Annotated in this window: 58 protein-coding genes and 2 tRNA genes (2 of these 60 only partly in view); 39 read left to right on the forward strand and 21 right to left on the reverse strand. The window is 59.5% G+C overall.

All coding sequences use genetic code 11. The features are described from left to right. A protein-coding gene (gltB, locus tag BS626_RS13775; protein ID WP_075182965.1) for a glutamate synthase large subunit crosses the window boundary here: on the reverse strand, positions 1–1520 show its 5' portion. It extends 2938 nt beyond the left edge of the window; the window shows 1520 of its 4458 coding nt (coding positions 1–1520); the start codon lies at positions 1518–1520; its stop codon lies off the left edge, out of view. 819 nt (positions 1521–2339) lie between these two features. Between gltB and arcB the strand changes: the two genes are divergently transcribed. Both arcB and mtgA read left to right on the forward strand, forming a co-directional pair. Further along, entirely contained in the window at positions 2340–4691 is a 2352-nt protein-coding gene (gene arcB / locus BS626_RS13790; protein WP_075182967.1) for an aerobic respiration two-component sensor histidine kinase ArcB, read from the forward strand. Positions 4692–5306: 615 nt separating this feature from the next. Then, positions 5307–6035 (forward strand): monofunctional biosynthetic peptidoglycan transglycosylase, encoded by a 729-nt coding sequence (gene mtgA, locus BS626_RS13795; protein ID WP_075182968.1) that lies wholly within the window; start codon positions 5307–5309, stop codon positions 6033–6035. Positions 6036–6059: 24 nt separating this feature from the next. Here the strand turns inward: mtgA and npr are convergent, their stop codons facing one another. The 11 genes from npr to BS626_RS13850 all read right to left on the reverse strand — a co-directional run bounded on the left by npr (position 6060) and on the right by BS626_RS13850 (position 13984). Continuing rightward, complete coding sequence (npr, locus tag BS626_RS13800) at positions 6060–6332, reverse strand: PTS phosphocarrier protein NPr (protein WP_075182969.1); 273 nt, start codon at positions 6330–6332, stop codon at positions 6060–6062. Further along, on the reverse strand, positions 6329–7183 hold the full coding sequence (gene rapZ / locus BS626_RS13805; protein WP_075182970.1) for an RNase adapter RapZ: 855 nt from the start codon (positions 7181–7183) through the stop codon (positions 6329–6331). Before rapZ ends, npr begins: the two co-directional genes overlap by 4 nt. 39 nt (positions 7184–7222) lie before the next feature. Further along, positions 7223–7705, reverse strand: coding sequence for a PTS IIA-like nitrogen regulatory protein PtsN (gene ptsN, locus BS626_RS13810; protein WP_075182971.1), 483 nt, complete (start codon positions 7703–7705; stop codon positions 7223–7225). A 102-nt stretch (positions 7706–7807) separates the two neighbouring features. Then, positions 7808–8098 (reverse strand): ribosome hibernation promoting factor, encoded by a 291-nt coding sequence (hpf, locus tag BS626_RS13815; protein ID WP_075182972.1) that lies wholly within the window; start codon positions 8096–8098, stop codon positions 7808–7810. Positions 8099–8118: 20 nt separating this feature from the next. Next, positions 8119–9552, reverse strand: coding sequence for an RNA polymerase factor sigma-54 (rpoN, locus tag BS626_RS13820; protein ID WP_075182973.1), 1434 nt, complete (start codon positions 9550–9552; stop codon positions 8119–8121). Between the two features lie 48 nt (positions 9553–9600). Further along, complete coding sequence (gene lptB, locus BS626_RS13825) at positions 9601–10326, reverse strand: LPS export ABC transporter ATP-binding protein (protein ID WP_075182974.1); 726 nt, start codon at positions 10324–10326, stop codon at positions 9601–9603. A 5-nt stretch (positions 10327–10331) separates the two neighbouring features. Further along, the gene (gene lptA, locus BS626_RS13830) at positions 10332–10880 is read right to left on the reverse strand and encodes a lipopolysaccharide ABC transporter substrate-binding protein LptA (protein ID WP_075182975.1); all 549 of its coding nucleotides are present in this window, start codon (positions 10878–10880) and stop codon (positions 10332–10334) included. Further along, positions 10849–11427 carry an LPS export ABC transporter periplasmic protein LptC gene (gene lptC, locus BS626_RS13835; RefSeq protein ID WP_075182976.1) on the reverse strand — a complete coding sequence of 193 codons (579 nt, stop codon included), beginning with the start codon at positions 11425–11427 and terminating at the stop codon, positions 10849–10851. The genes lptA and lptC overlap by 32 nt, the downstream gene beginning before the upstream one ends. Continuing rightward, positions 11424–11993: a 3-deoxy-manno-octulosonate-8-phosphatase KdsC gene (gene kdsC, locus BS626_RS13840; protein WP_075182977.1), complete on the reverse strand. Its 570-nt coding sequence runs from the start codon at positions 11991–11993 to the stop codon at positions 11424–11426. Before kdsC ends, lptC begins: the two co-directional genes overlap by 4 nt. Before the next feature lie 14 nt (positions 11994–12007). After that, positions 12008–12991 (reverse strand): arabinose-5-phosphate isomerase KdsD, encoded by a 984-nt coding sequence (gene kdsD, locus BS626_RS13845; protein ID WP_075182978.1) that lies wholly within the window; start codon positions 12989–12991, stop codon positions 12008–12010. Between the two features lie 15 nt (positions 12992–13006). Continuing rightward, a complete protein-coding gene (locus tag BS626_RS13850; protein WP_075182979.1) occupies positions 13007–13984 on the reverse strand; it encodes a calcium/sodium antiporter in 978 nt (325 codons plus the stop codon). Positions 13985–14289: 305 nt separating this feature from the next. Here BS626_RS13850 and mlaF point away from each other — a divergent pair, with 305 nt between their 5' ends. From mlaF to murA, 7 genes are all read left to right on the forward strand, one after another. Next, complete coding sequence (gene mlaF, locus BS626_RS13855) at positions 14290–15087, forward strand: phospholipid ABC transporter ATP-binding protein MlaF (RefSeq protein ID WP_075182980.1); 798 nt, start codon at positions 14290–14292, stop codon at positions 15085–15087. 7 nt (positions 15088–15094) lie between these two features. After that, positions 15095–15877, forward strand: coding sequence for a lipid asymmetry maintenance ABC transporter permease subunit MlaE (gene mlaE, locus BS626_RS13860; protein WP_075182981.1), 783 nt, complete (start codon positions 15095–15097; stop codon positions 15875–15877). 2 nt (positions 15878–15879) lie between these two features. After that, on the forward strand, positions 15880–16416 hold the full coding sequence (gene mlaD, locus BS626_RS13865; protein WP_075182982.1) for an outer membrane lipid asymmetry maintenance protein MlaD: 537 nt from the start codon (positions 15880–15882) through the stop codon (positions 16414–16416). Positions 16417–16439: 23 nt separating this feature from the next. Next, positions 16440–17075, forward strand: a complete 636-nt coding sequence (gene mlaC, locus BS626_RS13870) for a phospholipid-binding protein MlaC (protein WP_075182983.1) — start codon at positions 16440–16442, stop codon at positions 17073–17075. Continuing rightward, positions 17072–17380, forward strand: coding sequence for a lipid asymmetry maintenance protein MlaB (gene mlaB / locus BS626_RS13875; protein ID WP_075182984.1), 309 nt, complete (start codon positions 17072–17074; stop codon positions 17378–17380). Before mlaC ends, mlaB begins: the two co-directional genes overlap by 4 nt. A 119-nt stretch (positions 17381–17499) precedes the next feature. Then, on the forward strand, positions 17500–17754 hold the full coding sequence (ibaG, locus tag BS626_RS13880) for a BolA family iron metabolism protein IbaG (protein ID WP_075182985.1): 255 nt from the start codon (positions 17500–17502) through the stop codon (positions 17752–17754). A gap of 59 nt (positions 17755–17813) precedes the next feature. Beyond that, positions 17814–19073: a UDP-N-acetylglucosamine 1-carboxyvinyltransferase gene (gene murA / locus BS626_RS13885; RefSeq protein ID WP_075182986.1), complete on the forward strand. Its 1260-nt coding sequence runs from the start codon at positions 17814–17816 to the stop codon at positions 19071–19073. Between the two features lie 40 nt (positions 19074–19113). On the opposite strand, the gene BS626_RS13890 is transcribed toward murA, so the two are convergent. Both BS626_RS13890 and ispB read right to left on the reverse strand, forming a co-directional pair. Continuing rightward, positions 19114–19368, reverse strand: a complete 255-nt coding sequence (locus tag BS626_RS13890; RefSeq protein WP_075182987.1) for a helix-turn-helix transcriptional regulator — start codon at positions 19366–19368, stop codon at positions 19114–19116. A gap of 224 nt (positions 19369–19592) precedes the next feature. Next, positions 19593–20564, reverse strand: coding sequence for an octaprenyl diphosphate synthase (ispB, locus tag BS626_RS13895; protein WP_075182988.1), 972 nt, complete (start codon positions 20562–20564; stop codon positions 19593–19595). A gap of 257 nt (positions 20565–20821) precedes the next feature. On the opposite strand from ispB, the gene rplU reads away from it, so the two are divergent. The 4 genes from rplU (at position 20822) to cgtA (ending at position 23690) form a co-directional block, all read left to right on the forward strand. Then, positions 20822–21133, forward strand: coding sequence for a 50S ribosomal protein L21 (rplU, locus tag BS626_RS13900; protein ID WP_075182989.1), 312 nt, complete (start codon positions 20822–20824; stop codon positions 21131–21133). 15 nt (positions 21134–21148) lie between these two features. Next, positions 21149–21406 (forward strand): 50S ribosomal protein L27, encoded by a 258-nt coding sequence (rpmA, locus tag BS626_RS13905; protein WP_075182990.1) that lies wholly within the window; start codon positions 21149–21151, stop codon positions 21404–21406. A gap of 150 nt (positions 21407–21556) precedes the next feature. Further along, entirely contained in the window at positions 21557–22498 is a 942-nt protein-coding gene (locus tag BS626_RS13910; protein ID WP_075182991.1) for a DMT family transporter, read from the forward strand. Between the two features lie 16 nt (positions 22499–22514). Continuing rightward, complete coding sequence (cgtA, locus tag BS626_RS13915; protein ID WP_075182992.1) at positions 22515–23690, forward strand: Obg family GTPase CgtA; 1176 nt, start codon at positions 22515–22517, stop codon at positions 23688–23690. 40 nt (positions 23691–23730) lie between these two features. On the opposite strand, the gene pmrB is transcribed toward cgtA, so the two are convergent. From pmrB to dacB, 3 genes are read right to left on the reverse strand one after another with little or no spacing between them, the layout of a single operon-like run. After that, positions 23731–24789 (reverse strand): two-component system sensor histidine kinase PmrB, encoded by a 1059-nt coding sequence (gene pmrB, locus BS626_RS13920; RefSeq protein ID WP_075182993.1) that lies wholly within the window; start codon positions 24787–24789, stop codon positions 23731–23733. Further along, complete coding sequence (gene pmrA / locus BS626_RS13925; protein WP_075182994.1) at positions 24786–25448, reverse strand: two-component system response regulator PmrA; 663 nt, start codon at positions 25446–25448, stop codon at positions 24786–24788. Before pmrA ends, pmrB begins: the two co-directional genes overlap by 4 nt. A 6-nt stretch (positions 25449–25454) precedes the next feature. Continuing rightward, positions 25455–26894 (reverse strand): serine-type D-Ala-D-Ala carboxypeptidase, encoded by a 1440-nt coding sequence (dacB, locus tag BS626_RS13930; protein ID WP_075182995.1) that lies wholly within the window; start codon positions 26892–26894, stop codon positions 25455–25457. A gap of 264 nt (positions 26895–27158) precedes the next feature. On the opposite strand from dacB, the gene greA reads away from it, so the two are divergent. Further along, positions 27159–27635 carry a transcription elongation factor GreA gene (gene greA, locus BS626_RS13935; RefSeq protein WP_075182996.1) on the forward strand — a complete coding sequence of 159 codons (477 nt, stop codon included), beginning with the start codon at positions 27159–27161 and terminating at the stop codon, positions 27633–27635. Between the two features lie 137 nt (positions 27636–27772). Here greA and yhbY read toward each other — a convergent pair whose 3' ends face one another. Beyond that, positions 27773–28066 carry a ribosome assembly RNA-binding protein YhbY gene (yhbY, locus tag BS626_RS13940; RefSeq protein WP_075182997.1) on the reverse strand — a complete coding sequence of 98 codons (294 nt, stop codon included), beginning with the start codon at positions 28064–28066 and terminating at the stop codon, positions 27773–27775. Positions 28067–28191: 125 nt separating this feature from the next. Between yhbY and rlmE the strand changes: the two genes are divergently transcribed. From rlmE to BS626_RS14020, 17 genes are all read left to right on the forward strand, one after another. Further along, positions 28192–28824 (forward strand): 23S rRNA (uridine(2552)-2'-O)-methyltransferase RlmE, encoded by a 633-nt coding sequence (gene rlmE / locus BS626_RS13945; RefSeq protein WP_075182998.1) that lies wholly within the window; start codon positions 28192–28194, stop codon positions 28822–28824. A 104-nt stretch (positions 28825–28928) separates the two neighbouring features. Beyond that, a complete protein-coding gene (ftsH, locus tag BS626_RS13950; RefSeq protein WP_075182999.1) occupies positions 28929–30860 on the forward strand; it encodes an ATP-dependent zinc metalloprotease FtsH in 1932 nt (643 codons plus the stop codon). Positions 30861–30941: 81 nt separating this feature from the next. Next, a complete protein-coding gene (folP, locus tag BS626_RS13955) occupies positions 30942–31796 on the forward strand; it encodes a dihydropteroate synthase (protein WP_075183000.1) in 855 nt (284 codons plus the stop codon). After that, positions 31783–33117, forward strand: a complete 1335-nt coding sequence (gene glmM, locus BS626_RS13960; protein WP_075183001.1) for a phosphoglucosamine mutase — start codon at positions 31783–31785, stop codon at positions 33115–33117. The genes folP and glmM overlap by 14 nt, the downstream gene beginning before the upstream one ends. A 224-nt stretch (positions 33118–33341) precedes the next feature. Continuing rightward, the gene (gene secG, locus BS626_RS13965) at positions 33342–33683 is read left to right on the forward strand and encodes a preprotein translocase subunit SecG (protein ID WP_075183002.1); all 342 of its coding nucleotides are present in this window, start codon (positions 33342–33344) and stop codon (positions 33681–33683) included. 55 nt (positions 33684–33738) lie between these two features. Further along, positions 33739–33825, forward strand: a tRNA-Leu gene (locus tag BS626_RS13970). Between the two features lie 59 nt (positions 33826–33884). Next, positions 33885–33961 (forward strand) — tRNA-Met (locus tag BS626_RS13975). Positions 33962–34174: 213 nt separating this feature from the next. Beyond that, a complete protein-coding gene (rimP, locus tag BS626_RS13980) occupies positions 34175–34627 on the forward strand; it encodes a ribosome maturation factor RimP (RefSeq protein WP_139308836.1) in 453 nt (150 codons plus the stop codon). 24 nt (positions 34628–34651) lie between these two features. Then, the gene (gene nusA / locus BS626_RS13985; RefSeq protein WP_075183003.1) at positions 34652–36160 is read left to right on the forward strand and encodes a transcription termination factor NusA; all 1509 of its coding nucleotides are present in this window, start codon (positions 34652–34654) and stop codon (positions 36158–36160) included. 24 nt (positions 36161–36184) lie between these two features. Further along, complete coding sequence (gene infB, locus BS626_RS13990) at positions 36185–38875, forward strand: translation initiation factor IF-2 (RefSeq protein WP_075183004.1); 2691 nt, start codon at positions 36185–36187, stop codon at positions 38873–38875. A 66-nt stretch (positions 38876–38941) separates the two neighbouring features. Then, entirely contained in the window at positions 38942–39343 is a 402-nt protein-coding gene (gene rbfA, locus BS626_RS13995; protein ID WP_075183005.1) for a 30S ribosome-binding factor RbfA, read from the forward strand. Next, positions 39343–40287, forward strand: coding sequence for a tRNA pseudouridine(55) synthase TruB (truB, locus tag BS626_RS14000; protein WP_075183006.1), 945 nt, complete (start codon positions 39343–39345; stop codon positions 40285–40287). Before rbfA ends, truB begins: the two co-directional genes overlap by 1 nt. 109 nt (positions 40288–40396) lie before the next feature. Continuing rightward, positions 40397–40666 carry a 30S ribosomal protein S15 gene (gene rpsO / locus BS626_RS14005; protein ID WP_075183007.1) on the forward strand — a complete coding sequence of 90 codons (270 nt, stop codon included), beginning with the start codon at positions 40397–40399 and terminating at the stop codon, positions 40664–40666. Between the two features lie 313 nt (positions 40667–40979). Further along, complete coding sequence (pnp, locus tag BS626_RS14010; RefSeq protein WP_075183008.1) at positions 40980–43112, forward strand: polyribonucleotide nucleotidyltransferase; 2133 nt, start codon at positions 40980–40982, stop codon at positions 43110–43112. A gap of 166 nt (positions 43113–43278) precedes the next feature. Then, a complete protein-coding gene (gene nlpI, locus BS626_RS14015) occupies positions 43279–44163 on the forward strand; it encodes a lipoprotein NlpI (RefSeq protein ID WP_075183009.1) in 885 nt (294 codons plus the stop codon). A gap of 104 nt (positions 44164–44267) precedes the next feature. Next, positions 44268–44324 carry a protein YrbN gene (yrbN, locus tag BS626_RS19090; RefSeq protein WP_101242091.1) on the forward strand — a complete coding sequence of 19 codons (57 nt, stop codon included), beginning with the start codon at positions 44268–44270 and terminating at the stop codon, positions 44322–44324. A 16-nt stretch (positions 44325–44340) separates the two neighbouring features. Beyond that, positions 44341–46233 (forward strand): DEAD/DEAH family ATP-dependent RNA helicase, encoded by a 1893-nt coding sequence (locus tag BS626_RS14020; RefSeq protein WP_075183010.1) that lies wholly within the window; start codon positions 44341–44343, stop codon positions 46231–46233. A 63-nt stretch (positions 46234–46296) separates the two neighbouring features. Here BS626_RS14020 and BS626_RS14025 read toward each other — a convergent pair whose 3' ends face one another. Then, a complete protein-coding gene (locus BS626_RS14025; RefSeq protein ID WP_075183011.1) occupies positions 46297–47304 on the reverse strand; it encodes a luciferase-like monooxygenase in 1008 nt (335 codons plus the stop codon). A 219-nt stretch (positions 47305–47523) separates the two neighbouring features. Here BS626_RS14025 and BS626_RS14030 point away from each other — a divergent pair, with 219 nt between their 5' ends. The 4 genes from BS626_RS14030 (at position 47524) to BS626_RS14045 (ending at position 51470) form a co-directional block, all read left to right on the forward strand. Next, positions 47524–48495, forward strand: coding sequence for an HlyD family secretion protein (locus tag BS626_RS14030; RefSeq protein WP_075183012.1), 972 nt, complete (start codon positions 47524–47526; stop codon positions 48493–48495). Further along, on the forward strand, positions 48477–49634 hold the full coding sequence (locus tag BS626_RS14035; RefSeq protein ID WP_371328504.1) for an ABC transporter permease: 1158 nt from the start codon (positions 48477–48479) through the stop codon (positions 49632–49634). Before BS626_RS14030 ends, BS626_RS14035 begins: the two co-directional genes overlap by 19 nt. Next, positions 49631–50770: an ABC transporter permease gene (locus tag BS626_RS14040; protein WP_075183014.1), complete on the forward strand. Its 1140-nt coding sequence runs from the start codon at positions 49631–49633 to the stop codon at positions 50768–50770. Before BS626_RS14035 ends, BS626_RS14040 begins: the two co-directional genes overlap by 4 nt. A 193-nt stretch (positions 50771–50963) precedes the next feature. After that, positions 50964–51470, forward strand: coding sequence for a GNAT family N-acetyltransferase (locus tag BS626_RS14045; protein ID WP_075183015.1), 507 nt, complete (start codon positions 50964–50966; stop codon positions 51468–51470). On the opposite strand, the gene BS626_RS14050 is transcribed toward BS626_RS14045, so the two are convergent. Further along, positions 51454–51747, reverse strand: a complete 294-nt coding sequence (locus BS626_RS14050; RefSeq protein ID WP_075183016.1) for a GIY-YIG nuclease family protein — start codon at positions 51745–51747, stop codon at positions 51454–51456. The two genes, BS626_RS14045 and BS626_RS14050, sit on opposite strands and share 17 nt — an antisense overlap. A 72-nt stretch (positions 51748–51819) precedes the next feature. Here BS626_RS14050 and BS626_RS14055 point away from each other — a divergent pair, with 72 nt between their 5' ends. Next, complete coding sequence (locus BS626_RS14055) at positions 51820–52257, forward strand: YhbP family protein (protein ID WP_075183017.1); 438 nt, start codon at positions 51820–51822, stop codon at positions 52255–52257. A 36-nt stretch (positions 52258–52293) separates the two neighbouring features. Here BS626_RS14055 and BS626_RS14060 read toward each other — a convergent pair whose 3' ends face one another. Further along, positions 52294–52812 carry a type 1 glutamine amidotransferase domain-containing protein gene (locus tag BS626_RS14060; protein ID WP_075183018.1) on the reverse strand — a complete coding sequence of 173 codons (519 nt, stop codon included), beginning with the start codon at positions 52810–52812 and terminating at the stop codon, positions 52294–52296. A gap of 255 nt (positions 52813–53067) precedes the next feature. Between BS626_RS14060 and BS626_RS14065 the strand changes: the two genes are divergently transcribed. The 3 genes from BS626_RS14065 to BS626_RS14075 all read left to right on the forward strand — a co-directional run. Continuing rightward, positions 53068–54108 (forward strand): permease, encoded by a 1041-nt coding sequence (locus BS626_RS14065; protein ID WP_075183019.1) that lies wholly within the window; start codon positions 53068–53070, stop codon positions 54106–54108. Positions 54109–54177: 69 nt separating this feature from the next. Beyond that, entirely contained in the window at positions 54178–54576 is a 399-nt protein-coding gene (locus BS626_RS14070) for a DUF350 domain-containing protein (RefSeq protein ID WP_075183020.1), read from the forward strand. Positions 54577–54741: 165 nt separating this feature from the next. After that, positions 54742–55417, forward strand: partial view of a DEAD/DEAH box helicase gene (locus tag BS626_RS14075; protein WP_075183021.1) — the start only. 1589 nt of this gene lie beyond the right edge of the window; 676 of the gene's 2265 nt are visible here — the first part of the coding sequence; its start codon is at positions 54742–54744; its stop codon lies off the right edge, out of view.

Here is a 55417-nt window from a genome sequence, read left to right on the forward strand (position 1 = left end):
TGACGGAAGTAGTCATAGATTATCCGCGGACGGCTGGAGAGTACCGCAAACGGCGTATCGTCCCCCATGGAACCGACCGCCTCCTGACCATTTTCTCCCAGGACGCGGATGATTTGATCCAGCTCTTCGCTGCTGTAGGCGTGCTGCTTCTGATGGGCCGCCAGTTGGGTATCGTCCAGCTGACGACGGCCGACCTGGTCGTCCGGCAGCTCTTCAAACGGCACCAGACGCTTGACGTTTTTCGCCATCCACTCTTTATACGGGTGGCGGCTCTTCAGGTCGTTATCGGTTTCGGCGGAGTGCAGGATGCGTCCGGCGCGGGTGTCGATCACCATCAGCTCACCCGGTCCCACGCGGCCTTTTTCGACCACTTCGTCCGGTTGGTAGTCCCAGATGCCCACTTCTGACGCGCAGGTGATCAGCTTGTCTTTGGTTATCACGTAGCGCGCCGGGCGCAGACCGTTGCGATCGAGGTTACAGGCGGCATAGCGGCCATCAGACATCACGATCCCCGCGGGGCCGTCCCACGGCTCCATGTGCATGGAGTTGAAGTCAAAGAAGGCGCGCAGCTCCGGATCCATGTCCGGGTTATTCTGCCAGGCCGGCGGCACCAGCAGGCGCATGGCGCGAATCAGGTCCATCCCGCCGCTTAAAAACAGCTCGAGCATGTTATCCATCGAGCTGGAGTCCGAGCCGGTCTCGTTGACGAACGGCGCGGCGTGTTGCAGATCGGGGATCAGCGGCGTATTAAACTTGTAGGCGCGCGCCCGGGCCCACTGACGGTTACCGGCAATGGTGTTGATTTCGCCGTTGTGCGCCATGTAGCGGAACGGCTGCGCCAGCGGCCAGCGCGGCACGGTGTTGGTCGAAAAGCGCTGGTGGAACAGGCAGATGGCCGACTCCAGACGCAGGTCGGCCAGATCAAGATAGAAGCGCGGCAGATCCGCGGGCATGCACAGGCCTTTGTAAATATTGACCTGGTTGGAGAAGCTGCAGATATAAAACTCTTTATCGCTGATGCGCTTCTCAATGCGGCGGCGCGCCATATACAGGCGACGCTCCATATCGCGCGGGCGCCAGCCCGCCGGTGCGTTAATGAACAGCTGTTCGATGCGCGGCATGGAGGAGAGGGCGATGTCCCCCAGCACGTCCTGATTGGTGGGCACTTCGCGCCAGCCAACGATGGAGAGGGTTTCGCGCAGCACTTCCTCTTCCACGATTTTGCGGGCTTCGCGGGCCAGGGCGTCGTCCTGATTCAGGAACAGCATGCCCACGGCATAGTTTTTCGCCAGCCGCCAGCCGCGCTCTTCAGCAATCACGCGGAAGAAGCGATCGGGCTTCTGTAAAAGCAGGCCACAACCGTCGCCGGTCTTGCCGTCGGCAAGGATCGCGCCACGGTGTTGCATACGGGCCAGCGCGTGGATAGCAGTGCGCACCACTTTATGGCTTGGTTCGCCTTCTATGTGGGCGATCAGGCCAAAACCACAGTTATCCTTTTCAAGGGACTTGTCGTACAACATATCAGTGAACCTCCCCAGGCTCTGCGAGACTCCCCGTCGCGACGGGCGGGCGCAATAAGGGCCGGCGACGAGGCAGGCAGGCGTGCTGCAGGCTGTTTCAGTCGCCCCTCTTACTGGCTTTGCGTCGGTGTCACAAGTTATCGAGGACTTGCTACAGAGGGAATCTTTATTACTGCATAAATATGACGGTTCGAATACCCGTCCAGAAAGCTTCCAGCGGATTTCCAACTTATCGGGAAAGCGTACTCAGGTCAAATGCCGTTCTGACGGAGCCTTTTTCGGTTTGATATGAGTATATCTGCATGATAAATATGAATTTGATGCCTTTTTTTATCGCTGTATTGTGCCAGGCGCACGCCGGAGAAGTGTGAGCTGACTTACTGTAGTGCAGCGAGCAAAGACCTGCACCATGCTGGTGCTGATGGGATTTGTAGCATCTTATGCTGGATGATGTCCTCTAACCGCATAATGAAACTGTTTTTATCGTATGGCGGTGCAGAGCAGTATCAGGCCGCGCTGATTAATAAATTTCATGGCGATCGTGATGAGTAAAATATCGCTTAATGTGAATGATTATTCGTTAGGGTAATAGCGGAGCTGACGCGATAAGGGGGTTATCGCGGTCGGAATCAGGTAAAACCGCGCAGCGGGCGGGGTTTCTCAGAGTATTCTGTTGCGGAAATTAGTCAATGGCTTTTGCGTCTTTTTCTGTCGGGCCCCGGGCCTGCACAATGGCGGTGCAGCGCCGGCGGCGCGGGGAGAGAGGCGAGCAGGCGGCGGCTGGGGTATGATTAACCGGTATTCAGGACGAGGAGCGGTATGAAACAGATACGCCTGTTGGCGCAATATTATGTGGACCTGATGGTGAAGCTCGGGCTGGTGCGGTTCTCACTGCTGCTGGCCTCGGCGCTGGTCGTGCTGGCCATGGTGGTGCAGATGGCGGTGACCATGCTGCTGCGCGGCCACGTGGAGAGCATCGATGTGGTGCGGTCGGTATTTTTCGGCCTGCTGATCACTCCGTGGGCGGTCTACTTCCTGTCGGTGGTGGTAGAGCAGCTTGAGGAGTCGCGCCAGCGGCTGGCGCGGCTGGTGGAAAAGCTCGAGGAGATGCGCCACCGCGACCTGCAGCTGAACCAGCAGCTGCAGGACAATATTACCAAGCTGAACCAGGAGATTGCCGACCGTATCAAAGCCGAAGAGGCGCGCTCGCAGGCGATGGCGAAGCTTACCGATGAAATGGCGCGCCGCGAACAGGCGCAGATCGAACTGGAGCAGCAATCCTCTTTTCTGCGCTCATTTCTGGATGCCTCACCGGACCTGGTCTTTTACCGCAACATCGATCAGCAGTTTTCCGGCTGCAATCGCGCCATGGAGCTGCTGACGGGCAAAAGTGAAAAACAGCTGATTGGCCTGACGCCGCGTGATGTCTATGATGCTGAAGCCGCCGAGAAAGTGCTGGAGACCGACGAGAAGGTTTTCCGCCACAACGTTTCAATCACTTATGAGCAGTGGTTGCAGTATCCCGATGGCCGCAAGGCCTGCTTTGAAATCCGCAAAGTGCCCTATTATGACCGCGTGGGTAAACGCAGCGGCCTGATGGGGTTTGGTCGCGACATAACCGAGCGCAAACGCTATCAGGACGCGCTGGAGAACGCCAGCCGCGAGAAGACCACGTTTATCTCGACCATCAGCCATGAGCTGCGCACGCCGCTGAACGGCATTGTTGGGCTAAGCCGCATTCTGCTGGATACCGAGCTTAACGGAGAGCAGCTGAAGTATCTGAAGACCATCCACGTCTCGGCCATCACCCTCGGCAATATTTTTAATGACGTGATTGAAATGGATAAAATTGAGCGGCGCAAGGTACAGCTGGATAACCAGCCGATCGACTTTACCGGCTTCCTCGCCGATCTGGAAAATCTTTCCGGCCTGCTGGCCCAGCCGAAAGGTCTGCGTTTCGTGCTGCATGCTGCGCCGCCAATCCCGGAGAAAATCGTGGCCGACGGGACGCGCCTGCGGCAGATCCTCTGGAACCTGATCAGTAACGCGGTGAAATTTACCCGCGAGGGCACCATCGAGGTACGGGTCAGCTGGCAGCAGGGCGTGCTGCGTATTGACGTTGAAGACTCGGGGATGGGTATTCCGCTGGATGAGCAGGATAAGATTTTTGCCATGTACTATCAGGTGAAGGATCAGCGCGGCGGCAAGCCGGCCACCGGCACCGGTATCGGCCTGGCGGTCTCACGCCGACTGGCGCAGGGGATGGGCGGAGATATTACCGTCGTCAGTCACCCGGGCGAGGGGGCCTGCTTTACGCTGACGCTGCAGGCACCGGCGGCGGGGCCGGAACCGGACATGCCGGCGGCGGAGGCGCAGATGCCGCTGCCGGCGCTGCACGTGCTGCTGGTGGAGGACATTGAGCTCAACGTAGTGGTGGCCCGCTCGGTGCTGGAGAAGCTGGGTAACAGCGTCGAGGTGGCGATGACCGGCGAAGCGGCGCTTAGCCTGTTTGACCCTGACGAATTTGATCTGGTGCTGCTGGATATCCAGCTGCCGGATATGACCGGCCTGGATGTCGCCCGCGCCCTGCGTGAACGCTACCGGCCCGGGCAACTGCCGCCGCTGGTGGCGCTGACCGCAAACGTCCTGAAAGATAAAAAAGAGTATCTGGATGCCGGAATGGATGCGGTGCTGAGTAAGCCGCTGGCGGTTGCGGCGCTGACTGCGGTGATCAAGCAGTTCTGGGATCGTCCTGCCGCCACGGAACTCCCCGAAGCGCTGCCGCAGGCGTCCGCGGAAACCCAGCGTGCGGTGCTGGATATCCCGATGCTGGAGCAGTACCTCGACCTGGTGGGGCCATCGCTGATAGCGCAGAGCCTGGCGATGTTTGAGCAGATGATGCCGGGCTACCTGGCGGTGCTGGATTCCAATATGATGGCGCGTGACCAGAAGGGCATTGCGGAAGAGGGGCATAAGATCAAAGGCGCCGCCGGTGCGGTCGGCCTGATTCGTCTGCAGCAGCTGGCCAAACAGATTCAGTCGCCGGAGTTGCCCGCCTGGTGGGATAACGTGCAGGACTGGATCGAGGAGCTTAAATGCGACTGGCAGCAGGATGTGGCGGTGTTGCGGGAGTGGGTGAGCGGGCTGGAAAAAAATGACCCCGGCCTGTAGCCGGGGTGCGCGAATACTGCGCCAACACCAGGGAAAAGACGATCCGCGCCAGAGTGATAGGGATGTCATGGGCCCGGATGCGGTATGGGGTGTCACTCTTTTCACACGATAGCAAATCCTGTTCTCGGTGCGACCACAATGATTAAAATGTGTGATGCGGAGCAGCGATTAGTTACAGGAAACATTAATTTGCCAACACAGTCAAGCAGGGAATGACGGGATGAGCGAAACCGAAGGCCGTTGTCGGTGCTTTAACCCGGTCTGTTGGCGGGGCCGGGCACCCGGACCGCGTTGGCGCAGGGGGTAACGAGGCCGGCGGCCAGCGCTGCGCTTCCTGGCGCAGTCGCCAGCCCGCGGGACGGCTGGCAGCCTCATTACTGCCTGCTGCCGCCGTTTCCTCGCGAGGCATTCACCGGTGGGATCGCGCGGCACTGTCGGGCTGATCCGGCGCTGCCCCCGTTGGCGCTAATGATTCATCTGCCCCTGTTGTCGGCGCTATTCTGCCGGAAATCACGCCTGGCATCAGGCGATTAGCCGCGTTACGCCCGGCGAAGAATCGCGTGGGCTTTTTCGAAAAAATCATAAGTTTTATAAAACATTTCAGGAGCGAATGGGATGAAAAAACGTGGATCGGGTGCAGCCGTGGCGCGCCTGCGGCGTGGGCTACTGGGCGTGCTGCTGACCGTCATTGGCGTGTGGATTGCCGGGATCCTGCTGTTCGCTTTTTTACCCGTGCCGTTTTCCGCGGTGATGGTGGAGCGGCAGGTAGGCGCATGGCTTGCCGGCGATACCGACTATGTTGCCCACTCGGATTGGGTGGGAATGGACGCTATTTCGCCGTGGATGCCACTGGCGGTGATCGCCGCTGAGGATCAGACGTTCCCGACGCACTGGGGATTTGATGTGGCCGCTATCCGGACCGTACTGGCCGGCAGCGAGGAGGGCGAACCGGTGCGCGGCGCCTCAACGCTGACGCAGCAAACCGCAAAGAACATGTTTTTATGGGACGGGCGCAGCTGGGTGCGTAAAGGGCTGGAGGCCGGTCTGACCGGTGGGCTGGAGCTGGTGTGGACCAAGCGGCGGATCCTGACGGTGTATCTGAATATTGCCGAGTTTGGCGACGGGGTGTTTGGCGTCGAGGCGGCCGCGCAGCGCTATTTTCATAAACCCGCCAGCCGGCTGAGTATGTCAGAAGCCGCGCTGCTGGCGGCGGTGCTGCCGAATCCGCTGCGCTTCAAGGCCGCTGCGCCCTCGGGCTATGTGCGTCAGCGGCAGCAGTGGATCCTGCGGCAGATGCGCCAGCTGGGCGGTGAGGGGTTTCTGCGTCAGCACCATTTACGCTGAGCCGCCGCGCACGCGGCAATCAGGTCACTCTTCGTCAAATCCGGCGTTGAACAGCTCGATGACCGCAGCCAGCGCTTCGCGCTCCTGCGGCCCGCTGGCCTCCACTTCAATGTGTCCGCCTTTGGCCGAATCGAGCATCAGCAGCGCAATCACGCTGCTGGCTTCCGCTTCGGTGCCGGCCTCATTGCGCAGCAGGACTTCCGCATCAAAGCTTTGTACCAGCTCGAACAGCTTCATCGCCGGACGGGCGTGCATCCCCAGCTTATTTTGAATTTCGACGGTCTGTTTAACGGTCATGATTTACGTTTTTCCAGCGTGCGATGCCGCGACTGTACATTTTTTCCGCGTGAGCGGAAGTAGTCGGCCAGCTGCTCGGCGATGTAGACCGAACGGTGCTTGCCGCCGGTGCAGCCAATGGCCACCGTCAGGTAGCTGCGGTTGTTGGTCTCCAGCATTGGCAGCCACAGTTCGAGATAGCTGCGCGTCTGGTAGATAAAATTGTGCACTTCAGTGTGGCGGTCCAGAAATGCCGCCACCGGGCGATCGAGGCCGGTCATTGGCCGCAGTTTAGGATCCCAGTGCGGGTTTGGCAGGAAGCGAACGTCAAACACATAGTCGGCATCAATAGGGATACCGTGCTTGAAGCCAAAGGATTCAAACACCATGGTTAGTTCGCGCTCGCGCTTACCCAGCAGGCGGGTACGCAGCATCTCCGCCAGCTCATGCACTGACATCTCGGAAGTGTCGATAATCAGATCGGCCCGCGAGCGCAGCGGCTCCAGCAGATCGTTCTCTTCATCAATGGCGCTCTCCAGCGACAGGTTTTTGCTGGAGAGCGGATGCAGACGGCGCGTATCGCTATAGCGACGAATCAGCGTATTTCGGTCGGCGTCGAGGAACAGCAGCTGCGGTGAGAAGCTGCCGGGCAGGCTCGTAAGGGCGGTCTCCAGCACTTCGGGCGTTTCCGGCATATTCCGTACGTCGATGCTGACTGCCGCGGAGATCTGCCGCTCCGCCAGCGAATTAGCCAGCGCCGGTAGCAGCGCCACCGGCAGGTTATCCACGCAGTAGAATCCCATATCCTCCAGCGCCCGCAGGGCGACGGATTTACCCGATCCTGAACGTCCGCTGACAATCATCAGCACCATCTGTACTCTCTCCTGATTCTCACCGGTGACGAGGCGATTTTAGCGCTCTTCATCCTGGGAGGCGGTAATAATCGCATACAGCTCGTCATCACTTTGCGCATTACGCAGGCGGCGACAGATGCTTTTATCGGCCAGGCGTTTGGCAACCAGCGACAGGGTATGCAGATGGGTTTTGCACTGATCGGCCGGAACCAGCAGCGCGAACAACAGATCCACCGGCTGATTATCAATGGCGTCGAAGGCGATTGGCTGCTCAAGGTGAATGAACACGCCGACCGCGCGCAGCGTATCTTCCTCCAGCTTGCCATGAGGAATGGCGATGCCGTTGCCAATGCCGGTGCTTCCCATTTTTTCCCGCGTCAGCAGGGCCTCAAAAATCGTCTGGTAGGGCAGGTTGAGCGCTTTTGCCGCCTGCTCGCTGATGATTTCCAGCGCCCGTTTCTTGCTCTGACAGTGTACGTTATTACGCGTACAGTCGGGACTGAGCACCGTGCTCAGTTCCAGTGTATGATCGTTATTCATAGGATTTCACTTGGTTTTTCACCGCTATTCACCGGTAAAAGTTAACGGCCCGCTTCTGTCGATAACGAGCCGTCAACGCTGTTTACCCGGGGGTGGTAAATATTAGTGTTGTTTCAATTTCTCTTTGTGTTTCTTTAATTGTGCAGCCAGTTTATCTATCAGGCCGTCAATTGCCGCGTACATGTCCTTCTCCTGCGTCGAAGAGGCATGCAACTCACCACCGTTGACGTGAAGGGTGGCATCCGCCACATGATTCACTTTTTCGACGCTAAGCACAACGTGTACCTGGTTAATATGGACAAAGTACTGTTCGAGCTTGGCGAACTTTTCGTTGAGGAAATCACGCAGTGCCGGGGTAATTTCAACATTTTTTCCAGTGATGTTCAGCTGCATACTCGCTTCCTTATGTTCAGTCATACCAACTGCTTGCGCTGGTTAGACGGCGGGATGGATAACGACTCGCGGTACTTTGCGACGGTGCGTCTGGCGACGATGATTCCCTGTTCAGAAAGCATAGTCGTTAACTTACTGTCGCTCAGCGGCTTGGCGGGATTTTCCGCCGATATCAGCTTTTTCACCAGCGCGCGAATGGCCGTCGAGGAGGCTTCGCCCCCGCTATCGGTGTTCACGTGGCTGGAGAAGAAATATTTCAGTTCAAAAATGCCGCGCGGGCTGTGCAGATACTTCTGCGTGGTGACGCGCGAAATGGTCGATTCATGCATGTCGACCGCGCTGGCGATGTCCGCCAGCACCATGGGGCGCATAAACTCCTCGCCCTGCTCAAAGAAAGCCTGCTGCTGATCGACGATGCAGCGCGTGACTTTCAACAGCGTGTCATTGCGACTCTCAAGGCTTTTAATCAGCCAGCGGGCTTCCTGCAGATTGCTGCGGATAAACTGCGAATCGCTTTCGCTGCGCGTGGCGCTGCCGAGTGAAGCATAGTGCTGATTGATTTTCAGTCGCGGTACGCTGTCAGCGTTAAGCTCCACGGTCCACAGCGCGCCGCTTTTACGCACCAGCACGTCTGGAATCACATATTCAGGTTCACTGGTGTTGACCGACTGACCGGGGCGCGGATCCAGCGACTGAATCAGCGCCATGGCATTTTTTAGCACCTCTTCTTTCAGGCGAGTCACGCGCATCAGACTGCGGAAATCGTGGTTCGCCAGTAAATCGAGATGTTCACTGACGATCAGCCGCGCCTCTTTCAGCATCGGCGCATCGCCCGGAAACTGCGACAGCTGGACCAGCAGGCAGTCGCGCAGGTCGCGGGCGCAAACGCCAATCGGATCGAAGCGCTGGACGCGCTTAAGCACCGCCTCCACCTCTTCCATTTGCAGGTCATCCTGCCCGATGCCTTCGAGGATCTCTGTCAGCGAGACGGTCAGATACCCGGTGTCGTCAACCGCATCGACAATTGCGGTGGCAACCGCCCGATCGGTATCGCTAAACGGCGTCAGCTCAACCTGCCACATCAAATAGTCCTGCAGCGACTGAGTGGTTTCGCCCTGATAAACGGGCAGCTCGTCATCGTGATAGTCGGTGGCGGTGCCGGAGGGCGTGCCGGCGGTATAAATCTCGTCCCAGCTGGCGTCCAGCGGCAGCTCATCGGGCATCTCTTTCTGCTCGAGGGCTTCGCGGGTGTCCAGACCGTCGCTCTCTGTCTGCTCACGGCTGTCCACTTCGTCATGGAGGTCGGTTTGCTCCAGCAGAGGATTGCTTTCCAGCGCCAGCTGTATTTCCTGCTGAAGCTCCAGCGTGGAGAGCTGCAGCAGGCGAATGGCCTGCTGCAGCTGTGGCGTCATGGCGAGCTGTTGGCTCAGCCTGAGTTGCAAACCTTGCTTCATATTCAGCGTACAGCATCCTCAAATGGCACGGCGATCTCAGCCACCTTATCAGAGTCTGAACTCTTCACCCAGGTAAACTCGCTTAACTTGCTCATCAGCCAAAATCTCTTCCGGTGTGCCGTGAGCAATCATATGCCCCTGACTGACGATATAGGCGCGTTCGCAGACCGCGAGGGTTTCCCGCACGTTATGGTCGGTAATCAACACGCCCAGGCCGCTGTCGCGCAGGTGCTCAATGATCTTTTTGATGTCGATAACTGAGATCGGGTCGACCCCGGCAAAGGGTTCATCCAGCAGAATAAATTTTGGGTTCGCAGCCAGCGCGCGGGCAATTTCCACCCGGCGGCGCTCGCCGCCCGATAGCGACTGGCCCAGGCTGTTACGCAGGTGTCCGATATGGAACTCTTCCATCAGTTCGTTGGCGCGATCGGTGCGCTGCTCGGCGGTGAGATCGTCGCGAATTTGCAGCACCGCCATCAGATTATCGAACACGCTCAGGCGGCGGAAAATGGAGGCCTCTTGTGGCAGATAGCCAATGCCGCGGCGGGCCCTGGCGTGCAGCGGCAGGATACTGATGTCTTCGTCATCGATCACGATGCGCCCGGCATCGCGCGGGACAATGCCGACCACCATATAAAAGGTTGTCGTTTTACCCGCCCCGTTGGGGCCCAGCAGGCCGACAATCTCGCCGGATTTGACCTGCAGACTGACATCTTCCACTACGCGGCGGCCTTTGTAGGCTTTCGCCAGGTTTTCAGCGATTAACATTGCCATAGGGATCAGTTACTCTTTTTTTGTCCGTTGTTGCCTTTATCCTGCAACTGCGACGGCACCAGAACCGTGGTCACGCGCTTACCGCTGCCGCTGCTGAATGCCTGCATTTTCTGCTCTTTCACCAGATAGGTGATGCGATCGCCTTTCACATTGCTGTCCAGCTGCTCGAGGAACGCATCGCCGGTCAGCTCGACCAGATCTTTAGCCAGCTCGTAGTGCATCTTCTGGGCGTGGCCCTGCACCGGTTTGCCGTTATCTTGCATCTGGTAGAAGGTCGCGGGGGTACCGTAAGCGTCGACAATGGTCTTATTGCTGTCCCCGCCCGGACGGGTGACCACCACCTTATTGGCGGTAATTTTAATCGACCCCTGGGTGATGACCACGTTACCGGTGAAGGTCGCAACGTTGCCATTCATGTCCAGCGCCTGGTTTTCAGAGGTGACGCTGACCGGTTTTTCTGAATCGCCGGTCAGCGCCAGGGCAGGCAGCGCGGCGGTGAACAGCGCACTGACCAGCAGTAAATTAAGGCTGTTTTTGTTCATTTTGAATTTCATATGAGGTCTGCACCTTCTCAATCAGCTCGGCGGTTTTATTCCGTAAATTGCCACGCATTTTCATGCCTGTCGCGTTAAAACTGGTGCCCGTCAGGATCACCCGATCGTTGGAGGTGACGTCCTGCGTGATCAGATTCACCTGCGCATTATCGGTTTGCATCCGCCGAAGCTGAGCATCCTGCGTTAAGGCATTCACTTCCACATGCCCGTACAGATACAGCATGCGGTCTTGGGTCAGCTTGGCTTTATCCGCACGCACTGACCAGGTAGGCACTTTGTTTTCATCGTACGTGGTCATCACCGGCAGGGTAAACCAGCTCAGCTCCTCATCCGAGAAATACTCGACTTTCTCTGCGACCAGTTTATAACTCAGGGCCCCTTCCGGGTTATACACCGCGGTCTGCGCCTGATCGCTGATATAGGTAGGTTCGCCCGTCTGCGGGCCGCGGGGACGGCTGTCGTCGCCGTCGCCGGTCAGGTTCCACCCGATCAGCACCAGCGCCACCAGGCCCAACAATAGCGTGATCCACCGTCTGGATTTACTCATACCGACTGCCCTTTGGCATCCTCAAATTTATCCTGCGCGATCAGAATCAGATCGCAAATTTCCCGCACCGCACCGCGTCCACCGGCAAGGCGAGTGACGTAGTCCGCACGCTGCAGCAGCAGGGGATGCGCATCAGCCACCGCAACGCTGAGCCCGATTTGCGCCATGACCGGCCAGTCAATCAGATCGTCACCAATGTAGGCGACCTGCTCAGGGGACAGGGACAGTTTATCCAGAAGTTCACGGAAGGCCAGTACCTTATCTGACTGCCCCTGGTAAAGATGCGTAATACCGAGCGTATGGCAGCGATCTTCCAGCAGTTTGGCCTGCCGTCCGGTGATAATAGCCACGTCTGTGCCGCTGGTCAGCAGGCAGCGGATGCCGTAGCCATCACGCACGTTAAACGCCTTCAGCTCTTCACCGCTGTTGCCCATGTAAATCAGCCCATCGGACATGACGCCATCCACGTCGCAAATCAGCAGCCGCACCGCGGCGGCCTTCTGCATTACGCTCTCATCGACAGGGCCGTAGCAGGTCATGCGGCCGGCCGGTTGCTCAGTTATCATTGTTTGTTTCCTGATTAAACTACGCCTGCGCGCAGCATGTCATGCATATGGACCACGCCCACGACCCGCTCGCCTTCGGCCACCAGCACGGCGGTAATGTGCTTTGATTCCATCACGTTCAACGCATCGACCGCCAGCATCGACGGCGGCACGCGAATACCGCCGCGGGTCATGACCTGGCCGATGGTGGCGCGCTGGAAGTCGATCCCCATATCAAACACCCGACGCAGATCGCCATCGGTAAAGATCCCCTCAATGCGATCATTATCATCGCAAATGACCGTCAGACCGAGATTTTTGCGGGTAATTTCCAGCAGCGCATCGCGCAGGCTGGCCGCGGGGCCCACGCGGGGAATGGCGGCGCCGGCGTGCATAATATCAGAGACGCGCAGCAGCAGCTTGCGTCCGAGCGCACCGCCCGGATGCGACAGGGCAAAATCCTGTGCGGAGAAGCCGCGCGCCTGCAGCAGGGCCACCGCCAGCGCATCGCCCATCGCCAGCGTGGCGGTGGTGCTGGTGGTTGGTGCGAGGCCCAGCGGACAGGCCTCCTGCGGTACGTGAATGCAAAGATGAATATCGGCGGCGCGTCCCATCGCGCTCTCCGGACGTCCGGTCATACAGATCAGCCGCACATGCAGCCGTTTTAATACCGGGATAAGAGCCAGGATTTCGCCGGACTCGCCGGAATTGGAAATGGCTATCACGATGTCATGGGGACTGACCATGCCCAGATCCCCGTGGCTGGCCTCACCGGGATGAACAAAAAATGCCGGGGTGCCGGTGCTGGCAAACGTGGCTGCCATCTTCCGACCAATATGGCCGGATTTCCCCATGCCCATTACCACCACTTTGCCGCTGCAGGCCAGGATGGCGCGGCAGGCATCAGAGAAATCCTCATTGATATACTGATCCAACTGCGCCAGGCCTTCACGCTCGATATGCAACACCGCTTTACCGGCCTGCTGGAAATCAAAGTCGTCAGGAGAGGGCTGTGTCATCGTAGAGTTCCTTGTTCAGAAAGTGGCGGCGGGGTCAATCAATACCCAGCCAAACCAGGCGATGAAGCCGCCGACCAGCAGCACGCCGGCAAGGCGTCCAATTCGGCGATGTCGGGATAAACAGAGCAGGGCAAACAGGGCGCTGATGCCCAGCATGACCCAATAGTCGCGGGCAAAGGCGTGCTCATCGATGCTGCCGGGGGAGACCAGCGCCGGCAGCGCCAGCACGATGGCTAAGTTAAAGATGTTGGCGCCAATCAGATTCCCGATGGCGATATCATCCTCTCCCTTCAGCGCACCGGCGATCACCGTCGCCAGCTCCGGCAGGCTGGTACCTATTGCCACCAGCGTTAGCCCGACCACCAGCTCGCTCATGCCAAAATAATCGGCGATAGCGGTGGCGTTGTCGATCACCATCCGGGTCGACATCGGCAGCAGAATCAGCGCCACCGCCAGCCAGAGGAAAGCCACAGTGCTGCCGCTATCGTCGCGCGGCAGCTCCGCCAGCTGCTCTTTCACCAGCGGATCCCGATCCGTTTCCCCGCCGCGGCGCGCCAGTTTGATGATTGCCAGCAGATAGCCCAGCGCCAGCGCCGCCAGCAGTGCACCATCCCAGCGGCTCAGCTGATTGTTATACAGCGCGATGCCGCACAGCAGAGTAACCAGCAGCAGCAGCGGCAGTTCGCGACGCAGCAAATTCGAATGGACGGTGAGCGGATGCAGCAGCGCCGCGCCGCCGAGGATCAGCATCAGGTTAGTGATGTTAGACCCGATGGCGGTACCCACCGCCAGATCCACCTGCCCCTGCAGCGAGGCGGAGAAGGCTATAATCATCTCCGGCAGCGAGGTGCCGATGCTGACCACCGTCAGCCCAATCAACAGGGGCGGAAGACCCAGCCGGCGGCTAAGAAGGGCGGCACTGAACACCAGACGATCGGCCCCGTACACCAGCAGCAGGAAACCGATGATCAACAGTGCAGTAGCTAACAGCATGGGACGTCCTTTGATCGGGTATACTCGACTTGCCAGCCAGCGTACGCCGCGCATGAAATTTTGATGGCAGTGATTTTGACGACATGACGCGGAAAAGTAAAACAGATGCCGACTTTCGCCCCTCGCGCGCAGTAAGTTTCTGTATAAGGTGTACCCTTTATCCAGGATTACGTTAACATCAGCGTATCGGGCTGCCGCGGGTGGCCCGCTGCCGGAACCGGTGTCGCTTCTCCTGAATCGCCGCATTGCACGGCGGTATCTCCCCGGGCTAACCGGCTTATCTTGATGAAAGTAAAGAGGTTGTTATGAATTTGGTGGATATTCGCGGCGTGAGTTTTTCACGCGGTAATCGACCGATATTCGAGAATATTTCGCTGACCGTGCCGAAAGGTAAGGTCACCGCTATTATGGGCCCCTCCGGGATTGGCAAAACCACGCTGCTGCGTCTGATTGGTGGACAGCTGCAGCCGGACGCGGGCGAAATCTGGTTTAACGGCGAGAATATCCCCGCGCTGTCGCGCACCCGGCTGTATGACGTGCGAAAAAAAATGAGCATGCTGTTTCAGTCTGGCGCGCTGTTCACCGATCTCAACGTTTTCGATAATGTTGCCTGGCCGCTGCGGGAGCATACCCGCCTGCCCGAGGCGCTGCTGCACAGTACGGTAATGATGAAACTCGAGGCGGTGGGGCTGCGCGGCGCGGCGCGGTTGATGCCTTCCGAATTGTCCGGCGGCATGGCACGGCGGGCAGCGCTGGCGCGCGCGATTGCGCTGGAGCCCGAGCTTATCATGTTTGACGAGCCGTTTGTCGGACAGGATCCGATAACCATGGGCGTGCTGGTGAAGCTGATAGACGAGCTGAACCGTGCGCTGGGGATTACCTGCGTCGTCGTTTCGCACGATGTGCCCGAAGTGTTGAGTATCGCCGATTACGCCTATATTGTGGCAGACCGCAAAATCGTTGCGCAGGGCTCGGCCAGTGACCTGCGGGAGAACAGCGATCCACGCGTGCGGCAGTTTATTGATGGCATTGCCGATGGGCCGGTGCCGTTCCGTTTTCCCGCCGGGGACTACCAGCAGGATCTTTTGGGTTCAGGGAGTTAACAGACAGATGGTTATTCGTGCGCTCGCAGCGCTGGGACGTCGGGGCATCGACACCTGTACGGCCTTTGGGCGGGCCGGGCTGATGCTGTTCCATGCGCTGGTGGGCAAGCCGGAGTGGCGCAAGCACTTCCCGCTGCTCATCAGACAGCTGTACAGCGTGGGGGTCCTCTCCCTGCTGATTATCGTGGTATCCGGACTGTTTATCGGTATGGTGCTCGGGCTTCAGGGCTACCTGGTGCTGACCACCTACAGTGCCGAAAGCAGCCTGGGCATGCTGGTGGCGCTGTCGCTCCTGCGCGAACTGGGGCCGGTGGTGACCGCGCTGCTGTTCGCCGGACGCGCCGGATCGGCGCTCACGGCAGAAATTGGCCTGATGAAAGCCACCGAACAGCTTTCCAGCATGGAGATGATGGCGGTGGATCCGCTGCGCCGGGTGATCTCACCGCGCTTCTGGGCCGGATTTATCAGCATGCCTTTGCTGGCGCTGATCTTCACCGCCGTCGGTATTTTTGGCGGGGCGGTCGTCGGCGTAGGTTGGAAGGGCATCGACAGCGGCTTTTTCTGGACGGCGATGCAGGGCGCGGTCGATCTGCGGCTGGATATTATCAACTGCGTGATTAAAAGCGCCGTGTTCGCGCTGACGGTGACCTGGATTGCGCTGTTTAACGGCTATGATGCCGTCCCGACGTCTGAAGGCATCAGTCGGGCGACAACGCGTACCGTGGTGCATTCATCACTGGCGGTACTCGGATTGGATTTTGTGCTGACGGCACTGATGTTTGGGAACTGAGCATGCAAACGAAAAAGAGTGAAGTTTGGGTGGGGATTTTTATGCTGATGGCGATTGCCGCCATCGTCTTTCTCTGCCTGCGGGTGGCGGACGTAAAATCTTTTGGCACCCGCCCGACCTGGACGCTGTACGCGACCTTTGACAACATTGGCGGCCTGAAAACCAATTCGCCGGTCAAAATTGGCGGCGTCGTGATTGGCCGCGTGACCGATATCGCGCTGGACGAGAAGAGCTATCTGCCACGGGTCACCATGGCGATCGACGAACAGTATAATCAATTACCGGACACCAGCTCGCTGGCGATCCGCACCTCCGGCCTGCTGGGGGAGCAGTACCTGGCGCTGAACGTGGGATTCGACGATCCTGAAATGGGGACGGCGATGCTGAAGGATGGCGATACGCTACGCGATACTAAATCGGCGATGGTGCTGGAAGATCTGATCGGACAGTTCCTGTACAAGAGCGGCGGCGACGAGGATAACAAGTCGCAGGCCGAATCCGCACCGGACAATGCAGCGCCGGCTGTCACCGGCCCCTGATAGCGGTAATAAGAGGAAATAGCATGTTTAAACGACTGATGATGATAGCGATGCTGGCCATCGCGCCGCTGGCGGCTTCAGCGGCCGACCAGACCAATCCCTACAAGCTGATGAACGAAGCGGCGGAAAAAACCTTTACCCGACTGAAAAATGAGCAGCCGAAGATCAAGCAGGATCCCAACTACCTGCGGCAGATCGTGCGTGAAGAGCTGCTGCCCTACGTGCAGGTGAAGTACGCCGGCGCGCTGGTGCTGGGGCGCTATTACCGTGAAGCCACGCCGGCGCAGCGCGACGCCTATTTTAAAGCGTTCTCGAATTACCTTGAGCAGGCTTACGGGCAGGCGCTGGCGCTGTATCATGGCCAGACCTACCAGATTGCACCGGAACAGCCGATCGGTGATAACAACATCATTGCGATTCGCGTGACTATTCTGGACCCCAACGGTCGTCCGCCGGTGCGTCTGGACTTCCAGTGGCGTAAGAACAGCCAGAATGGACACTGGCAGGCGTATGATATGATCGCTGAAGGCATCAGCATGATCACCACTAAACAGAACGAATGGGGTGATACGCTGCGCACCAAGGGCATCGACGGGCTGACCGCGCTGCTGGAAAAAGCGGCGAAGCAGCCGATTACGCTGGAACAGAAAAACGGATGACCACGCGACTGACGTGGCGCCGCGACGGCGAGGAGCTGGTGCTCTCCGGCGAGCTGATGGCTGACACGCTGCAGCCGCTGTGGCAGGCGCGCGAGGCGCTGCTGCAGGGCTGCTGCCGCGTCGAGGTCTCCGGGCTGTCCCGGGTGGATACCGCCGGGCTGGCGCTGCTGGTCCACTTGCGCTATCCAGACGGTCATCCTACTGCGCAGGTGGCCCTCAGCGGCGTCACCGACGCGCTGGAGACGCTGATCACGCTGTATAATCTGACGTCGCTGATGCGCGGGCCTGCGGCGAGCGCGGCGTAAGTCATTGGTTTCATGAAGCCCCGCGGGCGATCTGCCCGCGGGGCTTTTTTGCATATTTAAGATAGTTGCGGATTCCACTAAGATATCCGCCTGATAACATTCACCAACGAAGAAATCTGATGGAAAATCGTGAAATTGAAGACGTGCTGAAGCACGCATTACCGCTGCAGGAAGTCCACGTCACCGGTGACGGTAGCCATTTTCAGGTGGTCGCGGTCGGCGAGATGTTTGCCACGCTGAGCCGGGTGAAAAAGCAGCAGGTTATCTACGCGCCGCTGATGGACTATCTGGCCGATAACCGCATCCACGCGCTGTCGATCAAAACCTACACGCCGGAAGAGTGGGCGCGGGATCGTAAACTTAACGGATTCTAAGCTGTGCGCCTGCGAGGCGGGCCGCAGCAGGGCATGACTGAGAACAGAGAGCAGTTGCAATGGATAAATTTCGTGTACAGGGCCCCACCCGCCTGAGCGGGGAAGTCACTATTTCGGGCGCCAAAAATGCCGCGCTGCCGATTCTGTTCGCCGCGCTGTTAGCGGAGGAGCCGGTTGAGATTCAGAACGTCCCCAAGCTGAAAGATATCGACACCACCATGAAGCTGCTCAGCCAGTTAGGGGTGAAGACCGAACGTAATGGCTCGGTACATATCGACGCCAGCGCGGTCAGCGTGTTCTGCGCGCCCTATGAGCTGGTAAAGACCATGCGCGCCTCTATCTGGGCGCTGGGTCCGCTGGTGGCCCGCTTTGGTCAGGGTCAGGTGTCATTGCCCGGCGGCTGCGCCATTGGCGCGCGTCCGGTGGATCTCCATATTCACGGGCTGGAGCAGCTGGGCGCCGAGATCCGACTGGAAGAGGGGTACGTTAAGGCTTCGGTTGAAGGACGTCTGAAAGGGGCGCATATCGTGATGGACAAGGTCAGCGTTGGCGCGACCGTGACCATCATGAGCGCGGCCACCCTGGCGACCGGTACCACCATCATCGAGAATGCCGCTCGCGAACCGGAGATTGTGGATACCGCAAACTTCCTCAATACGCTGGGCGCGCGGATCAGCGGTGCCGGCAGCGATCGCATCGTGATTGAAGGCGTGGAGCGTCTGGGCGGCGGCGTCTACCGCGTGGTGCCGGACCGCATCGAAACCGGCACCTTCCTGATTGCCGGCGCCATTTCCCGGGGTAAAGTCATCTGCCGCCAGACCCGCCCGGATACGCTGGATGCGGTGCTGGCCAAGCTGCGCGAGGCCGGCGCCGAGATCGAAGTCGGTGACGACTGGATCAGCCTGGATATGCACGGTAAACGGCCGAAAGCGGTCAATATTCGCACGTCGCCGCATCCGGGATTCCCGACCGACATGCAGGCGCAATTCTCGCTGCTGAACCTGGTGGCGGAAGGGACCGGGGTGATCACGGAAACCATCTTTGAGAACCGCTTTATGCACATGCCGGAGCTGATCCGGATGGGCGCTCACGCCGAGCTGGAAGGCAACACCGCGATTTGTCACGGGGTGGAGACGCTGTCCGGGGCACAGGTGATGGCTACCGATCTGCGCGCTTCGGCCAGCCTGGTCCTGGCCGGCTGTATTGCCGAGGGAACGACCCTGGTCGATCGCATCTACCACATTGACCGCGGCTATGAGCACATCGAAGATAAGCTGCGTGGACTGGGCGCCAACATTGCGCGCGTGAAAGGGGAGTAACCTCCCCCGCGGATGATAAGGGCCGGGCAACCGGCCTTTTTTATTGCCGGATGAGCCGTTTGCGATCGATCAGCCGGCCGTACTTATCGAAGTAGCGACTGGGCCAAATCTCTTTAGGATGCAGCGACAGCGCTTCCGCCACTATCCACTCGCCTTTCGGCCACGGGCGCGTGAGCACGTTAGACAGCGTGGATGAACTCAGGCCGGCGCTGCGCGACAGCGCGGCCATGCTGGTTCCCCGTTTTCGCAGCTCAGCAATAATATCCGCAGGATGCCAGTCTTCCATATTGCGCATTGTTTCCCTCCTTGTGATAAACAGCGAGTCGTCAGTCCCTGCCGACGCTGCCGGCGAGGCGAACGGTCACGTAGCTGGACGTTCACCAGAATCAGGCGTTTTATAGAACAATGTTACCAGTAATTTCCAGTAAATTTTTTATCAGGCGCTGATTTTGCGGCGAAGTGCGCAAACCTGGCCGGGAGAAGGGGGGAAGAATACGCAGGGGTCAGCGACCCCTGGAATTAGAATTCGCGCTGCACTGACATGTGCGCCAGCGCTTCGAGGGCGCTGCGCCACGGGGATTCCGGCAGCGCTCGCAGGGACGCAATCGCTTTGTCTGCTTCCTGCTCGGCGCGCTGGCGCGTCCATTCGAGCGATCCGCACTGCGCCATGGTTTCCAAAACCTTTTCCAGTAAGTGGCGGCCATTACCCTGTTCGATCGCGCGGCGAATCATCGCCGACTGTTCAGCGCTGCCGTGCTGCATGGCGTGCAGCAGCGGGAGCGTGGGCTTGCCTTCGCTGAGATCGTCGCCCACGTTCTTGCCGAGGGTGCTGCCGTCAGCGCTGTAGTCGAGTAAGTCATCGATCAGCTGAAAAGCGGTACCGAGATAGCGTCCGTAATCCTGCAGCGCCGTCTCTTCCGCCGGCGTCGCGCCGGCCAGGATGGCCGAGGACTGTGCGGCGGCTTCAAACAGACGCGCAGTTTTACTGTAAATAACCCGCATGTAGCTCTCTTCACTGATGTCCGGATCGTTGACGTTCATCAGCTGCAGCACTTCGCCTTCGGCAATCACGTTAACCGCGTCAGACATCAGTCCCAGCACGCGCAGCGAGCCCAGGCTGGTCATCATCTGAAACGCGCGGGTGTAGATGAAATCGCCCACCAGCACGCTGGCAGCATTGCCAAAGGCGGCGTTGGCCGTCGCCTTGCCGCGGCGCATATCGGATTCATCGACCACGTCATCATGCAGCAGCGTGGCGGTGTGAATAAATTCAATCAGTGCCGCCACGGTGACGTGCTGGCTGCCGCGATAGTGCAGCGCCCGTGCGGCAAGCACGGCGATCATTGGACGGATACGCTTACCGCCGCCGCTGATGATGTAGTAACCCAACTGGTTTATCAGGGAGACGTCGGAATTGAGCTGCTCAAGGATGACGGCGTTGACGTCAGCCATATCCTGGGCAGTGAGTTCATTAATCTGTTCTAAGTTCATTGGCGTATTCAACTGTCGCTCTGTTTACTGCCGGCCAGGTTAGCCGTGTCCCGTCATGGTCATCGTCTTAGGAGACCGATTGTACTTGAAAAACGGCTCAGGGAAACGTCGACAATGGCGCTGCGTTTTTTTTCTGCAATCCTCTGTAATGTGCTCTTGTCAACGCCGCGCTTTTTGCGTAGAATTCGCGCCCTATTGTGAATATTTATAGCGCCGCCCGACAATGTATGACGGCAAGCGCGTTAGCGGAGTTTTATATGTACGCGGTTTTCCAAAGTGGTGGTAAACAACACCGAGTCAGCGAAGGTCAGACCGTTCGCCTGGAAAAGCTGGACATCGCAACCGGCGAAACCATCGAGTTCGACCAGGTTCTGATGATCGCAAATGGTGAAGACGTTGTGATTGGCGCACCGTTAGTTTCTGGCGGCGTGATCAAAGCGGAAGTGGTTGCTCACGGTCGTGGCGAGAAAATTAAGATCGTTAAGTTTCGTCGTCGTAAACACCACCGTAAGCAGCAGGGCCACCGTCAGTGGTTCACTGATGTGAAAATCACTGGCATCAGCGCCTAAGAGGAGATCTGACAAATGGCACATAAAAAGGCTGGCGGTTCAACCCGCAATGGTCGCGATTCCAACGCAAAACGCCTGGGCGTGAAGCGTTTCGGTGGTGAAACTGTTCTGGCAGGTAGCATCATCGTTCGTCAGCGTGGCACCAAATTCCACGCCGGTAGCAACGTGGGCTGTGGTCGTGACCACACTCTGTTCGCGACCGCCGACGGTAAAGTGAAATTCGAAGTGAAAGGCCCGAACAACCGTAAGTACATCAGCATCGTTGCTGAGTAATTTCCGGTTCGCGCCGTGAAGCCGGTCAGGTTGCTGGCTTCCGACTGACGGATTGAAGCCCCGCATACAGTGCGGGGCTTTTTACATTCTGCAGTACGCGCACCGGCGCAGAGACAAGGACAGGCCGTGAAGCAGCAGGCTGGAACAGGCATGGTGCTGGCACTGATCACCGCGATGAGCTGGGGATCGCTGCCAATTGCCATGAAGCAGTTACTGACGGTGATGGATCCCACCACCGTGGTGTTTTACCGCTTTGCGTTTGCCAGCCTCGGGCTGGGGGCATTTCTGGCGTTGAAGCGACGCCTGCCGCCGCTGGGGAGCGTTCGCCAGCCGCGCGCCGTGCTGCTGCTGCTCATCGCGACGGCGGGGCTGCTGGGAAATTTTGTCTTCTTCAGCTCCTCGCTGCAGTACCTCAGCCCAACCGCGTCACAGGTCATTGCGCAGCTGGCGCCGCAGGGCATGCTGTTGGCCAGCGTGCTCATCCTGAAAGAGCGGATGCGGCCAACGCAGCTGCTTGGTGCACTGCTGCTGCTGCTGGGGCTGATACTGTTCTTTAATACCAGCCTGGTGGAAATTTTTACCCGTCTGACGACCTACACGCTGGGGGTGATCCTTGGCGTGAGCGCGGCGGCGGTTTGGGTGGTTTACGGCGTGGCACAGAAAGTGTTGTTGCGCCGGCTCGGCGCCCAGCAGATCTTGTTTTTGCTGTACACTTTATGTGCGCTGGTGCTGGCGCTGGTGGCGCATCCGCAGCAGGTCAGGGCGCTTGACGGCGCGCAGTGGGCCTGTCTGCTCTACTGCGGGGTGAACACGCTGATTGGCTACGGCGCGCTGGTTGAAGCCTACTCGCGCTGGCAGGCAGCCCAGGTGAGCGCCGTGACGACGCTGACGCCGCTGTTTACGCTGCTGTTTTCGGTGCTGATGGCGTGGGGTTGGCCCCGCGCCTTTGCCCTCCCCATGCTGAACCCCGTTGGGGTGTTTGGCGCGCTGGTGGTAGTGGCGGGCGCCATGTTTTCCGCAATTGGTCATCGCCTGTGGCCACGGCGGAGTCCGCCCCTCGCGGCGCCTGACATACGCAGGCCGGGCGAATGATTTACGGAGAAGTAAAATGAAGTTTGTTGATGAAGCTCGAATTCTGGTGGTGGCCGGCGATGGCGGCAATGGCTGCGTCAGCTTCCGCCGCGAAAAATATATTCCCAAAGGGGGGCCGGACGGCGGCGACGGCGGCGACGGCGGTGACGTGTGGCTGGTGGCTGACGAAAACCTCAATACGCTGATCGATTACCGCTTTGAGAAGTCGTTTCGCGCCGAGCGCGGACAGAACGGTCAAAGCCGTGACTGTACCGGTAAGCGTGGGAAAGACATCACCGTGAAAGTGCCTGTGGGTACCCGGGTGATCGATGAAGGCACCGGTGAAACCCTCGGCGATCTCACCCATCATCAGCAGCAGCTGATGGTCGCGAAGGGCGGCTGGCATGGTCTGGGCAATACCCGCTTTAAATCCTCGGTAAATCGTACCCCGCGGCAGAAAACCATGGGGACGCCGGGTGAGAAGCGTGACCTGATGCTGGAGCTGATGCTGCTGGCGGACGTGGGGATGCTTGGCCTGCCCAACGCCGGCAAGTCGACCTTTATCCGTGCGGTATCGGCGGCGAAACCGAAGGTGGCTGACTATCCGTTTACTACGCTGGTGCCCAGCCTCGGCGTGGTGCGCATGGACAGCGAGCAGAGCTTTGTGGTTGCCGACATTCCCGGTCTGATCGAGGGCGCCTCAGACGGTGCGGGTCTCGGTATCCGCTTCCTGAAGCATCTGGAGCGCTGTCGCGTGCTGCTGCATCTGATTGACCTGGCGCCGATCGACGAGTCCGATCCGATTGAAAATGCGCGCATCATCGTGGGTGAGCTGGAGAAATATAGCGAGAAGCTGTTCCAGAAGCCGCGCTGGCTGGTCTTTAATAAAGTGGATCTGCTGGATGAGCAGGAAGCCGCCGAGCGCGCGAAGGCGATTGCCGACGCGCTGGGCTGGACGGAGAAATACTACGTTATCTCCGCCGCCAGCCAGCTTGGCGTGAAAGATCTGTGCTGGGACGTGATGTCCTTCATCAACGCCCACCCGAAAGACGTTGAGCTGGAAGAGAAGCGCGCTGAAAAAGCGGAGTTCATGTGGGATGACTACCACCGCCAGCAGCTGGAAGAGGCGCAGGCTGAAGTCGAAGACGACGACTGGGACGACGACTGGGATGAAGATGACGACGAAGGCGTCGAAATTATCTATCAGCGTTAACCGAGGCAGGGCCGGTCAATGACCGGCCTTTTTTACGGCCTTAATCCAGCGTGGCGGGCAGCCAGCAGCGGGCGCACAGGCCGTTGCCGTCGCGGCGGTTTTTCAGCGTCAGCGTACCGCGATGCAGCTGAATGATGCGCTGCACAATGTTCAAACCCAGGCCACTGCCGCCGTAGCGCTGATCCATGCGGCGGAAGGCCTGGGTCAAATCGCTGGCCATGCTCTCATCAATCCCCGGCCCCTCATCCAGCACGCTGACTTCACAGCCGCCGTCGACCGGCCGGAGGGTGAGCCGAATCTGGCTGGAGGGCGGCGCATAGCGCGAAGCGTTCTCCAGCAGGTTGCGCAGCATCAGGCGTAGCAGGGTCGCATCACCCTGTACCAGGAGCGCGCCGTCGCCTTCACACCGCAGCGGCTGATGGCGCTGCGCGAGCAGCTCTTCCATTTCCGGCAGCAGCGGGGCAAGAATATCCCGCTGCCAGTCGTGAGTGCGATACTGGCCGCTGGCCAGCGCCTGGCCCGCCCGCGACAGCATCAGCAGCTGTTCTACCACGTGCATCAGCTGATCCAGGCGCGCAATCAGCGCGCTGCTCTCGCTGACGCCGCGCTGCTGCAGCAGCTCAAGGTGCAGCCGCAGGCCCGCCAGCGGCGTGCGCAGCTCGTGTGCGGCATCAGCGGTAAACAGGCGCTCCTGCTGCAGGTTACGATCCAGCCTTCCCAGCAGCTGATTCAGCGCGGTGGTGACGGAGACCACCTCGTCCATGTCGGAGGTGAGCTGCAGCGGCGAGAGGTTATCGGCGGCGCGCAGGCTGAGGTTGCGCTGCAGGTCACGCAGCGGTCGGATAATCCAGCTGATGGCCCAGAAGGAGAGCAGCAGGGTAAAACCCAGCATCACTACCGAAGGGAGCAGCAGGGCGGCTACCGCTTCGCGAATTTCGCCCTCGACGCGGTCGTTGCGCGCCTGCGCGCTGAGGGTCTCATTTACCAGATAGCCAATCTGCTCGCGGCTCTCATGCCACAGCCAGAAGACGCTCATCAGCTGGCAGGTCAGCAAGATCAGCGCCAGCATCAGCATCAGGCGGCGGCGCATGCTGTTCACGGCTGATTGTCCAGCCGGTAGCCGATACCGCGCACGGTGCGAATGCGCTCGCGCCCCAGCTTGCGGCGCAGATTGTGAATATGGACCTCCAGCGTGTTAGAGGCGTTATCATCCTGCCAGCTGTACAGGTCCTGCAGCAGCGTCTCGCGGTGGACCGTCTGACCGACCCGCATAAGCAGGCGGCTGAGCAGGGCAAACTCCTTCGGCGTCACGTCAACCGGTCGGGAAGCCAGCCATACCTGCTGCGACGAGAGATCGAGGGAGATATCGCCCTGCACCAGCACATTATCGCTTTTTCCCTGATAGCGGCGAATCAGGGCCCGGCTGCGTGCCTTCAGTTCGGCCAGCGCAAACGGCTTAATCAGGTAGTCGTCAGCGCCGGCATCCAGTCCGCGAACCCGATCGTCCAGCGCGTCCCGGGCGGTCAGGATCAGCACCGGCACGTCCATTCCCGCTTTACGCCACTGGCGCAGCAGCTCGCCGCCGTCGCGGTCGGGCAGGCCGAGGTCGAGAACAATCAGACTGTACTGCGCACTGTGCTGCAGCGCCATCGCCTCGCGGGCGCTGGCGGCGCAGTCAACGGCGTAGCCCTCGCCGCTCAGGGCGGTGGCCAGCCCCTCTTGTAACAGCCTGTCATCTTCTACGATCAGCAGTTTCATTGGCGTTTAATTATTCTGGTAAATGTCTTTGTAGAGACGGCTCTCAAAACGCACCAGCGGAATGCGACGCTGGCGCTGATCCTCTGGCGGGACGGCGTAGCCAGACAGGAACTGCACAAACGCCACGCGCTGACCGCTGGCGGTGGTCATGAATCCTGCCAAATTATAGACGCCCTGCAGCGATCCGGTTTTGGCCGAGACTTTGCCATCCACGCCGGCCTCATGCAGACCGCCGCGGTAGCGTAGCGTACCGTCATAGCCCGCCAGCGGCAGCATGGCGATAATATTCAGCCGATCGTCGTGCTGGGCGATGTACTGCAGTACCTGCATCATCGTCTCTGGCGAAATCAGGTCATGACGCGACAGGCCGGAGCCGTCAACCACGATGCTGTTGCCCAAATCGACGCCGGCTTTCTGCTTCAGGATGCGGCGCACTGCGTCCGAGCCGGCCCGCCAGGTGCCCGGTACGCCGAAATAGTTGGCGCCGATGGTGCGAAACACGGTATCGGCTATCATGTTGTCAGATTTTTTCAGCATCTGCTTGAGCAGCACGCTGAGCGGGGCGGAATCGGTCTCGGCCAGTACCGTACCGGCCGGGGTGCGCTGACTCTGGCGCACCAGATGGCCGGTATAGTCGATACCCGCCGTCGCCAGCTCTGCCTTCACGATGGCCCCGGCGTAGCTGGCGCCGTTCTGCACGGCAAAGGCCAGCGGCAGCGGATCGGTGCGCTGGATCATGCAGCCGGTCAGGGTATAGCGATTCAGCTCACCCGGCACCACGTCAAGTTCGCAATACTGTCCTTCGGCATCGCCGCGTGCGAGGGTTTTCACCTCGCTAAACATATTGACTGGATAAAATGAGGCCACGCGGATAAACGCTTTCTCGCCCGGGGTTTGTGCGCTGTAAAGGGAAACGGAGAAGCAGTTGCGATCGACGATTGCGGCGCCCGGCGGTGTACTGAAGCACTGGGTCATATCATTCCACGGCCAGCCGGGAGCTTTATCATGGCTGGCAAACACCGAGGTATCGATAACCAGATTACCGTCGACGTGCTGAATGCCGCGCTGTTTCAGCGTGGCTATCATGTTGCGAATGGCCTGGCGGGTCAGCGTCGGATCGCCGTTAAAGCGCACCACCAGATCGCCAGACAGGGTGCCATCACGCAGGCCACCGCGACTCTCAATGGTGGTTTTAAAGCGGTAATCCGGGCCCAGCTGCAGCATGGCGGCGAGGGCGGTCAGCACCTTCATGGTGCTGGCGGGCAGCGCCATCTGTTTGGCGTGATAGTCGATGACCGGCGCGGGGGCACCAATTTTCTGCACCATCAGCGCCAGGTTCGCGCCGTCAGGGAGATATTGAGTATAGGCTTCGACAGGGGCGGCGTTGAGACTGCCATTCAGCATGAGTGCGCAGGTTAATCCGGTAACGACTGATGAAAAACGCATGATTTCGCGATAACTCCCTAAAAACGTGCCGTCATACTACGGCGCAAGGCGGGGTAAAGTAAACGATGACCCATAAGGAACTCTGGGTTAAAATACGTATCAAATTGCAAAACGATCCTGACCCGGCCCAGCCGTCGGGGCAGGATTCTTTTGTTTTACGTACCGACAAACAGGCAGGGTGTTACGCCTGTGTAATTAAGGACCCGCATCACGCTCCGGCTGGCCGGCGCGTGGCGACAACAGGAAAGATTGACGAGGTATTTCATGAATCAGATTCCGATGACGATACGCGGCGCAGAAAAACTGCGCGAAGAGCTCGAAGAACTGAAAAACGTTAAGCGTCCTCGCATCATTGCCTCGATTGCTGAAGCGCGTGAGCACGGCGACTTGAAAGAGAACGCTGAATACCATGCGGCGCGCGAAGAGCAGGGGTTCTGTGAGGGCCGGATTCAGGAAATTGAGGCTAAGTTGTCTAATGCTCAGGTCATTGACGTGACCAAACTGCCGAACACTGGCCGGGTGATTTTTGGTGCGACGGTCAAGATCCTGAATCTGGATAACGATGAAACGTCCACCTGGCGTATCGTTGGCGATGATGAAGCCGACTTTAAGCAAAATCTGATTTCGGTAAACTCGCCGATTGCCCGCGGCCTGATCGGTAAAGAGCAGGATGACGTGGTGGTGATCAAGACCCCCGGTGGCGACGTCGAGTACGAAATCCTGGCGGTTGAGTACCTGTAACCGCTGCGCTGAGCGAAAAGTCAGCAACTTGTGTAAAGATAGGAAAAAGGCCGCTATGCGGCCTTTTATCACGCGGGAGAGCGTGGCACTTTTCAGCCAGTCGCTGAAAAGAGGGGAAGATATGCTTCCCCGCGACCTTAGCGCGGCAGAGTGATTTTACGGTCTTCGCCCGGGCGGTACAGCACCAGCGTTTTACCAATCACCTGCACGTTGGACGCGCCGGTTTCACGGACAATCGCTTCAACAATCAGCGTTTTTGTCTCACGATCTTCCGCCGCAATCTTTACTTTAATCAGTTCATGGTGCGCCAACGCCTGCTCGATCTCGGCCAGCACGCCTTCGGTTAACCCATTGTTGCCGATCATCACGACGGGTTTAAGAGGATGGGCCAGCCCTTTCAGGTGCTGTTTTTGTTTGGTGCTCAGATTCATCGTATTTTTTACTTACATTGGGATTGAAAACGGGTCATTCTACCGCCATCTGTGGGTGATACCCAAGCGCTCTCTCCAGGAATCCCTGTATTTATCGCTTACGATGAACAATAGTTGGAAAATGTATGACCGGTAAGAAGCGTTCGGCCAGTTCCAGCCGCTGGCTGCAGGAACACTTTAGCGATAAATATGTGCTCCAGGCGCAGAAAAAGGGGCTGCGCTCCCGTGCCTGGTTTAAACTTGACGAAATACAGCAGAGTGACAAGCTGTTTAAACCCGGGATGACCGTGGTGGATCTCGGCGCCGCGCCGGGCGGCTGGTCGCAATATGCCGTGACGCAAATCGGCGGTAAAGGGCGGATCATCGCCTGCGATTTGCTGCCGATGGATCCGATCGTTGGCGTCGATTTTCTGCAGGGGGACTTCCGCGATGAGGCGGTACTGGCCGCCCTGCTGGAGCGGGTTGGCGAAGAGAAAGTGCAGGTGGTCATGTCCGACATGGCACCGAACATGAGCGGCACGCCAGAAGTGGATATTCCACGCTCCATGTACCTGGTTGAACTGGCGCTGGAGATGTGCCGGGATGTCCTGGCACCGGGTGGAAATTTTGTAGTGAAAGTGTTTCAGGGAGAAGGCTTTGACGAATACCTGCGGGAAATTCGCTCCCTGTTTACCAAAGTGAAAGTGCGAAAGCCAGACTCCTCGCGTGCGCGTTCTCGTGAGGTGTATATTGTAGCGACGGGGCGCAAAGCAACCTAATAGCTTTACTACTGTGGCACCGCCGCAGTGTTAAAAATTGCGGGTCTGTAGTACCCTACGCTGTCTGTTAACAGTTGTAAAAAGAGGTTAATCCCTTGAGTGACATGGCGAAAAACCTGATTCTCTGGCTAGTCATCGCAGTCGTGCTGATGTCGGTATTCCAGAGCTTTGGGCCCAGCGAGTCGAATGGCAAACGGGTTGATTACTCAACCTTCCTGTCTGAAGTCAATCAGGATCAGGTCCGTGAGGCACGAATCGACGGGCGTGAAATCATTGTGACGAAAAAAGACAACAATCGATACACGACCTACATTCCTGTCAACGATCCCAAGTTGCTCGATAATCTGTTGACCAAGAACGTCAAAGTGGTAGGTGAGCCGCCGGAAGAGCCGAGCCTGCTGGCCTCGATCTTCATCTCCTGGTTCCCGATGCTGCTGCTGATTGGCGTATGGATCTTCTTTATGCGGCAGATGCAGGGCGGCGGCGGCAAGGGCGCGATGTCCTTCGGCAAAAGCAAAGCCCGCATGCTGACGGAAGATCAGATTAAAACCACTTTCGCTGACGTGGCCGGCTGCGACGAAGCGAAAGAGGAAGTGAGCGAACTGGTCGAGTATCTGCGCGAACCCAGCCGTTTCCAAAAGCTGGGCGGTAAGATTCCGAAAGGCGTACTGATGGTGGGCCCGCCGGGTACCGGTAAAACGCTGCTGGCGAAAGCCATTGCCGGCGAAGCTAAAGTGCCGTTCTTCACCATCTCCGGCTCTGACTTCGTAGAAATGTTTGTCGGCGTCGGTGCCTCCCGCGTGCGTGACATGTTTGAGCAGGCCAAAAAGGCCGCGCCGTGCATCATCTTCATCGATGAAATCGATGCGGTGGGGCGTCAGCGCGGAGCGGGTCTGGGCGGTGGTCACGATGAACGTGAGCAGACGCTAAACCAGATGCTGGTGGAGATGGATGGCTTTGAGGGTAACGAAGGCATCATCGTGATTGCCGCGACTAACCGTCCAGATGTACTGGATCCCGCGCTGCTGCGTCCGGGCCGCTTTGACCGCCAAGTGGTGGTTGGCCTGCCGGACGTGCGCGGCCGCGAGCAGATTCTGAAGGTGCACATGCGCCGCGTGCCGCTGGCGACCGACATTGATGCCGCCATCATTGCGCGCGGCACCCCGGGCTTTTCCGGTGCCGATCTGGCCAACCTGGTGAACGAAGCGGCGCTGTTTGCCGCCCGTGGTAACAAACGCGTCGTGTCGATGGTGGAGTTCGAAAAGGCTAAAGACAAAATCATGATGGGCGCCGAGCGCCGCTCCATGGTGATGACCGAAGCGCAAAAAGAGTCCACCGCGTATCACGAAGCGGGCCACGCGATCATTGGCCGCCTGGTGCCGGAGCACGATCCGGTGCACAAAGTCACCATCATTCCACGCGGCCGCGCGCTGGGGGTGACGTTCTTCCTGCCGGAGGGCGATGCCATCAGCGCCAGCCGCCAGAAGCTGGAAAGTCAGATTTCTACCCTGTACGGCGGCCGCCTGGCGGAAGAGATTATCTACGGCGTGGAACACGTCTCGACCGGTGCGTCCAACGACATCAAAGTGGCCACGAATCTGGCGCGTAACATGGTGACCCAGTGGGGCTTCTCTGAGAAACTGGGCCCACTGCTGTACGCGGAAGAAGACGGTGAGGTATTCCTCGGCCGTTCGGTGGCGAAAGCCAAGCACATGTCTGATGAAACGGCGCGCATCATCGATCAGGAAGTGAAGCATCTGATTGAAACCAACTATCAGCGTGCTCGCCGCATTCTGAACGAAAATATGGACATCCTTCACGCGATGAAAGATGCGCTGATGAAGTATGAAACCATTGATGCGCCGCAGATCGACGACCTGATGGCGCGCCGCGAAGTGCGTCCGCCGGCCGGTTGGGAAGATCCGGGCAGCCGCTCTGATTCTGACAACGGCGGTACGCCAAACGCGCCGCGTCCGGTTGACGAACCGCGTACGCCGAACCCGGGTAACACCATGTCCGAGCAGTTAGATAAATAAATTTGTCTGACATCGCATTAGCGTTATCCTTAAAACCCCGGCTTGCCGGGGTTTTTTATTGCCATCTGTCAGGAGCCAACCATGAAGCTGTACGCCAGAGACACCGTGCTGGATCTCGCTCATCCCCACGTCATGGGGATTCTAAACGTCACGCCCGATTCCTTCTCGGATGGCGGCCAGCACACGACGCTGGTGGCGGCCCTGACCCACGCCAATGCGATGATCAATGCCGGTGCCACCATTATCGACGTCGGCGGTGAGTCTACCCGACCGGGCGCGGCCGAAGTCTCGGTGGAAGAAGAGCTGGCGCGGGTAGTGCCGGTGGTGGAGGCGATTGCTCAGCGCTTTGAGGTATGGATCTCGGTAGATACCTCGCAGCCGGCGGTGATCGCCGCCTGCGCGGCGGCCGGCGCGCACATCATCAACGATGTCCGCTCCCTGCAGCGCCCCGGCGCGCTGGCCGCCGCGGCGGCCACCGGCCTGCCGGTGTGCCTGATGCATATGCAGGGCGATCCGAAAACCATGCAGCAGGCGCCGCAGTATCAGCACGTGGTGGGCGAGGTGAGCGCGTTTTTCCAGCAGGAAATTGCCCGCTGCGCGGCCGCCGGCATTGAAAAATCGCGGCTAATCCTCGACCCGGGCTTCGGTTTCGGTAAGAATCTGGCACACAATTATCAACTGCTGGCCCACCTGGCCGATTTTCACGCTTTTAACCTGCCGATACTGGTAGGCATGTCGCGTAAAACCATGGTCGGACAGCTGTTGAACGTGGGACCCAACCAGCGACTCAATGGCAGCCTGGCCTGCGCGGTGATCGCCGCGATGCAGGGGGCGCACATTGTGCGCGTACATGATGTAAAAGAGACGGTCGAAGCGATGCGCGTCGTGGAAGCTACGTTGTCAGCAAAGGAATCAGTCAGTCATGAGCAATCGTAAATATTTTGGTACCGATGGGATCCGCGGCAAGGTGGGTCAGTCACCGATCACCCCGGACTTTGTACTGAAGCTGGGGTTTGCCGCCGGTAAGGTGCTGGCGCGCCACGGTTCGAAAAAAATCATCATCGGTAAAGATACGCGTATTTCAGGCTACATGCTGGAGTCGGCGCTGGAGGCCGGCCTCGCCGCCGCGGGCCTCTCCGCGGCCTTTACCGGCCCGATGCCAACGCCGGCGATCGCCTATCTGACTCGCACCTTCCGCGCCGAGGCCGGTATCGTTATCTCGGCGTCGCACAACCCCTATTATGATAACGGCATCAAATTCTTCTCCATCGAGGGCACCAAGCTGCCGGACGACGTGGAAGAGGCGATTGAAGCGGAGATGGAAAAACCCATCGACTGCGTCGAATCTGCCGTTCTGGGGCGCGCCAGCCGCATCGTCGACGCCGCGGGTCGCTACATTGAGTTCTGCAAAGGCACCTTCCCCAGCGAGCTGAGTCTGAATGGCCTGAAGATCGTCGTGGACTGCGCCAACGGCGCCACCTACCACATCGCGCCCAACGTTCTGCGTGAACTGGGCGCGACGGTGATTGCCATCGGCGTGCAGCCGGACGGCATGAACATCAACGAAGAGTGTGGGGCAACCGACGTGCGCATGCTGCAGGCGCGGGTAAAAGAGGAGCAGGCCGATCTGGGACTGGCGCTGGATGGCGATGGCGACCGTATCATCATGGTTGATCACCTCGGCAACAAGGTGGATGGCGATCAGATCCTGTATATCATCGCCCGGGAAGGACTGCGTCAGGGCCAGCTGCGCGGTGGCGTCGTCGGCACGCTGATGAGCAACATGGGCCTGGAGCTGGCGCTGAAACAGCTGGGTATCCCATTTGTTCGGGCAAAAGTGGGCGACCGCTACGTACTGGAGAAGCTGCAGGAGAAAAACTGGCGTCTGGGCGCTGAGAACTCGGGGCACGTGATCCTGCTGGACAAAACCACCACCGGCGACGGTATCGTGGCGGCGCTGCAGGTGCTGACCGCGGTAGTGCGCAACCACATGAGCCTGCACGATCTGTGCAGCGGTATGAAGCTGCTGCCGCAGGTGCTGGTCAACGTACGCTTTAGCGGCGAGCACGATCCGCTGCAGGATACCCGGGTGAAAACCGTCACGGCGGAAGTCGAGAGCGAACTTGCCGGCCGTGGTCGGGTTCTGCTGCGTAAATCAGGCACTGAGCCACTGATCCGCGTGATGGTGGAAGGGGAGGATCAGCAGCAGGTGACCGCGCTGGCGCACCGGATAGCCGATGCGGTTAAAGCCGTCTGAGACAAGCGGGGAGCCGGCCGGCTCCCCGCCCTGGCCGCCGGTCTCTTTTTCACCGCGCTGCCGGTTTTTTCCGCAAACGGTTGTTATGCAGAAAAATAGGCTTGCGTGGCCGGGCCCCTTTGGTTAGTATTCACACCCGCTTCACTGGGTGATGCAAGCAGCCACCCGTTTGACTGTTTAGAAGCTTTTGATGCGCGGTAATCCCGCAAGGATCCAGGTTAATTATGTACGAAGCTCTGTTAGTCGTTTTTTTGCTGGTAGCCATCGGACTGGTTGGTCTGATCATGCTGCAGCAAGGTAAAGGCGCTGATATGGGTGCCTCTTTTGGGGCGGGTGCGTCTGGTACACTGTTTGGCTCTACTGGTTCTGGTAACTTCATGACCCGTATGACCGCAGTACTGGCCTCACTGTTCTTCATCATCAGTCTGGCGCTGGGTAACATCAATAGCAATAAAGGTCAGAAAGGCAGCGAGTGGGAAAACCTGAGCGCGCCGGCACAATCTCAGCAGTCTCAGCCAGCAGCACCGGCTAAACCTGCTACGCCGAGCAGCGATATCCCGCAGTAAGCCGTCAGCTGTACATTTCCTGGCGACAGAAATTAAAAAAGTCGCGCCTGTTAGTGCCGAGGTGGTGGAATTGGTAGACACGCTACCTTGAGGTGGTAGTGCCCGATTGGGCTTACGGGTTCAAGTCCCGTCCTCGGTACCAAATCTTAGTAAAACTTGCATTTTTTGCTCGTTTGGCGTAACATTCGCCACGTTTTCGGACGCGGGGTGGAGCAGCCTGGTAGCTCGTCGGGCTCATAACCCGAAGGTCGTCGGTTCAAATCCGGCCCCCGCAACCACTTTCCCTTAGAGTTCTTTTTCAAATATACTGTGTGTCTGTGCCACGCGTATCCGCAGTCATTTTGAAAAAAATTCTGTCGGACAGTGTGCCGAGCCGCATGATGCGGCATACAGGGTCCAGTCTCATAAAGCCCCGATTATCGGGGTTTTTTGTTATCAGGAAACAGCATCACTGGGCTATTAAGCCCTTTTTTTATGTCTTGGGGGTGGGTTTGTCCACATTAGAGCAGAAATTAACCGATCTCATCACTGCGCCGGTAGAGGCCTTAGGCTATGAACTGGTCGGTATTGAGTTCATCCGTGGTCGCACATCGACACTGCGTATTTATATCGATAGCGAAGATGGTATCAATGTGGATGACTGTGCTGATGTCAGTCATCAGGTCAGTGCGGTAATGGACGTCGAAGATCCGATTACCGTGGCCTACAACCTTGAAGTCTCTTCACCAGGTCTCGATCGCCCCTTATTCACGGCTGAACACTATCAGCGTTTCCTGGGTGATGACGTTAGCCTGGTGCTGCGTATGGCGGTGCAGAACCGTCGCAAATGGCAGGGAATGATTAAAGCCGTTGACGGTGAAATGATCACGGTTACCGTAGAGGGTAACGACGAAGTGTTCGCGCTGAGCAATATTCAGAAAGCGAACCTGGTTCCCCACTTTTAAACGTCCGGATTGAGGCAAACCAGGATGAACAAAGAGATATTGGCTGTTGTTGAAGCGGTTTCGAATGAGAAAGCCCTCCCGCGTGAGAAAATCTTTGAAGCGCTGGAAAGCGCACTGGCCACCGCGACCAAGAAAAAATATGAGCAGGAAATCGATGTGCGCGTCAGCATCGATCGTAAAAGTGGTGATTTCGATACCTTCCGCCGCTGGGTGATCGTAGAAGAAGTGACCCAGCCGACGCGTGAAATCACGCTGGAAGCCGCGCGTTTTGAAGATGAAGCGCTGGGGCTCGGCGACTACGTCGAAGATCAGATCGAATCCGTCACCTTTGACCGCATCACCACGCAGACCGCCAAGCAGGTTATCGTACAGAAAGTGCGCGAAGCCGAACGCGCGATGGTGGTTGATCAGTTCCGCGAACACGAAGGCGAAATCATCACCGGCGTGGTGAAAAAGATGAACCGCGACAGCATTACCCTCGACCTGGGGAATAACGCTGAAGCCGTCATTCTGCGCGAAGACATGCTGCCGCGGGAAAACTTCCGTCCGGGTGACCGTATTCGCGGCGTGCTCTATGCCGTCCGTCCGGAAGCTCGCGGTGCGCAGCTGTTTGTCACCCGCGCTAAGCCGGAGATGCTGGTCGAACTGTTCCGCATTGAAGTGCCGGAAATCGGCGAAGAAGTGATTGAAATTAAAGCCGCTGCGCGCGACCCCGGTTCGCGTGCCAAAATCGCGGTGAAAACCAACGACAAACGCATCGATCCGGTCGGCGCCTGCGTGGGCATGCGCGGCGCGCGCGTTCAGGCAGTCTCGAGCGAGCTGGGCGGTGAGCGTATCGATATCATCTTGTGGGATGACAATCCGGCGCAGTTTGTGATTAACGCCATGGCACCCGCAGATGTTGTGTCTATCGTCGTAGATGAAGACACCTGCACCATGGACATTGCCGTTGAAGCCAGCAACCTGGCTCAGGCAATTGGCCGTAATGGCCAAAACGTGCGTTTAGCCTCCCAGCTGTTAAAACAGCATCGCAGCGACGATAAGTGGGAACTGAACGTGATGACGGTCGACGATTTGCAGGCGAAACATCAGGCTGAAGCCCATGCCGCTATCGATACCTTCACCAAATACCTCGACATCGACGAAGAGTTTGCCACCGTCCTGGTCGAAGAGGGCTTCTCCACGCTGGAAGAGCTGGCCTACGTGCCGGTGGATGAACTGCTGGAAGTGGATGGCCTGGATGAAGAGACCGTAGAAGCGCTGCGCGAGCGTGCAAAAAATGCGTTGACCACTCTGGCACTGGCAAAAGAAGAGAGCTTAGGCGACAACAAACCGGCCGATGATTTACTCAATCTCGACGGAATGGAACGTTCGCTGGCGTTTAAACTGGCGGCAAAAGGTGTCTGTACGCTGGAAGATCTTGCCGAGCAGGGTGTGGACGACCTGTCTGATATTGAGGGCCTGAACGACGAGAAGGCCGGCGAGCTGATTATGGCTGCGCGTAATATCTGCTGGTTCGGGGACGACGCGTAATAAACCGTAGCAGGAAGGAACAGCATGACAGAAGTAACCGTAAAATCGCTGGCCGCAGAAATTCAGACCTCGGTAGAACGCCTGGTACAGCAATTCGCTGATGCAGGGATCCGAAAGTCTGCTGATGATGCGGTAAGCCAGCAGGAAAAAGAGACACTGTTAACGCACCTGAGCCGTGATCACGGTAATGAACCAGGTGGTAAACTGACGCTGCAGCGTAAGACGCGCAGCACCTTGAATATTCCCAGCACCGGGGGTAAAAGTAAGTCGGTGCAGATCGAAGTCCGCAAAAAACGTACCTATGTGACCGGCGATGCCGAAGCCGAGCAGGCGAAAGCAGAAGCCGAGGCGCAGGCGCAACGTGAAGCGGAAGAACAGGCGCGTCGTGAGGCAGAAGAAAAAGCCAAACGCGAGGCAGCGGAAAAAGCGAAGCGTGAAGCCGAGGAGCAAGCGAAACGTGAGGCGGCAGAGCGCGCCAAACGCGAAGCAGCGGAAAATACAGTGAGCAATCAACATAGCGACGAAATGAGCCGGGCTAGCCAGTCTGAGAAAGCCAAACGCGAAGCGGAAGCGGCAGAACTGAAGCGTAAAGCCGAAGAAGAAGCCCGCCGTAAACTGGAAGAAGACGCGAAGCGCGTGGCGGAAGAAGCCCGCCGCATGGCGGAAGAGAAAGGTGCCGAGTGGGCAGCGTCAGAAACCGTGGCGGAGGATACCTCTGATTACCACGTGACCACCTCTCAGCACGCCCGCCAGGCAGAAGACGAGAACGATCGCGAAGTCGAAGGCGGCCGTGGCCGTACCCGTACTGCGAAAGCGCCGCGTCCGAAGAAAGGCAATAAGCACGCCGAAGCCAAAACCGATCGTGAAGAAGCCCGTGCGGCGATTCGCGGCGGCAAAGGCGGCAAGCACCGCAAAGGCAGCTCGCTGCAGCAGGGCTTCACCAAGCCCGCGCAGGCCGTTAACCGCGACGTGGTGATTGGTGAGACCATCACCGTTGCCGAGCTGGCGAACAAAATGGCGGTGAAAGGTTCACTGGTCATCAAAGCCATGATGAAAATGGGTGCGATGGCGACCATCAACCAGGTGATCGACCAGGAAACTGCCCAGCTGGTGGCCGAAGAAATGGGCCACAAAGTGACCCTGCGTCGCGAGAACGAGCTGGAAGAAGCGGTAATGGGCGACCGTGACACCGATGCCGCGCTGGAAGCCCGCGCGCCGGTAGTGACCATCATGGGTCACGTTGACCACGGTAAAACCTCACTGCTGGACTACATTCGCTCCACCAAAATCGCTTCTGGCGAAGCGGGCGGCATTACTCAGCACATCGGTGCTTACCACGTCGAAACCGACAACGGCATGATCACCTTCCTCGATACCCCGGGTCACGCGGCGTTTACCGCAATGCGTGCGCGTGGTGCACAGGCCACGGATATCGTTATCCTGGTGGTGGCGGCCGATGACGGCGTGATGCCGCAGACCATCGAAGCGATCCAGCACGCGAAAGCAGCAAAAGTGCCGGTCGTGGTGGCGGTGAACAAATGCGATAAGCCGGAAGCCGATCCGGATCGCGTGAAGAACGAACTGACCCAGTACGGTATCATTCCGGAAGAGTGGGGCGGCGAGAACATGTTTGTTAGCGTCTCCGCAAAAGCCGGTACCGGTATCGACGATCTGCTGAACGCGATTCTGCTGCAGGCGGAAGTGCTGGAGCTGACCGCTATCCGTGAAGGCATGGCGAGCGGCGTGGTTATCGAATCCTTCCTCGACAAAGGCCGTGGCCCGGTGGCGACCGTGCTGGTGCGTGAAGGTACCCTGAATAAGGGTGATATTGTGCTGTGTGGCTTTGAATACGGCCGCGTGCGCGCCATGCGTGACGAGCTGGGTCGCGAAGTGACCGAAGCAGGCCCGTCCATTCCGGTTGAGATCCTCGGCCTCTCCGGCGTGCCGGCGGCGGGTGATGAAGCGACCGTGGTGCGTGACGAGAAGAAAGCGCGTGAAGTGGCGCTGTATCGTCAGGGCAAATTCCGCGAAGTTAAGCTGGCGCGTCAGCAGAAGTCCAAGCTGGAAAACATGTTTGCCAACATGACCGAAGGCGAAGTCTCCGAGCTGAATATCGTGCTGAAAGCCGACGTACAGGGCTCTGTCGAAGCGATCTCCGACTCGCTGCTGAAGCTGTCAACCGACGAAGTGAAAGTGAAAATTGTCGGTTCCGGCGTGGGCGGGATTACCGAGACCGATGCGACCCTGGCCGCCGCGTCCAACGCGATCATCCTTGGCTTTAACGTGCGTGCCGATGCCTCCGCGCGTCGCGTGATTGACGCAGAAAGCGTTGATCTGCGCTACTACTCCGTTATCTACAACCTGATCGACGAAGTAAAAGCGGCGATGAGCGGCATGCTGGCTCCGGAATACAAACAGCAGATCATCGGTCTGGCTGAAGTCCGTGACGTGTTCAAATCACCGAAGTTTGGTGCTGTTGCCGGCTGTATGGTTACCGAAGGCAACATCAAGCGTCACAACCCGATCCGCGTGCTGCGCGATAACGTGGTTATCTACGAAGGCGAGCTGGAATCACTGCGTCGCTTCAAAGATGACGTCAACGAAGTGCGTAACGGCATGGAGTGTGGTATCGGCGTGAAGAACTACAATGATGTACGTGTCGGCGATATGATCGAAGTGTTTGAAGTGATCGAGGTGCAGCGCACCATCGCGTAACCCGTCGCAGCATCATGGACGTATTGGGAGGCCGACGGCCTCCCGATTTATTTGGAGAGAAAAATTATGGCGAAAGAATTCGGTCGTCCGCAGCGCGTATCCCAGGAGCTGCAAAAAGAGATCGCCATCATCCTGCAGCGTGAGATCAAAGATCCGCGCCTCGGCATGATGGTGACCGTCTCCGGCGTGGAAGTGTCGCGTGATTTAGCCTATGCCAAGGTGTTTGTCACTTTCTTAAATGACAAAGATGAAGCGGCAATCAAGGCCGGCCTGCGCGCACTGGGCGATGCTTCAGGCTATATCCGCACGCTGCTGGGTAAAGCCATGCGCCTGCGCATTGTGCCGGAGCTGACCTTCTTCTACGACAACTCGCTGGTTGAGGGGATGCGCATGTCAAACCTGGTCAGCAACGTTATCAAAGAGGACGACGCGCGCCGCTCGGCCACGGAAGACGATAAGGAAGCGTAATGAGCCGTCCTCGCCGTCGCGGTCGCGACATCCACGGCGTGCTGCTGCTGGATAAGCCGCAGGGGCTCTCGTCCAACGATGCCCTGCAAAAAGTAAAGCGGCTGTTTCAGGCCAACAAAGCCGGCCACACCGGTGCGCTGGATCCGCTGGCCACCGGTATGCTGCCGATTTGTCTCGGTGAAGCCACCAAGTTCTCCCGCTACCTGCTGGATTCCGACAAGCGCTATCGGGTGATTGCGCGTCTGGGGCAGCGCACTGACACCTCTGACGCGGACGGCAGTGTAATTAGTGAGCGACCACTCACTTTTACTCCTGAGCAGCTGAACGAGGCGCTGGAGAGCTTCCGCGGCGAAACGCAGCAGGTGCCCTCAATGTATTCGGCGCTGAAGTACCAGGGGCGTAAGCTGTATGAGTATGCGCGGGAAGGCATTGAGGTGCCGCGCGAAGCGCGCGCCATTACCGTCTATGAGCTGCTGTTTATTCGTCATGAAGGGCAGGAGCTGGAGCTGGAAATCCACTGCTCGAAAGGCACCTACATTCGCACCATCATTGACGATCTGGGGGAAAAGCTGGGCTGCGGCGCACACGTCACCCTGTTACGACGTTTGCAAGTGGCCACTTACCCTGTAGCACAGATGGTAACGCTGGATGCGCTGCGCGCACTGGCGGAACAGGCCGACAGCGAAGGCGTGGCGGTCGGCGAGAGACTCGATGAGCTGCTGATGCCGATGGACAGCCCGGCCGCCGACTATCCGGTTGTCAATCTGCCGGACGCGGCGGCCGCCTGGTTTAAGCAGGGCATGCCGGTGCAGGCATCCGGGGCTCCGGCCTCCGGGCTGGTGCGGGTCACCGCAGGCGAAGCGGCGGCGTTCATCGGCATGGGCGAAGTGGCCGACGATGGCCGCATTGCCCCGCGTCGGCTGGTGGTCGAGTTTCCGCAGTAACGGCGCATTTGCTATCAGCAGTGGCGCGGAGTAGAATATCGCGGCTTTATCATGGGTGCGCTGAATTAGAGATCGGCCACCTTCATTCATCTTTATACCGGAGTTCATTATGTCTCTAAGCGTAGAAGCTAAAGCAGAGATCGTTGCTAAATACGGTCGTGGTACTAACGACAGCGGTTCTACCGAAGTACAGGTTGCACTGCTGACTGCTCAGATTAACCACCTGCAGGGTCACTTCTCTGAGCACAAAAAAGACCACCACAGCCGCCGCGGTCTGCTGCGCATGGTATCCCAGCGTCGTAAGCTGCTGGACTATCTGAAGCGTAAAGACGTTGCGCGCTACTCCAGCCTGATCGAAAGCCTGGGTCTGCGTCGCTAAGTCTGAAAAATTCGCCCGGCATGGCGCGCAAACCCGTTACACGGCCGCCGCGGTGCCCGATCGGATTGAAGCGAGTTTCGCTAGAAAGGGGCCCTCAGGGCCCCTTTTTTCCACCACACGGCAGCAATTATGACTAAAGTCATGTATTGTTGCTGAGAATGATCTCTGGATGCAGAGGTTCGCGCGGCTAATGAGAGACCTTGCCCTGAAGCGCGTCAGGGAGAGGATTGTCATTAGTCGCGAGGATGCAGCAGAGATTGCAATCCCCGACAGGCCAGCCCGTCTGGCTCGTCCCGACGTCAAGGAAATTATTTTGCTGAATCCGACTATTCGTCAGTTCAAATACGGTCAACACACCGTCACGCTGGAAACCGGTATGATGGCTCGTCAGGCCACCGCAGCGGTTATGGTTAGCATGGATGACACCGCGGTGTTCGTCACCGTCGTGGGCCAGAAAAAAGCCAAACCGGGTCAGGACTTCTTCCCGCTGACCGTTAACTACCAGGAACGTACCTACGCCGCCGGCCGTATCCCGGGCAGCTTCTTCCGTCGTGAAGGCCGTCCGAGCGAAGGGGAAACCCTCACCTCTCGCCTGATTGACCGCCCAATCCGTCCGCTGTTCCCGGAAGGCTTCGTGAACGAAGTGCAGGTGATTGCCACCGTGGTGTCCGTTAACCCGCAGGTTAACCCGGATATCGTGGCGATGATTGGTGCGTCAGCGGCGCTGGCGCTGTCCGGCCTGCCGTTCAACGGTCCGATCGGTGCCGCGCGCGTCGGTTACATCAACGATCAGTACGTGCTGAACCCGACGACCGACGAGCTGAAAGCGAGCAAGCTGGATCTGGTGGTCGCCGGTACGCAGGGCGCGGTCCTGATGGTGGAATCCGAAGCCGAACTGCTGAGCGAAGAGCAGATGCTGGGCGCGGTGGTCTTTGGCCACGATCAGCAGCAGATCGTCATTGAGAACATCAACGCGCTGGTGGCCGAAGCGGGTAAACCGCGCTGGGACTGGCAGCCCGAGTCGGCGAACGACGCCCTGAACGCGCGCGTTGCGGCGCTGGCCGAAGCGCGCCTGAGCGACGCTTATCGCATCACCGAGAAGCAGGCGCGCTACGCGCAGGTTGACGCGATCAAAGCCGACGTCACGGCGGCTCTGCAGGCCGAAGATGAGGCGCTGGATGCTGGCGAAATCAGCGACATCCTGCACACGCTGGAAAAAAATGTCGTGCGCAGCCGTATTCTGCGCGGCGAACCGCGCATTGATGGCCGTGAAAAAGACATGATCCGCGGCCTCGACGTGCGCACCGGCGTGCTGCCGCGTACCCACGGTTCGGCGCTGTTCACCCGCGGTGAAACGCAGGCGCTGGTGACCGCGACGCTGGGCACCGCCCGCGATGCGCAAAACCTGGATGAGCTGATGGGCGAGCGTACCGACAGCTTCCTGTTCCACTACAACTTCCCTCCGTACTCGGTCGGTGAAACCGGCATGGTCGGATCGCCGAAGCGTCGTGAAATTGGTCACGGTCGCCTGGCGAAGCGCGGCGTGCTGGCGGTGATGCCAAAAGGCGATGCCTTCCCGTACACCGTGCGCGTGGTGTCTGAAATCACCGAATCTAACGGCTCCTCCTCCATGGCGTCCGTCTGCGGTGCCTCCCTGGCGCTGATGGATGCGGGCGTGCCAATCAAAGCGGCCGTGGCCGGCATCGCGATGGGCCTGGTGAAAGACGACGAGAACTTTGTGGTGCTGTCCGACATTCTGGGTGACGAAGACCACCTCGGCGACATGGACTTTAAAGTGGCCGGTAGCCGCGACGGTATCACCGCGCTGCAGATGGACATCAAAATTGAAGGCATCACCCGCGAAATTATGCAGGTGGCACTGAACCAGGCGAAGGGTGCGCGTCTGCACATCCTCGGCGTCATGGAGCAGGCCATCAGCACGCCGCGCGGCGATATTTCTCAGTTTGCCCCGCGTATCCACACCATCAAGATCAGCGTCGATAAGATCAAAGATGTGATCGGTAAAGGCGGCTCGGTTATCCGCGCGCTGACCGAAGAGACCGGTACCACCATCGAGATCGAAGATGACGGCACGGTGAAAATTGCCGCGACCGACGGCGAGAAAGCGAAATACGCGATCCGCCGTATCGAAGAGATCACGGCAGAGATCGAAGTCGGCCGCATCTACAACGGTAAAGTGACCCGCATCGTTGACTTTGGCGCTTTCGTGGCCATCGGCGGCGGTAAAGAGGGCCTGGTGCACATTTCACAAATCGCGGATAAGCGCGTTGAGAAAGTGACCGATTACCTGGAGATGGGCCAGGAAGTCCCGGTGAAAGTGCTGGAAGTGGATCGCCAGGGCCGCGTACGTCTGAGCATCAAAGAAGCCAGCGAGCAGCAGGCCCAGCCTGAAGCCGCCGCGGTGACTGCGCCGGACGCCGAATAAGTACCACAGCCATCATCGCTCATTCTGACCTGATGGTGGCCCGATTGCCGCACACCCGCGGCGATCGGGCCGCCTCAGGTCGGTTTTCATCGCGAGGCCCAACACCTTGCGCGCGGCAGGCGGATAACGGGATGCTTATCCCCATGTTTGTTTTCAGGAGTGGGAAATGAAGCCTTTTTTGCGCTGGTGTTTCGTTGCGACAGCGTTAACGCTGTCTGGATGCAGCAACACCGACTGGCGTAAGAATGCAGAGTTGGCGGTCCCGTTGCAGCCCACGCTGCAGCAGGAAGTCATCCTGGCACGCATGGAACAAATACTTGCCAGTCGCGCATTGAGCGATGATGAACGCGCACAGCTGTTATATGAGCGCGGAGTGTTGTATGATAGTCTCGGTTTGCGTGCGCTGGCGCGGAATGATTTTTCACAAGCGCTGGCCATCAGACCGGATATGCCTGAAGTATTCAATTACTTAGGCATTTATCTTACGCAGGCGGGCAACTTTGATGCCGCCTATGAAGCGTTCGATTCTGTACTTGAGCTTGATCCAACTTATAACTATGCGCATTTAAATCGTGGTATCGCCCTCTATTACGGCGGTCGATACAAGTTAGCGCAAGATGATCTGCTGGCGTTTTATCAAGACGATCCTAACGATCCTTTCCGTAGCCTCTGGCTCTATCTCGACGAACGACGGATAGACGCCGACCAGGCCAAAGTCGCGCTGAAGCAGCGTTACGACAAAGCGGACAGAGACCAATGGGGATGGAATATTGTCGAGTTCTACCTGGGCGACATCAGTGAAAAGACGCTGATGGAACGTCTCAAGGCGGACGCAACGGATAACACCTCGCTCGCTGAACATCTCAGTGAAACCAACTTCTATTTAGGTAAGCACTACCTAAGTCTGGGGGATAAGGACAACGCTGAAGCGTTGTTCAAGCTGACGGTTGCCAACAACGTGAACAACTACGTTGAACACCGATACGCATTGTTGGAGCTGGCCCTGTTAGGCCAGACACAAGACGACATATCAGAATCTGACCAGCAATAGCTGACGAACATTTTTTGCCTGAGCACTGTTAAAGTCATCATCCCTGCGGGTGAGGGCTTTGCTGTTCGTCAAAACAACTAATTTGAGCCGGTTCACACTTTTCAATGAAAATGATGCAAAATTTTCACGATGAGTTATGTAGACTGGCCGCCGCAATCTAAGAGGCACGTGTACTACATGACTGATATTCAAACCACTTTTTCCGATCTTGGCCTGAAAAGCACCATCCTTGAAGCCCTTAATGACATGGGCTACGTCAAACCGTCCCCGATCCAGGCTGAGTGTATCCCTCATCTGCTGGCCGGGCGCGACGTGCTGGGTATGGCTCAGACCGGCAGTGGTAAAACGGCAGCGTTCTCCCTGCCGCTGCTCAACAACATCGATCCTGAACTGAAAGCACCGCAGATTCTGGTGCTGGCACCGACCCGTGAGCTGGCGGTGCAGGTGGCGGAAGCCGCGACCGAGTTCTCCAAACATATGCGCGGCGTCAACGTGCTGGCGCTCTACGGCGGCCAGCGCTACGACGTGCAGCTGCGCGCCCTGCGTCAGGGACCGCAAATCGTTGTCGGTACTCCGGGCCGTCTGCTTGACCACCTGAAGCGCGGTACGCTGGATCTTTCTAACCTGCGTGGCCTGGTGCTGGACGAAGCCGATGAAATGCTGCGTATGGGCTTCATCGAAGACGTCGAAACCATCATGGCGCAGATCCCTGACGGTCATCAGACCGCGCTGTTCTCGGCCACCATGCCGGAAGCGATTCGTCGCATCACCAAGCGCTTCATGAACGATCCGCAGGAAGTGCGTATCCAGTCCAGCCTGACTACGCGTCCGGACATCAGCCAGAGCTACTGGACCGCCTGGGGCCGTAAAACTGACGCCCTGGTGCGCTTCCTGGAAGCGGAAGATTTCGATGCGGCAATCATTTTTGTTCGCACCAAAAACGCCACCCTGGAAGTGGCCGAAGCGCTGGAGCGCAGCGGCTACAGCAGCGCCGCGCTGAACGGCGACATGAACCAGGCGCTGCGTGAGCAGACTCTGGAGCGTCTGAAAGACGGCCGTCTGGATATCCTGATCGCCACCGACGTCGCCGCGCGCGGTCTCGACGTTGAGCGCATCAGCCTGGTGGTTAACTATGACATTCCGATGGATGCGGAGTCCTACGTTCACCGCATCGGCCGTACCGGCCGCGCCGGCCGCGCCGGTCGCGCGCTGCTGTTTGTGGAAAACCGCGAGCGTCGCCTGCTGCGCAACATCGAGCGCACCATGAAGCTGACCATTCCGGAAGTGGAACTGCCGAACGCCGAGCTGCTGGGTGAGCGTCGCCTGGCTAAATTCGCGGCGAAAGTGCAGCAGCAGCTGGAAAGCAGCGATCTGGATCAGTACCGCGCGCTGCTGGCTAAAATGCAGCCAGAAGAAGAGCTGGAGATGGAAACCCTCGCCGCTGCGCTGCTGAAAATGGCCCAGGGTGAGCGTCCGCTGATTCTGCCACCGGATGCGCCGCGTCCTGCCCGCCGTGAGTTCCGCGAGCGTGACGATCGTCGCGGTGCGCGTGACGAGCGCGGCGGTCGCGACAGCCGCGATGGCGATCGTCCGCGTCGCGAGCGCCGTGACGTGGGGGATATGGAAGTGTACCGCATCGAAGTGGGCCGTGATGACGGTGTTGAAGTGCGTCACATCGTTGGCGCCATTGCCAACGAAGGCGATATCAGCAGCCGCTACATCGGCAACATCAAGCTGTTTGGCACCCACTCGACTATCGAGCTGCCGAAAGGCATGCCGGGCGAGATCCTGCAGCACTTTACCCGCACCCGCATCCTGAACAAGCCGATGAACATGCAGCTGATCGGAGACGCGCAGCCGCGCGCCGATCGCGGTGAGCGTCGTCCGGGCGGCCGCGGTGGTTTCGGCGGTGAGCGTCGCGAAGGCGGTGCCGGCCGTGGTGAAGGTGGACGTCGCTTCAGCGATCGCCGCGAAGGCGGTGCCGCGCGCGGCGGTTACAGCGGTGAGCGTCGCGAAGGCAGCCGTCCGCGCCGCGACGACAGCGCGCCGATGCGTCGCCGTGACGCCTGAGCCGTAAACCTGTAAAAAAACCCGCCTCGGCGGGTTTTTTTTTGTCGGCTGCCTGGCGCCGCGTTACAGCCGGTTACGCGCCGCCATGGCCAGCGCAAAGGAGTGCATTCGCGCCTGGTGGTCAAAGATCTGTCCATTCACCATCACTTCATCCGCGCCGGTATCGCGCTGCAGCTGCGCCAGCCCGTCGCGCACCGCGGTTTCATCGCCAACGATTGACAGGCTCAGCGCCTGCTGCACGCCGTACAGCTCGGCCGGCGTGGCCAGCGCCTGCAGATCCTCAACCGGCGCCGGCAGCGGCCCGGGCTGCCCGCGGCGCAGGTTCACAAACTGCTGCTGCATGGAAGTGAACAGGAAGCGGGCATCACGCTCGCTGTCCGCGGCCACCACGTTAACGCAGACCATCGCCCACGGCTTTTCCAGCCGCGCCGACGGCACAAACTGCTCGCGATACAGCGCCAGCGCCTGCTGCAGCATCTCCGGTGCGAAATGTGAGGCAAAGGCAAACGGCAGACCCAGCTTCGCCGCCAGCTGGGCGCTGTACAGGCTGGATCCGAGCAGCCACACCGGAATGCGCATGCCCAGACCCGGAACCGGCTGCACGGGCAGGCGGGCATCCGCCGGGGCATCAAACCAGCCCAGCAGCTCGCGCACATCGTCCGGGAAGGTATCCACCATGCCGGACTGATGGCGGCGCAGGGCCATCATGGTGCGCTGATCCGAGCCCGGCGCGCGGCCAAGCCCCAAATCGATGCGCTCCGGATACAGCGACGCCAGGGTGCCAAACTGCTCGGCGATCACCAGCGGAGCGTGGTTCGGCAGCATCACGCCGCCCGAGCCGAGGCGCAAGGTGGTCGTTCCCGCCGCCAGATAGCCGATCAGCACCGACGTGGCGGCGCTGGCGATCCCGGTCATATTATGGTGCTCGGCCAGCCAGTAGCGGTGGTAGCCCAGCTGTTCAGCCTGCTGTGCCAGCGCCAGTGAGTGATGAAACGCGTCGCGTGCCGCCGCGCCCTGCGGAATCGGCGCCAGATCGAGCACGGAGAGGGGAAAAGAGGAGGAGACAGCCATACAACAACTCGCTTAATCGAAGGGTGACATTTTCACCAGTATTCCCGTTTTTTATCACCGGCGTTAAGCGTTTTCTGCCCTCGGTGCGCACGATAGGTGATTACCGGCCGTCGGAGTCGGGGTATAACCTTTTACCTATGCAGGTAATTTATTGAGACAGGGAAGCGTCATGATCCAGGGATCCGGAGAGCGGCCAGAGAGTGGGGAGAGCACGCGGAAATGAAAAAGCGCGCGTTCCTGACTCTCCTGTTTATGCTACTGGTGGTGGCACTGATTGTGCTGTTTCGCGCCCACAGCGGCGATTTATTGCTGCAGGGCGAAGTGGACGCGCCGGAGGTGATCGTCACCTCCAAGGCCCGCGGTCGGGTCGTCGAGCGGCTGGCGCACCGCGGCGACGACGTCAGGCCCGGACAGCTGCTGATGCGATTAGACGCGCCGGAGCTGCTGGCGCAGCAGCGCGGCGCTCAGGCCTCTCGCGACCAGGCCGCCGCCCAGCTGGCAGAATCCCTTGACGGCACCCGCGAAGAGAGCCTGCGCAATCTGCGCGCTAACTGGCTGCAGGCCCAGGCGCAGTATCGCCAGGCGCTAACGACCTGGCAGCGCGACAACCGCATGGCGGCGCGGGGCTATCTATCCGCGCAGGATCGCGATAACGCGTTCCAGACCAAAGAGAGTGCCTGGCAGGCGATGCGCGCGGCGGAGGCCAGTCTTGACCAGGGGCTGAACGGCGATCGCCTTGAGCAGCGTCAGCAATATATGGCCGCGCTGCGCGCCGCAGAAGAAAATTTGCATCAAATCGACGCGGTGGTTGAGGAGCTGCAGGTGCGCGCGCCGGTGGCCGGCGAGGTGGGGCCAATCCCGGCCGAAGAGGGCGAGCTGCTCAACGCCTCCAGTCCGCTGCTGACCCTGCTGCGTCTCGATCGCGCCTATTTTGTTTTCGATCTGCGGGAAGATATCCTCGCCCATGTGCGCAAGGGCGATCGGATCACGGTTCGCGTGCCGGCGCTCAACGATCAGCGGATCGAGGCCGAGGTGCGCTATATCGCGCCGCTCGGGGACTACGCTACCCGGCGCGCCACCCGCGCCACCGGTGATTTTGATTTAAAAACCTTTGAGGTGCGCCTCTATCCGCTGCGGCCCATTCCCGGCCTGCGGCAGGGGATGAGTGCGCTGTGGGCATGGGAAGAGTAACCCATCCGGCTCTGCGGAGCTTTGGCCACGCCTTCACGCGTGAGGTGCGCAACGCCTGGCGTAAGCCGGTGATCCACTGGCTGTGCTGGTGCTTTCCGCTGCTGCTGTTTGCGCTGATCAGCAGCGACTTCTCGGAGGGATCGCTGCTGGATCTGCCGGTAGTGGCCGTGGACAACGATCACAGCCAGCTGTCGCATACGCTGATCCGCAATCTTAATGCCGGCTCTCACGCCAGTATCCGCACGTTCAATGGATCGCTGGGGGCGGCGCGCGCCGAGATGGAGAGCACCGGCGCCTACGGCCTGCTGTGGATCCCGGAAAACTTTGAAGCACACACCCTGGCTGGCAAGCAGCCGCGCGTCACCTTCTGGTACAACGCGCTGATCTTCGGCGCGGGTTTTTACTCCACCCAGGACTTTACCGGGCTGGTCAGCACCCTTAATCAGCAATATGCCATCCGGCTCAGCGCTGCCACGGGCCAGGTCCTGCCGCCAGCCGCCAGCGTCAGCATGGTCTATGACAGCCTGTTCAACGCCAGCGGTAGCTTTGTCTATTATCAGCAGTTTGGCTCCGTCATTCATCTGACGCAGTTATTTGTGGTCACCTGCATGATCTTTGTACTGGCGCGCAGCCGCCCGCTGATCTTTCAGCGCCATTTTGTCATGGCCCTGCTCGGGAAACTGCTGCCTTACACCCTCAGCTTCACCACGCTGCTGATGGTCGAGCTGGCGCTGCTGGTCGGCTTCTTCGATGCCCGGGTGGTCGGCAATCCGCTGCTGATGCTGCTGGTGGCGCTGTGCTACGTGATGGCAGCGCAAAGCCTCGGCCTGTTGCTTTACAGCTTCACCACCAGCGCGCTGTATGCTTACACCTTCACCGGGATGTTTGTCGGCGTGGCGCTGGCCTTCTCCGGACTTGCCATTCCGCAGTTATCCATGCCGCTGCCGGCGCAAATTATCGCCCAACTGCAGCCGCTCACCCACGCGCTGGCGGCGATGTTCGATCTGTTTCTCCGCGATGTTCCGGCGCGGCCGGTATTCAGCGTGTGCGGCGTGCTGCTGCTCTATCCGCTGGCGGTGGCGCTGCTGCTCCGCCGGCGGCTGCCGCAGCGTCTCAGTCGACCGGAGCCGCCATCATGATGCGCTGGTGGCAGGCTTTCAGCCGCACGTTGACCGGTTTGCTGACCCGGCCGATGTGGCTGCTGCTGATGGTGTCGCTCTGCCTGATGAGCATGATCTACGCTCGCGGCAGCGTCTGGGATCTGCCGGTGGCGGTGGTGGATATGGATCATTCACGCGCCAGCTACCGCATCGCGCGCGATCTGGGCGCCACGGCAAAAATCGACACGATCCATTACGATCGCCTGCCGGCGGCGCTGCGCGATCTCGGCTGGCGGCGGCTGTTTGCGGTGGTGATCCTGCCGCAGGATCTGGAAAAAAAGATCCTCGCCGGCAAGGCGGTCACCATTCCGGTCTACGGTGACGCCACTAACCGGCTGGCCGGGGGACAGATACAAATGGACGTCACCGCCGCCTACCAGCAGCTGGTGGCCGACTATCAGCAGAAGCGGCTGCAGCTCAGCGGCATGGATGCCACCCGCGCCGCCGCGCTCAATGCGCCGTTTATCGGGCAAACGCAGGACGTGTTCAATCCCGGGATTGGCTTTGCGGCGATCATTTTTCCCGGACTGCTGATCATGCTGCTGCAGCACTCGCTGCTGCTGGCCAGCACCCGTATTAACCTGATGCTGCGCGCCAGAGGCCCGCTGCCGCTGGCGGAGGTGCTGGGCACGCTGAGCGCGCTGCTGCCAATCTGGCTGTTTCTCTCGGCCATTCTCTATCTGCTGTGGCCGTGGGTGATGGGCTATCGCCAGACCGGCAGCGTCACGGCGGTGCTGGGGCTGACCTTCGCGTTTTTGCTGGCGGTGCTGGGGCTGGGTAAGCTGCTCACCGAATGCCTCGATCGTACTGAGCATATTTATCTGACGTTGTCGTTTGTCACCACCCCGGTCTACTATCTTTCCGGTACGCTGTTTCCGCTGCAGTCGATGCCCGTGTGGGTCAGCGTATTCAGCCACCTGCTGCCGTCCACCTGGGCGGTACAGGTGTTAGCCAGCGTCAACCAGATGGGGCTTCCCTGGCAGCACACCCTGCCGAAAGTTGGCGTGCTGCTGCTGATGGGGCCGTGCTACGCGCTGCTGGGCGTCGGCGTCGGGCGCTGGCGCCAGCGCCGGCGAGACAGGCGCGCGGCCCGGCGCGTGCCTCCGCTGACGTAGAGGGCTGGCGCGTTGCCCGCGATGGTGGCAGACTGCGCGGGGAGCCCGCTGCATCATTGCCACGCTGCGGCGGGCTAAGCGACCCGCTGAGGAGGCAGACGATGCCGTCTGCCAGACACTTCTGTAACCGGTTTGCGGCGGTAAACCGGGTGAATGAGGACGCGATTTCCCGCGAGGATCGCGCAGGTGCACAATGTTAATTCGCACAGAAATTGGCGTGGACGCCGCAGGTATTGATGCGCTGCTGCGCCGCTGCTTTTCCACAGCGGCCGAAGCCGGGCTGGTCCGTCAGCTGCGTGAAGACGGGCTGCTGACCCTGGGCATGGTGGCGGTGGACGATGACGGCCAGGTATTGGGCTACGTGGCCTACAGTCCGGTCTCCATCAACGGCGTCGACCAGAACTGGGTCGGACTGGCGCCGCTGGCGGTTGACGGCAGCGTGCGCGGCCAGGGCATTGGGACCCAGCTGGTACGGGAAAGTCTCGACTCGCTCAACGAGTTTGGCTACGGGGCCGTGGTGGTGCTGGGTGACGCAAACTGGTATCAGCGGCTGGGCTTTGAGCCGGCCCGGCACCATCGTCTGCGCAGCCGCTGGCCCAATAGCGAGAGCGCATTGTTGGTCTGCAAGCTGGCGGACGGCGCCTTTGATGACGCCGAAGGGCACGTGGAGTATGCCGCGCCGTTTAACCTGCCTGACTGAGCCACTCCGCCACGCAGGCGGGCTGCTCCGCAATCAGCTGCAGCTTCTGCGCCCGGCTCAGCTGCTTGACCCGGTATTCCAGCCGCGACGCCGAGGCCCGATCGCCCGCCGGACAGCTGAACTGCAGTAGCAGCGGCCCCTTACCGCGCAGCGCGCGTGCGCCGGTGCCGCGCTGGTGCTGGCGAAAACGGCGGATCACGTCATTGCTGATGCCGGTATACAGCGCACCGGCGGCGGTTTGAATCATATAGAGCTGCCACGGGGGAAGCGTGCTCATGGCCTGACTCTCCTGCATCCTGTTTGCGGCATGATACACTCTGCTGCCGCGTTCACAACCTTCGGAGCCGCCATGACCCTGCCCGACCCTTACGCCGCGATAACCCGCTACCTGAAAAAACAGCACGTGCTGACGCTGGCCTGTCAGGCCGACGGCGAGCTCTGGTGTGCCAGCTGCTACTACGTGTGTGATCCCGCCAGCGCGGTGCTGTGGATAATGAGCGACGTGCAGACCCGCCACGGTACGCTGCTGCTGCGCCAGCCGCAGGTGGCGGGCACGGTGAGCGGCCAGCCGAAATCGGTGGCGCGGATTAAAGGCGTGCAGTTTGCAGGGGCGGCGCGGCCGCTGGCAGGGGCCGCGGAGCAGCAGGCGCGCGCCGCCTATGTCCGGCGCTTCCCGATCGCCGCCCGCCAGTCGGCCACGCTGTGGGAAATCCGGCTGAGCGAGCTGAAAATGACCGACAATACGCTGGGATTTGGTACCAAGCTGGTCTGGCAAGCGGCGCAGTAGGCGGGGCGGGGCCCCACCACCGTGGGGCCGGCGCGATCAGGCTGACAGAAGCTTCAGCGACTCGCGATTAAAGTCCGGCAGGTCGTCCGGTGTACGGCTGGTCACGATCTGCTGGCCGTCGACCAGTACGGCAACGTCGTGGAAATCCACGCCGGCGTTTTTCAGGTCAATGGCAATGTTGCCTACCGCGGTCAGCTGGCGACCCTTCACCACGCCGGCGCTGATCAGCAGTTGCGGACCGTGGCAGATAGCAAACACCGGCTTACCGCTGTGAACGAAATCGCGGGTAAAATCGACGAAGCGCGCATCGCCGCGCAGGGTATCCGGTGAATGGCCGCCGGGCAGGAGCAGGGCGTCAAACTCCGCCACCGTCACGTCATCAATGCCCTTGTCCAGCGTCAGGGAAGCCTCTTTCTGTTTGCCGGTCACCTCGTCGCCGCGCTGCAGGCCGATGGTCACCACCTTGTGGCCGGCCTGCCTGAACGCCTGGGCCGGAGAGGTAAACTCACTGTCTTCGAAATCGTCTGCGATCAGTACCGCAATCGTCTTGCTCATCCTATCCTCCCGTCATTTTTCGTCAGGGTTTAAGTCTGGTAGAAAAGCCGGTTGACGCAACCTGTTGGCTGCCTGATGGCTAAAAAACGTTTATATTCAACAAAATAATTAAGTAACAAACGATGTCCGGCGGCATACGGCCATCATCCTCCTGCGCGATACACTTTTCTCCTTTTTCCAGAACGCGCTAAGCTGTTGGCTTCACTGGCCGACGCTGCTCGGGCCGTTATTCAGGCTGAATACGGAACCTTTATCATGTCGCACACTGTCTCACCCGCCGATGCAAGGGCGACCTTTGCGTGGTGGAAACCGCTGCTGTTCCTGGCCGTGGTCATCATCGGATTAAGCCTTGTCAAATGGCAGCCCTACTGGACCAAAGCGTGGCTCGCCGCTGACTCCCATTCGCTGGGCCGCTCGATCCTCGCGGACGGCGCCGCGACGCCCTGGCAGGCAGCATGGCTTTATGCGCAACACTATTTCCTCGCGGTGTGGAAAGCGGCGGTGCTGGGCGTGCTGCTCGGCTCGCTGGTGCAGGTGCTGATCCCGCGGCGCTGGCTGACGCGCACGTTGGGCCGCGGTGAACACCGCAGCACGCTATGGGGGACGCTGCTGTCGCTGCCCGGCATGATGTGCTCCTGCTGCGCGGCGCCGGTTGCGGCCGGCCTGCGTCGCTGTTCGGTCTCCTCCGGCGCCGCGATGGCATTCTGGCTGGGGAATCCGCTGCTTAACCCGGGCACGCTGGTGTTTATGGGGCTGGTACTCGGCTGGCCATTTGCCCTGCTGCGCCTGCTGGCGGGCGCGGTGCTGGTGGTCGGCATTGCGGCACTGATCCAGCGGCGCTTTCCCGCGCCGGTTTCGCCGCCCGCCGCCGCCGCTGCTGTACAGGGGGCGGAAGCGCCGTTCCTGCGTCGCTGGGGGCGGGCGCTGTGGTCGCTGTTTTGGGCCACCATTCCGGTCTATCTGCTGGCGGTGCTGGCGCTGGGTGCCGCGCGGGTCTGGCTGTTTCCCCACGCCGATGGCGCGGTGGACAACAGCCTGTTTTGGGTCGTGGTGATGGCGATCGCCGGCGCGCTGTTTGTTATCCCCACCGCCGCGGAGATCCCGATTGTGCAAACGATGCTGCTGGCCGGGATGGGCACTGCTCCGGCGCTGGCGCTGCTGATCACCCTGCCGGCGCTCAGCCTGCCCTCGCTGCTGATGCTGCGCCAGGTGTTTCCGGCGCGGGCACTGTGGCTGGCGCTGGCGCTGGTGATTCTCGGCGGCATCGCGGCAGGCGGGTTAAGTATGGTTTTGTAAAACCGGGCGGAAGGCGTGAATCGCTCACGTATTATTCGCCTTACCTTTGGGACTGTTTAGGGAAAAACCATGCTTCTGCTTCACTCACTGTTAGCGTTTGCGTCGTACTTCTTTCTCGGCGTGGCGATGGTGCTGGCGTTCTTATTTATCTATACCCGCATCACGCCGCACCATGAATGGCAGCTGATCAAAGACAATCAGCCGGCGGCGGCCATCGGCTTCGTCGGCGCGCTGCTCGGCTACGTCATCCCGCTGGCCAGCGCGGCGGTCAATTCGGTCAGCATTGTCGATTATCTGATCTGGGGCGCGGTCGCGCTGGTGGTACAGCTGCTGATGTTCGGCCTGGTCAAACTGTATCTGCCGCGCATCGGCGAAAAAATAGCGGCCAACCACCTGGCGGCCGGTATTTTTCTTGGCGGCGTATCGCTGGCGGCGGGGATCCTGAACGCCGCCTGCATGACCTGGTAACGGCGCGGCGGCCGCCCGCGGGTGAGCAGCCTTTAACCAATCGGGCGGCACGGGCCGCCCCGACTTGAATCCGGTCGCCAAAACCCTCTACACTGGCCTGCTATTTGCTGCGCAGGACACCCCTTTCATGCCCGTTCATTACCGTTGCCCACGGCGGAAGGTCGTATGACCCTCGCCGTCATCGAGCCACGTCCGCTGCTGATGCTGGAATCCCGTTCGGCGTTTATCAGCGGTCACGGCGGCTACGGTCACCGGCAAAAAACGCTGGATTATGCCGCGGTCTGGTTTGCCTACGGCGATGTGCAGATCGATGCGGGCAGCGATGCCACCCACGTGAGCCTGCCGGGCGATCCGCCCCGCTGCGTGCCACGCGATCTGGCCCGCGAACGGCAGTGGCTGGCGCAGCTCGCCGCCGCGTCGCTCTACAAAATCTCGACCCGCCACCTGTACACGCCGACGCCGCTGCCGCGGGGCTTTTATGCGCCGCTGGAATATGACGACTGGTACGCACTGGTGCGGGACGGCATCCCGCAGCTGCGGCGTCAGGGGTGGCAGGTGACGATGGCTGACGATTTCAGCTACAACGTTATCGAGATCGATCAGATTGACGGTGAGGCGCAGCAGGGTGAGGGCGGCTGGTTCGATCTCAGCCTCGGGGTCGAGGTCAATGGCGAAACCCTGCGGCTGGAGCCGCTGCTGGCGAGCCTGTTCGCCCGCGACCCGCGCTGGCTTAGTCAGCCGGACGCCATCGACGATCGGGAGCGGGTGCAGCTGGTCACCGACGGCGGCATCCGGCTGGTGGTGCAGGCGCAGCGGCTAAAGCCGCTGGTGCGCAACCTGA

The sequence above is a fragment of the Pantoea sp. 1.19 genome, assembly GCF_001922585.1.
GTDB lineage: Bacteria > Pseudomonadota > Gammaproteobacteria > Enterobacterales > Enterobacteriaceae > 1-19.

Excerpts from the sequence above, each read along its gene's own strand:
- nlpI (WP_075183009.1), top strand. The coding sequence starts at position 43,279 with ATGAAGCCTTTTTTGCGCTGGTGTTTCGTTGCGACAGCGTTAACGCTG.
- BS626_RS14020 (WP_075183010.1), top strand. The coding sequence starts at position 44,341 with ATGACTGATATTCAAACCACTTTTTCCGATCTTGGCCTGAAAAGCACC.
- BS626_RS14050 (WP_075183016.1), bottom strand. The coding sequence starts at position 51,747 with ATGAGCACGCTTCCCCCGTGGCAGCTCTATATGATTCAAACCGCCGCC.
- yhbY (WP_075182997.1), bottom strand. The coding sequence starts at position 28,066 with ATGAATCTGAGCACCAAACAAAAACAGCACCTGAAAGGGCTGGCCCAT.
- lptB (WP_075182974.1), bottom strand. The coding sequence starts at position 10,326 with ATGGCAATGTTAATCGCTGAAAACCTGGCGAAAGCCTACAAAGGCCGC.
- mlaF (WP_075182980.1), top strand. The coding sequence starts at position 14,290 with ATGAATTTGGTGGATATTCGCGGCGTGAGTTTTTCACGCGGTAATCGA.
- BS626_RS13850 (WP_075182979.1), bottom strand. The coding sequence starts at position 13,984 with ATGCTGTTAGCTACTGCACTGTTGATCATCGGTTTCCTGCTGCTGGTG.
- BS626_RS14025 (WP_075183011.1), bottom strand. The coding sequence starts at position 47,304 with ATGGCTGTCTCCTCCTCTTTTCCCCTCTCCGTGCTCGATCTGGCGCCG.
- BS626_RS14065 (WP_075183019.1), top strand. The coding sequence starts at position 53,068 with ATGTCGCACACTGTCTCACCCGCCGATGCAAGGGCGACCTTTGCGTGG.
- BS626_RS14040 (WP_075183014.1), top strand. The coding sequence starts at position 49,631 with ATGATGCGCTGGTGGCAGGCTTTCAGCCGCACGTTGACCGGTTTGCTG.
- mlaB (WP_075182984.1), top strand. The coding sequence starts at position 17,072 with ATGACCACGCGACTGACGTGGCGCCGCGACGGCGAGGAGCTGGTGCTC.
- BS626_RS14045 (WP_075183015.1), top strand. The coding sequence starts at position 50,964 with ATGTTAATTCGCACAGAAATTGGCGTGGACGCCGCAGGTATTGATGCG.
- folP (WP_075183000.1), top strand. The coding sequence starts at position 30,942 with ATGAAGCTGTACGCCAGAGACACCGTGCTGGATCTCGCTCATCCCCAC.
- BS626_RS14055 (WP_075183017.1), top strand. The coding sequence starts at position 51,820 with ATGACCCTGCCCGACCCTTACGCCGCGATAACCCGCTACCTGAAAAAA.
- cgtA (WP_075182992.1), top strand. The coding sequence starts at position 22,515 with ATGAAGTTTGTTGATGAAGCTCGAATTCTGGTGGTGGCCGGCGATGGC.
- infB (WP_075183004.1), top strand. The coding sequence starts at position 36,185 with ATGACAGAAGTAACCGTAAAATCGCTGGCCGCAGAAATTCAGACCTCG.
- BS626_RS13910 (WP_075182991.1), top strand. The coding sequence starts at position 21,557 with ATGGTGCTGGCACTGATCACCGCGATGAGCTGGGGATCGCTGCCAATT.
- kdsC (WP_075182977.1), bottom strand. The coding sequence starts at position 11,993 with ATGATAACTGAGCAACCGGCCGGCCGCATGACCTGCTACGGCCCTGTC.
- rapZ (WP_075182970.1), bottom strand. The coding sequence starts at position 7,183 with ATGGTGCTGATGATTGTCAGCGGACGTTCAGGATCGGGTAAATCCGTC.
- ptsN (WP_075182971.1), bottom strand. The coding sequence starts at position 7,705 with ATGAATAACGATCATACACTGGAACTGAGCACGGTGCTCAGTCCCGAC.
- ibaG (WP_075182985.1), top strand. The coding sequence starts at position 17,500 with ATGGAAAATCGTGAAATTGAAGACGTGCTGAAGCACGCATTACCGCTG.
- BS626_RS14060 (WP_075183018.1), bottom strand. The coding sequence starts at position 52,812 with ATGAGCAAGACGATTGCGGTACTGATCGCAGACGATTTCGAAGACAGT.
- hpf (WP_075182972.1), bottom strand. The coding sequence starts at position 8,098 with ATGCAGCTGAACATCACTGGAAAAAATGTTGAAATTACCCCGGCACTG.
- BS626_RS14070 (WP_075183020.1), top strand. The coding sequence starts at position 54,178 with ATGCTTCTGCTTCACTCACTGTTAGCGTTTGCGTCGTACTTCTTTCTC.
- ispB (WP_075182988.1), bottom strand. The coding sequence starts at position 20,564 with ATGAACTTAGAACAGATTAATGAACTCACTGCCCAGGATATGGCTGAC.
- secG (WP_075183002.1), top strand. The coding sequence starts at position 33,342 with ATGTACGAAGCTCTGTTAGTCGTTTTTTTGCTGGTAGCCATCGGACTG.
- mlaD (WP_075182982.1), top strand. The coding sequence starts at position 15,880 with ATGCAAACGAAAAAGAGTGAAGTTTGGGTGGGGATTTTTATGCTGATG.
- kdsD (WP_075182978.1), bottom strand. The coding sequence starts at position 12,991 with ATGACACAGCCCTCTCCTGACGACTTTGATTTCCAGCAGGCCGGTAAA.
- nusA (WP_075183003.1), top strand. The coding sequence starts at position 34,652 with ATGAACAAAGAGATATTGGCTGTTGTTGAAGCGGTTTCGAATGAGAAA.
- murA (WP_075182986.1), top strand. The coding sequence starts at position 17,814 with ATGGATAAATTTCGTGTACAGGGCCCCACCCGCCTGAGCGGGGAAGTC.
- rpmA (WP_075182990.1), top strand. The coding sequence starts at position 21,149 with ATGGCACATAAAAAGGCTGGCGGTTCAACCCGCAATGGTCGCGATTCC.
- arcB (WP_075182967.1), top strand. The coding sequence starts at position 2,340 with ATGAAACAGATACGCCTGTTGGCGCAATATTATGTGGACCTGATGGTG.
- ftsH (WP_075182999.1), top strand. The coding sequence starts at position 28,929 with ATGGCGAAAAACCTGATTCTCTGGCTAGTCATCGCAGTCGTGCTGATG.
- BS626_RS14030 (WP_075183012.1), top strand. The coding sequence starts at position 47,524 with ATGAAAAAGCGCGCGTTCCTGACTCTCCTGTTTATGCTACTGGTGGTG.
- lptC (WP_075182976.1), bottom strand. The coding sequence starts at position 11,427 with ATGAGTAAATCCAGACGGTGGATCACGCTATTGTTGGGCCTGGTGGCG.
- pmrA (WP_075182994.1), bottom strand. The coding sequence starts at position 25,448 with ATGAAACTGCTGATCGTAGAAGATGACAGGCTGTTACAAGAGGGGCTG.
- mlaE (WP_075182981.1), top strand. The coding sequence starts at position 15,095 with ATGGTTATTCGTGCGCTCGCAGCGCTGGGACGTCGGGGCATCGACACC.
- mlaC (WP_075182983.1), top strand. The coding sequence starts at position 16,440 with ATGTTTAAACGACTGATGATGATAGCGATGCTGGCCATCGCGCCGCTG.
- dacB (WP_075182995.1), bottom strand. The coding sequence starts at position 26,894 with ATGCGTTTTTCATCAGTCGTTACCGGATTAACCTGCGCACTCATGCTG.
- lptA (WP_075182975.1), bottom strand. The coding sequence starts at position 10,880 with ATGAAATTCAAAATGAACAAAAACAGCCTTAATTTACTGCTGGTCAGT.
- mtgA (WP_075182968.1), top strand. The coding sequence starts at position 5,307 with ATGAAAAAACGTGGATCGGGTGCAGCCGTGGCGCGCCTGCGGCGTGGG.
- rpsO (WP_075183007.1), top strand. The coding sequence starts at position 40,397 with ATGTCTCTAAGCGTAGAAGCTAAAGCAGAGATCGTTGCTAAATACGGT.
- rplU (WP_075182989.1), top strand. The coding sequence starts at position 20,822 with ATGTACGCGGTTTTCCAAAGTGGTGGTAAACAACACCGAGTCAGCGAA.
- greA (WP_075182996.1), top strand. The coding sequence starts at position 27,159 with ATGAATCAGATTCCGATGACGATACGCGGCGCAGAAAAACTGCGCGAA.
- rlmE (WP_075182998.1), top strand. The coding sequence starts at position 28,192 with ATGACCGGTAAGAAGCGTTCGGCCAGTTCCAGCCGCTGGCTGCAGGAA.
- BS626_RS13890 (WP_075182987.1), bottom strand. The coding sequence starts at position 19,368 with ATGCGCAATATGGAAGACTGGCATCCTGCGGATATTATTGCTGAGCTG.
- rbfA (WP_075183005.1), top strand. The coding sequence starts at position 38,942 with ATGGCGAAAGAATTCGGTCGTCCGCAGCGCGTATCCCAGGAGCTGCAA.
- npr (WP_075182969.1), bottom strand. The coding sequence starts at position 6,332 with ATGACCGTTAAACAGACCGTCGAAATTCAAAATAAGCTGGGGATGCAC.
- truB (WP_075183006.1), top strand. The coding sequence starts at position 39,343 with ATGAGCCGTCCTCGCCGTCGCGGTCGCGACATCCACGGCGTGCTGCTG.
- glmM (WP_075183001.1), top strand. The coding sequence starts at position 31,783 with ATGAGCAATCGTAAATATTTTGGTACCGATGGGATCCGCGGCAAGGTG.
- rpoN (WP_075182973.1), bottom strand. The coding sequence starts at position 9,552 with ATGAAGCAAGGTTTGCAACTCAGGCTGAGCCAACAGCTCGCCATGACG.